At 62.2% G+C, this 57671-nt stretch carries 48 protein-coding genes (1 of these 48 running past the window's edge); 19 read left to right on the top strand and 29 right to left on the bottom strand.

Annotation, left to right across the window (positions count from 1 at the left end; all coding sequences use genetic code 11):
• Positions 1–691 carry the 3' portion of a nucleoside hydrolase gene (locus ACW9IN_RS20440; protein ID WP_457367575.1) on the top strand. The gene continues 386 nt to the left of window position 1, outside the view, so only the last 691 of its 1077 coding nucleotides appear in the window; its start codon lies off the left edge, out of view; the stop codon is at positions 689–691.
• A gap of 41 nt (positions 692–732) precedes the next feature.
• On the opposite strand, the gene metC is transcribed toward ACW9IN_RS20440, so the two are convergent.
• The 10 genes from metC to ACW9IN_RS20390 all read right to left on the bottom strand — a co-directional run bounded on the left by metC (position 733) and on the right by ACW9IN_RS20390 (position 11308).
• Positions 733–3432 (bottom strand): cystathionine beta-lyase, encoded by a 2700-nt coding sequence (gene metC / locus ACW9IN_RS20435; protein WP_457367574.1) that lies wholly within the window; start codon positions 3430–3432, stop codon positions 733–735.
• A 27-nt stretch (positions 3433–3459) separates the two neighbouring features.
• Entirely contained in the window at positions 3460–4107 is a 648-nt protein-coding gene (locus tag ACW9IN_RS20430) for a glutathione S-transferase family protein (protein WP_457367573.1), read from the bottom strand.
• A 138-nt stretch (positions 4108–4245) separates the two neighbouring features.
• On the bottom strand, positions 4246–4842 hold the full coding sequence (locus ACW9IN_RS20425) for a cysteine dioxygenase (protein WP_457367572.1): 597 nt from the start codon (positions 4840–4842) through the stop codon (positions 4246–4248).
• Positions 4843–4858: 16 nt separating this feature from the next.
• Positions 4859–5683, bottom strand: coding sequence for an amino acid ABC transporter ATP-binding protein (locus ACW9IN_RS20420; RefSeq protein ID WP_457367571.1), 825 nt, complete (start codon positions 5681–5683; stop codon positions 4859–4861).
• Positions 5670–6353, bottom strand: a complete 684-nt coding sequence (locus tag ACW9IN_RS20415) for an amino acid ABC transporter permease (RefSeq protein WP_457367570.1) — start codon at positions 6351–6353, stop codon at positions 5670–5672. Before ACW9IN_RS20415 ends, ACW9IN_RS20420 begins: the two co-directional genes overlap by 14 nt.
• Positions 6343–7068 carry an amino acid ABC transporter permease gene (locus ACW9IN_RS20410; protein ID WP_457367569.1) on the bottom strand — a complete coding sequence of 242 codons (726 nt, stop codon included), beginning with the start codon at positions 7066–7068 and terminating at the stop codon, positions 6343–6345. Before ACW9IN_RS20410 ends, ACW9IN_RS20415 begins: the two co-directional genes overlap by 11 nt.
• Positions 7065–8267, bottom strand: a complete 1203-nt coding sequence (locus ACW9IN_RS20405; protein WP_457367568.1) for an aminotransferase class I/II-fold pyridoxal phosphate-dependent enzyme — start codon at positions 8265–8267, stop codon at positions 7065–7067. The genes ACW9IN_RS20410 and ACW9IN_RS20405 overlap by 4 nt, the downstream gene beginning before the upstream one ends.
• On the bottom strand, positions 8264–9685 hold the full coding sequence (locus tag ACW9IN_RS20400; protein WP_457367567.1) for an FAD-binding oxidoreductase: 1422 nt from the start codon (positions 9683–9685) through the stop codon (positions 8264–8266). The genes ACW9IN_RS20405 and ACW9IN_RS20400 overlap by 4 nt, the downstream gene beginning before the upstream one ends.
• On the bottom strand, positions 9678–10484 hold the full coding sequence (locus tag ACW9IN_RS20395; RefSeq protein WP_457367566.1) for a transporter substrate-binding domain-containing protein: 807 nt from the start codon (positions 10482–10484) through the stop codon (positions 9678–9680). The genes ACW9IN_RS20400 and ACW9IN_RS20395 overlap by 8 nt, the downstream gene beginning before the upstream one ends.
• Positions 10485–10486: 2 nt before the next feature.
• Complete coding sequence (locus tag ACW9IN_RS20390) at positions 10487–11308, bottom strand: transporter substrate-binding domain-containing protein (protein ID WP_457367565.1); 822 nt, start codon at positions 11306–11308, stop codon at positions 10487–10489.
• Positions 11309–11551: 243 nt separating this feature from the next.
• Here ACW9IN_RS20390 and ACW9IN_RS20385 point away from each other — a divergent pair, with 243 nt between their 5' ends.
• Positions 11552–12403: a LysR substrate-binding domain-containing protein gene (locus tag ACW9IN_RS20385; RefSeq protein ID WP_457367564.1), complete on the top strand. Its 852-nt coding sequence runs from the start codon at positions 11552–11554 to the stop codon at positions 12401–12403.
• A 196-nt stretch (positions 12404–12599) separates the two neighbouring features.
• On the opposite strand, the gene pdxR is transcribed toward ACW9IN_RS20385, so the two are convergent.
• Positions 12600–13976 (bottom strand): MocR-like pyridoxine biosynthesis transcription factor PdxR, encoded by a 1377-nt coding sequence (gene pdxR, locus ACW9IN_RS20380; protein ID WP_457367588.1) that lies wholly within the window; start codon positions 13974–13976, stop codon positions 12600–12602.
• Between the two features lie 133 nt (positions 13977–14109).
• On the opposite strand from pdxR, the gene ACW9IN_RS20375 reads away from it, so the two are divergent.
• From ACW9IN_RS20375 to ACW9IN_RS20355, 5 genes are all read left to right on the top strand, one after another.
• The gene (locus ACW9IN_RS20375; RefSeq protein ID WP_457367563.1) at positions 14110–14586 is read left to right on the top strand and encodes a carboxymuconolactone decarboxylase family protein; all 477 of its coding nucleotides are present in this window, start codon (positions 14110–14112) and stop codon (positions 14584–14586) included.
• On the top strand, positions 14579–15019 hold the full coding sequence (locus tag ACW9IN_RS20370; protein WP_457367562.1) for an N-acetyltransferase family protein: 441 nt from the start codon (positions 14579–14581) through the stop codon (positions 15017–15019). The genes ACW9IN_RS20375 and ACW9IN_RS20370 overlap by 8 nt, the downstream gene beginning before the upstream one ends.
• Positions 15016–15609, top strand: a complete 594-nt coding sequence (locus tag ACW9IN_RS20365) for an FMN-dependent NADH-azoreductase (protein ID WP_457367561.1) — start codon at positions 15016–15018, stop codon at positions 15607–15609. Before ACW9IN_RS20370 ends, ACW9IN_RS20365 begins: the two co-directional genes overlap by 4 nt.
• 59 nt (positions 15610–15668) lie before the next feature.
• Positions 15669–16814, top strand: a complete 1146-nt coding sequence (locus ACW9IN_RS20360) for a MalY/PatB family protein (RefSeq protein WP_457367560.1) — start codon at positions 15669–15671, stop codon at positions 16812–16814.
• A gap of 95 nt (positions 16815–16909) precedes the next feature.
• Positions 16910–20257: a hypothetical protein gene (locus ACW9IN_RS20355; protein WP_457367559.1), complete on the top strand. Its 3348-nt coding sequence runs from the start codon at positions 16910–16912 to the stop codon at positions 20255–20257.
• A gap of 67 nt (positions 20258–20324) precedes the next feature.
• On the opposite strand, the gene ACW9IN_RS20350 is transcribed toward ACW9IN_RS20355, so the two are convergent.
• Together ACW9IN_RS20350 and ACW9IN_RS20345 are read right to left on the bottom strand one after the other, a co-directional pair.
• Positions 20325–24641: a hypothetical protein gene (locus ACW9IN_RS20350; RefSeq protein WP_457367558.1), complete on the bottom strand. Its 4317-nt coding sequence runs from the start codon at positions 24639–24641 to the stop codon at positions 20325–20327.
• Positions 24642–24881: 240 nt separating this feature from the next.
• A complete protein-coding gene (locus ACW9IN_RS20345) occupies positions 24882–25097 on the bottom strand; it encodes a TOBE domain-containing protein (protein WP_003173733.1) in 216 nt (71 codons plus the stop codon).
• A gap of 332 nt (positions 25098–25429) precedes the next feature.
• Here ACW9IN_RS20345 and ACW9IN_RS20340 point away from each other — a divergent pair, with 332 nt between their 5' ends.
• From ACW9IN_RS20340 to ACW9IN_RS20330, 3 genes are read left to right on the top strand one after another with little or no spacing between them, the layout of a single operon-like run.
• Positions 25430–26386, top strand: coding sequence for an aliphatic sulfonate ABC transporter substrate-binding protein (locus ACW9IN_RS20340; protein ID WP_457367557.1), 957 nt, complete (start codon positions 25430–25432; stop codon positions 26384–26386).
• 10 nt (positions 26387–26396) lie between these two features.
• The gene (locus ACW9IN_RS20335; protein ID WP_457367556.1) at positions 26397–27224 is read left to right on the top strand and encodes an ABC transporter permease; all 828 of its coding nucleotides are present in this window, start codon (positions 26397–26399) and stop codon (positions 27222–27224) included.
• On the top strand, positions 27221–27937 hold the full coding sequence (locus ACW9IN_RS20330) for an ABC transporter ATP-binding protein (protein WP_457367555.1): 717 nt from the start codon (positions 27221–27223) through the stop codon (positions 27935–27937). The genes ACW9IN_RS20335 and ACW9IN_RS20330 overlap by 4 nt, the downstream gene beginning before the upstream one ends.
• 79 nt (positions 27938–28016) lie before the next feature.
• Here the strand turns inward: ACW9IN_RS20330 and ACW9IN_RS20325 are convergent, their stop codons facing one another.
• The 3 genes from ACW9IN_RS20325 to ACW9IN_RS20315 all read right to left on the bottom strand — a co-directional run bounded on the left by ACW9IN_RS20325 (position 28017) and on the right by ACW9IN_RS20315 (position 30169).
• Entirely contained in the window at positions 28017–28943 is a 927-nt protein-coding gene (locus tag ACW9IN_RS20325) for a FecR domain-containing protein (RefSeq protein ID WP_457367554.1), read from the bottom strand.
• On the bottom strand, positions 28940–29458 hold the full coding sequence (locus ACW9IN_RS20320) for a sigma-70 family RNA polymerase sigma factor (protein WP_457367553.1): 519 nt from the start codon (positions 29456–29458) through the stop codon (positions 28940–28942). The genes ACW9IN_RS20325 and ACW9IN_RS20320 overlap by 4 nt, the downstream gene beginning before the upstream one ends.
• Positions 29459–29551: 93 nt before the next feature.
• Positions 29552–30169: an LpxA family transferase gene (locus ACW9IN_RS20315; protein ID WP_457367552.1), complete on the bottom strand. Its 618-nt coding sequence runs from the start codon at positions 30167–30169 to the stop codon at positions 29552–29554.
• Between the two features lie 190 nt (positions 30170–30359).
• Between ACW9IN_RS20315 and ACW9IN_RS20310 the strand changes: the two genes are divergently transcribed.
• The 3 genes from ACW9IN_RS20310 to ACW9IN_RS20300 all read left to right on the top strand — a co-directional run bounded on the left by ACW9IN_RS20310 (position 30360) and on the right by ACW9IN_RS20300 (position 33097).
• Positions 30360–31319 (top strand): threo-3-hydroxy-L-aspartate ammonia-lyase, encoded by a 960-nt coding sequence (locus ACW9IN_RS20310; RefSeq protein WP_457367551.1) that lies wholly within the window; start codon positions 30360–30362, stop codon positions 31317–31319.
• Between the two features lie 135 nt (positions 31320–31454).
• The gene (locus ACW9IN_RS20305) at positions 31455–32720 is read left to right on the top strand and encodes a dicarboxylate/amino acid:cation symporter (protein ID WP_457367550.1); all 1266 of its coding nucleotides are present in this window, start codon (positions 31455–31457) and stop codon (positions 32718–32720) included.
• Positions 32717–33097 carry a RidA family protein gene (locus tag ACW9IN_RS20300; RefSeq protein ID WP_457367549.1) on the top strand — a complete coding sequence of 127 codons (381 nt, stop codon included), beginning with the start codon at positions 32717–32719 and terminating at the stop codon, positions 33095–33097. The genes ACW9IN_RS20305 and ACW9IN_RS20300 overlap by 4 nt, the downstream gene beginning before the upstream one ends.
• Here the strand turns inward: ACW9IN_RS20300 and ACW9IN_RS20295 are convergent.
• Positions 33085–33711, bottom strand: coding sequence for a helix-turn-helix transcriptional regulator (locus ACW9IN_RS20295; RefSeq protein WP_457367548.1), 627 nt, complete (start codon positions 33709–33711; stop codon positions 33085–33087). The genes ACW9IN_RS20300 and ACW9IN_RS20295 overlap by 13 nt on opposite strands.
• A 70-nt stretch (positions 33712–33781) precedes the next feature.
• Here ACW9IN_RS20295 and ACW9IN_RS20290 point away from each other — a divergent pair, with 70 nt between their 5' ends.
• Positions 33782–34885 (top strand): alanine racemase, encoded by a 1104-nt coding sequence (locus tag ACW9IN_RS20290; RefSeq protein WP_457367547.1) that lies wholly within the window; start codon positions 33782–33784, stop codon positions 34883–34885.
• 80 nt (positions 34886–34965) lie between these two features.
• Here ACW9IN_RS20290 and ACW9IN_RS20285 read toward each other — a convergent pair whose 3' ends face one another.
• The 7 genes from ACW9IN_RS20285 to ACW9IN_RS20255 form a co-directional block, all read right to left on the bottom strand.
• Positions 34966–36579, bottom strand: a complete 1614-nt coding sequence (locus ACW9IN_RS20285) for a GMC family oxidoreductase (protein ID WP_457367546.1) — start codon at positions 36577–36579, stop codon at positions 34966–34968.
• Between the two features lie 27 nt (positions 36580–36606).
• Entirely contained in the window at positions 36607–37824 is a 1218-nt protein-coding gene (locus ACW9IN_RS20280; protein WP_457367545.1) for a mandelate racemase/muconate lactonizing enzyme family protein, read from the bottom strand.
• A 1-nt stretch (position 37825) separates the two neighbouring features.
• Positions 37826–39136 (bottom strand): MFS transporter, encoded by a 1311-nt coding sequence (locus ACW9IN_RS20275; protein ID WP_457367544.1) that lies wholly within the window; start codon positions 39134–39136, stop codon positions 37826–37828.
• A gap of 76 nt (positions 39137–39212) precedes the next feature.
• Complete coding sequence (gene aldA / locus ACW9IN_RS20270) at positions 39213–40637, bottom strand: aldehyde dehydrogenase (protein ID WP_457367543.1); 1425 nt, start codon at positions 40635–40637, stop codon at positions 39213–39215.
• A 122-nt stretch (positions 40638–40759) separates the two neighbouring features.
• Positions 40760–42205, bottom strand: a complete 1446-nt coding sequence (locus ACW9IN_RS20265; RefSeq protein WP_457367542.1) for a mechanosensitive ion channel domain-containing protein — start codon at positions 42203–42205, stop codon at positions 40760–40762.
• Between the two features lie 166 nt (positions 42206–42371).
• Positions 42372–43238: a pirin family protein gene (locus ACW9IN_RS20260; protein WP_457367541.1), complete on the bottom strand. Its 867-nt coding sequence runs from the start codon at positions 43236–43238 to the stop codon at positions 42372–42374.
• Between the two features lie 98 nt (positions 43239–43336).
• Positions 43337–44542, bottom strand: a complete 1206-nt coding sequence (locus ACW9IN_RS20255) for a multidrug effflux MFS transporter (protein ID WP_457367540.1) — start codon at positions 44540–44542, stop codon at positions 43337–43339.
• A 101-nt stretch (positions 44543–44643) separates the two neighbouring features.
• Here ACW9IN_RS20255 and ACW9IN_RS20250 point away from each other — a divergent pair, with 101 nt between their 5' ends.
• Complete coding sequence (locus ACW9IN_RS20250) at positions 44644–45750, top strand: efflux RND transporter periplasmic adaptor subunit (protein WP_457367539.1); 1107 nt, start codon at positions 44644–44646, stop codon at positions 45748–45750.
• A gap of 2 nt (positions 45751–45752) precedes the next feature.
• The gene (locus tag ACW9IN_RS20245; protein WP_457367538.1) at positions 45753–48836 is read left to right on the top strand and encodes an efflux RND transporter permease subunit; all 3084 of its coding nucleotides are present in this window, start codon (positions 45753–45755) and stop codon (positions 48834–48836) included.
• A gap of 275 nt (positions 48837–49111) precedes the next feature.
• Here ACW9IN_RS20245 and ACW9IN_RS20240 read toward each other — a convergent pair whose 3' ends face one another.
• From ACW9IN_RS20240 to ACW9IN_RS20225, 4 genes are all read right to left on the bottom strand, one after another.
• Positions 49112–50341, bottom strand: a complete 1230-nt coding sequence (locus ACW9IN_RS20240; protein WP_457367537.1) for a M20/M25/M40 family metallo-hydrolase — start codon at positions 50339–50341, stop codon at positions 49112–49114.
• 105 nt (positions 50342–50446) lie between these two features.
• Positions 50447–51079, bottom strand: a complete 633-nt coding sequence (locus ACW9IN_RS20235; RefSeq protein ID WP_457367536.1) for a LysE family translocator — start codon at positions 51077–51079, stop codon at positions 50447–50449.
• 71 nt (positions 51080–51150) lie between these two features.
• A complete protein-coding gene (locus ACW9IN_RS20230) occupies positions 51151–52020 on the bottom strand; it encodes a sugar phosphate isomerase/epimerase family protein (protein WP_457367535.1) in 870 nt (289 codons plus the stop codon).
• A 27-nt stretch (positions 52021–52047) separates the two neighbouring features.
• Positions 52048–52212, bottom strand: coding sequence for a rubredoxin (locus ACW9IN_RS20225; protein WP_457367534.1), 165 nt, complete (start codon positions 52210–52212; stop codon positions 52048–52050).
• 157 nt (positions 52213–52369) lie between these two features.
• On the opposite strand from ACW9IN_RS20225, the gene ACW9IN_RS20220 reads away from it, so the two are divergent.
• The gene (locus ACW9IN_RS20220; RefSeq protein WP_457367533.1) at positions 52370–53782 is read left to right on the top strand and encodes an aminotransferase-like domain-containing protein; all 1413 of its coding nucleotides are present in this window, start codon (positions 52370–52372) and stop codon (positions 53780–53782) included.
• Here ACW9IN_RS20220 and ACW9IN_RS20215 read toward each other — a convergent pair.
• Positions 53760–54839, bottom strand: coding sequence for a sigma-54 interaction domain-containing protein (locus ACW9IN_RS20215; RefSeq protein WP_457367532.1), 1080 nt, complete (start codon positions 54837–54839; stop codon positions 53760–53762). The genes ACW9IN_RS20220 and ACW9IN_RS20215 overlap by 23 nt on opposite strands.
• Positions 54840–55108: 269 nt before the next feature.
• Here ACW9IN_RS20215 and ACW9IN_RS20210 point away from each other — a divergent pair, with 269 nt between their 5' ends.
• The gene (locus ACW9IN_RS20210; RefSeq protein WP_457367531.1) at positions 55109–55849 is read left to right on the top strand and encodes a response regulator; all 741 of its coding nucleotides are present in this window, start codon (positions 55109–55111) and stop codon (positions 55847–55849) included.
• An 8-nt stretch (positions 55850–55857) separates the two neighbouring features.
• Positions 55858–57162 (top strand): ATP-binding protein, encoded by a 1305-nt coding sequence (locus ACW9IN_RS20205; RefSeq protein ID WP_457367530.1) that lies wholly within the window; start codon positions 55858–55860, stop codon positions 57160–57162.
• The last annotated feature ends 509 nt before the right edge of the window (positions 57163–57671 follow it).

Below are 57671 nucleotides of genomic sequence, written 5' to 3'. Positions count from 1 at the left end.
GGCACAATTGATCGCCCCGCCGGACGGCCTGGCCACCCACACCAGGCTGCGCAGTGAAACCGCCGCGCAGTTCATCGTGCAGAGCGTGCGGGCCAACCCGCACCAGGTGACCATCCTCGCGGTCGGCCCGTTGACCAACGTCGCACTGGCCATCCGTTCGGCGCCGGATATCGTGCCGCTGATCAAGCGCATCGTGTACATGGGCGGCGCCCTGGAGATCCCGGGCAACACCACGCCGGCGGCGGAATTCAACTGGTGGTTCGACCCGGAGGCCGCCAAGATCGTGCTGCGCTCGCCGATCGAACACGTGATCTTCCCCAACGATGTGTGCGAGAAAGTCACCTTCGACAAGGCGGTGTACCAACGCGTGATCGCCAGCAAAGGCGCGATTGCCGACCTGTACAAACATGAGTTCGGGCCGCTGTTCGACAAGGACCCGGCTTACCACAGCTTCACCTGGGACAGCCTGCCGGCGCTGTACCTGGTCAACCCGGCCATCGTCACCGAATCCCGCGAGTTGTGGGTGGATGTGGACGCCACCTTCGGTGCCGACTACGGTCGCGCCCTCGGCTACCAGAAAGGTGCGCCGGTCGGCACGCAGAAGGCCAAGGTCGTGTTCGGCGTGGACCAGAAGCAATTCTGGGACGGCTACGTCAACCTGGTGACCCTGCCCACCCCGGTCAAGCACTGACCGATCGATCGCTCCCACAGCCGTGGGAGCGATCACCTCCCTCAGTCCGCCAGGGCAAACCCGCGCTGCAAGTCCTCGATCAGCGCCGCCACATCCTCCAGACCGATGTGCAGGCGCACCACCGGGTTGAGCGTCCGGTCTGCCGCACTGTCACGGTCGCGCGTGTCGGCCACGGTGACCAGGCTCTCATAGCCGCCCCACGAAGCCCCCAGCCCAAAGACCTGCAAGCCGTCGATGAAACGCTCGATGTAGGCCGGGTCGAGGCTGCTCAGTTCAAACGACAACAGCCCATTGCTGCCGCTGAAGTCGCGACGCCAGAGCGCATGCCCCGGATGCCCGGGCAGCGCCGGATGGAACACGCGCTTGACCTGCGGCTGCGCCTGCAACCACTGGGCGATTTCGACGGCCTGGCGCTCATGCACATCCAGCCGGGTAGCCAGTGTGCGCGCACCGCGCAGGACCAGGTAGGCATCGTCGGCACTCACTGCATTGCCGAAGGTGTCACTCATTTTGCCCAGTGCCGACCAGGCGGCTTCGGTGGTGCATACGCTGCCCATCATCACGTCGCTGTGGCCTCCCAGGTATTTGGTGAGGGCCATGATCGAAATGTCGGCACCCAGTGCCAGCGGGCGATACAGGTAGCCTGAGCCCCAGGTGTTGTCCACCGCCAGCAGGATATTGCGCGGCTTGCACAAGGCGGCGATTGCCGGCAAGTCACACAGCTCATAGAGCAATGAACCGGGTACTTCGGCATACACCAACCGAGTGTTGGCTTGCAGCTGCGCTTCGAGGCCATTGCCGTCCGGCGTGAAATAACTGACTTGAATGCCAAACGGCTGGAGGAATTCCTGGGCCAGCTTGCGCACCGGCGAATACACCGCGTCGGTGATCAGCACATGGTCGCCGGGGCGCAAATACGCCAGGAACACCTGGGCCGCCGCCGCCAGCCCCGTGCTGTAAAGCCGCGTGCGGTAGCCGCCCTCAAGCTCGGTGACCAGGTCTTCCAGGGCATGGGACGTCGGGTTGCCGCGGGCGCCATAGCTCAGCACACGCTCACTGTCGCGGCGCGCACGGGCGTCACGCATTTGCGCCAGGTTGTCGAACAGCACGGTGCTCAGACGGGTGACCGGCACGTTGACCGCACGGCCACCGCTGCCCTTTTCCGTGCGCGCGGCGTGAATCAAACGGGTCCGTACCCGCGACGCGGGCGGCAGCGGTTTGAGGCTGGCGATTTCCGCTTCGCTCATTTGCGCGAGCAAGCCGATTTCCCAGGCCAGATACTGCCGGGCCGCGTCCTTGTTGCCGCTGTGACGGTCATGGGTGAAAAACAGGAAGTCGATGCACTGCGCATCGGGCAAGGTATGCGCGCCTTCGCTGATCGGCAGGCCGGCGGCGGCCCAGGCGGCAAAACCACCGTCGAGCAGCCTGGCGTCCGTTCCTTGAGCGGCAAAGGCTGCCAGCGCGGGGTCATCCGCCACCAGCACCAACGGTCGGTGATCAGACGTGAGCAGCGAACGGATCGACCATTGCGACCCGGCAATATGCCCCTTGCGAAACACCATGCTCGGGCGCAGGTCGATCAGGCTCACATCGTTCAACTGCCGCGCCAGCGCTTCGACGCTGATCAGCGGCAGAGCCTCATGCGCCACCGGTTGCGACACCGGCAGCGCCAGGCCACTGTCCACGCCGCCGCTGAGCACATAGGCCTCATGCCCCAATTGACGCAGCCAACTGGCCACGACGGGTGCGCGCACGCCATCGCTGTCCACCAGCACAATGCGCGCCTGGCGCACGCCGATGTACAGGTCGGTGGACTGGATCAATTGCCCGCCCGGGGTGTGTTGCGCGCCCGGCAGCGTGCCGAGGGCAAACTCCTCCGCCGTGCGCACGTCACACAGGAACAAGCTGCGCCGGGTATCGTCGGCCCACTCGCGCACCTGATCCGCCAACACCGTCACCACCCCGGCACGCTCGGCCAACTGGCGTGCCGCCTGGCGCTGTTGCGCGAGATCGCCACTGACATGCTCGGCATAGCGCCGGCTACTGCCGTGTTCCAGCTGAAAGTCCGCCAGGTACCAGCCTTGGGTGCCGTTTTCCAGGGCATAGATCGGGTTCTTCAACCCCAGGTTGATCAAGGTTTGCGCGCCAATGATGCTGCGGGTGCGCCCGGCGCAGTTGACCACGATGGGCGTGCTTTCATCCGGCACCAGATCGTGCACGCGGTAGCCCAGCTCACCGTTGGGGCAACAGATGGAACCGGGAATGGTCATCTTGCGGTATTCATCGAACGGCCGACCGTCCAGCAATACCAGCGGCTCGCCGCGCGCCTGCCATTCGGCCAATTGGCTGGCGGTGATATGCGGCGTGTGGCTGGCCTCTTCCACCAGCTCGCCAAACGCCTTCGAGGGTACGTGCACCCCGGCGAACAGTTGCAAGCCGGCGGCCTGCCACCCCTCGGCACCGCCCTCCAGCACGTGCACATGGCGGTAGCCTAAAACATGCAGGCGCTCGACCGTGCGCGCGGCCACATCGCCCCCGTCCTGGTCGTAGATCACCAGGCGCACCCACGGGTTCGGCGCCAAGCGGCGCACTTCCAGTTCCAGGCGGCTATAGGGCAGGTTCACCCCATGGAACAGGTGGGCCTCGCCGTATTGGCCGTGCTCGCGCACATCGAACAGGGCGATTTCCTGCCCGTCGAACAGCCATTGCTGCAGTTGACGTGGGGTGATGGTCTGGCTCATGGAAATCCCAACAAATTAAGAAATGAGTTACTGCAGCGCCAGCGAGCGTTCGCCCGCGGCCACTTCACGGCCCTTGGCATAGGCGCGCTGCACCGCTGGCCGCGCCTTGATGCGCTCGCGCCAGGCTTGGATATGCGGGTAGTCCGCCAGCTCCTGACCCTGACGCTGGGGCTGGATCCACGGGAAAATCGCCATGTCTGCCACCGAGTATTCGCCCGCCACATACGGCACTTCGGCCAGGCGCTGTTCCAGCACGCGATACAGGCGCGTGGCTTCGGCGTCGAGCAGGTCAAGGGCGAACGGGATCGGCTGCGGCGCCTTCTCCTTGAACAGCTGCAACTGGCTCAGGTAGGGGGTGATATGCCCCACCTGCCAGAACAGCCACTCCTGCACCTTCTGTCGCTCGGCGCTACCGGTCGGCGGCAGGAATTGCCCGGAGCTGTCGGCCAGGTAATTGAGGATCGCGCCGGACTCGAACAGGCTCAGTGGCCCCTCGGGGCGATGGTCGACAATCGCCGGGATGCGCCCGTTGGCGCTGATGCGCTGGAAGTCGGCGTGCTTCTGCTGGCCTTCGCGGATGTTCACCGGCACCAGTCGGTACTCGATACCCAGCTCTTCCAGCAGGATGCCGACTTTCAAGCCGTTGCCCGTGGGCCAGTAATACAGATCAATCATAAAAACCCCTCTGGACGAACACGGCTAAACCTGTGGGAGCTGGCTTGTCGGGTCGCCGCATCGCTGCGATAGCGGTGGTGACTGACACACCGCTATCGCGGGCAAGCCCGGCTCCCACATAAAGCAGCCTGGCATTGCTCAGGCGTATGCTTTGATAGAAGGCGCCATTTGCGAGGCGTTGTAATTGAGGATGCGGCCGTCCGCTTCCACGCCATAACGGCCGTTGAGCGATTCCAGCGGCAAGCCGTACAAGTGGAAATGCAGGGTGGCCTGCTCGCCTTCCACCTTGATGCCGTGCAGGTCTTCACCCAGGAATGAAATCGAGGTGCCCGGTTGCACCACCACTTCCTTTTCCAGGGTCAACGTGGTGAAGCCGGGCTCGCGGCCTTCATCGTTGCGACCGTAGACGTAGTTGATCTCCTGGCCCTCGATGGCGCTGATGATCGCCCAGGTCTCGTGGTTGTGCGGGATCGTGCTTTTGCCCGGCAACAGCGAGTTGAGGTACAGGGTCGGCGTATCACCGTCGTCGTTCAGGCGATAGCGAAAGGCAGTGCTGCCCTGCCCCGGCACCGGTGCTGGAAATTCGTCGAAGTTGAACAGGTCGCGGCGTTCGGCGAGGTTTTCCAGCAGGCCAACGATTTCCTCCAGCGCCGCGCGGTCGACGCCGCGCTGGTTGATCACGCGGATCTGCTGCAAAAACGCTTCGATGACAGCGGCACGGTTTACGGTACTCATGACGGGTTTCCTCAGGTCAGACAGACAGGCTGTAACGGCTCAAATTGGTCAACAGGTACGGGTCGTGGGCAATGGGGCCACGGCGCCCCGAATCGCCCAGGGCATGGCGCAGAAACGTCTGGGTACGTTCGCTGGCCGGGTTCTGAAAGATCTGCGCGGCGCTGCCCTGCTCGACGATCACGCCGTTTTCGGTGAAATACACCACGTCACTGATCTCCTCGGCGAAGCGCATTTCGTGGGTGACCAGCACGCAAGTCATGCCCTCTTCGGTGAGCTCGCGAATCACCGTCAGCACTTCGCCGACGGTTTCCGGGTCCAGGGCCGAAGTCACTTCATCGAACAGGATCAACTCGGGACGCATCGCCAGGGCGCGGGCAATGGCCACGCGCTGCTGCTGGCCGCCGGAGAGCTGGCCCGGATAAGCATCGGCCTTGTGTTCCATACGCACCTTGGCCAGCAGCGCCCGCGCGTCTTTTTCGGCATCGGCACGGCTGCGCCCCAGGACCTTGCGCGGGGCGATCACCAGGTTTTCCAATACCGACAGGTGCGGGAACAGGTTGTACTGCTGGAACACAAACCCCACGCGCTTGCGCAGCTCGATGCGCTGGGCTTCCTGGGCCAGGGTTTCGACCCGGGTCTGACCCACGCGGATGCTGCCGCGCTGGGGCTGCAACAGCCCGGTGATGCAACGCAGGATCGTGGACTTGCCCGAGCCCGACGGGCCGATGATCGACACCGCCTGACCGCGCTGCACATCCAGGTCGATGCCCTTGAGTACCGGGTTGGCGCCGAACGACAGGTGGATATCCCGCAGGCTCACCAAGGGTTCAATAGAAAGCATAACGGCGCTCCAGGTGTTGGGTCAGGCGGGAAATCGGGTAGCAATAGGCGAAGAACAGCACCAGCAGGCTCAGGTAGATCACCACGGTGAAGCCGGTCATGTTCACGGTGTTGCTGGCGATCTGCGCGGTGTCGATCACGTCATGCACCCCCACCAGCGAAGCCAGCGCGGTGCCCATGGTGACCACCGCGTACAGGTTCATCCACGGCGGCAACATGCGCTTGAAGCACTGCGGCAGGATGATCGAGCGGAACAGTTGACTCCGGGTAAACGCCAATGAGCGCGCAGCTTCCCATTGGGTGCCGGGGATCGAGCCGATGGCGCCGCGGAAAATTTCGGCCACGTTGGCACTGGCCGGCAACGCCAGGCCAATCGTGACCTTGACCCAATCGGGAAACGACACGTAGTGGTTGCCGATGTGGATCTCGAACGGGAACACGTAGGTGGTGAAATAGATCAGCACCAGCCACGGTGCATTGCGAAACACCTGCACCCACAGCCGCGCGACAACGCCCAGCGGCGACAGGGCCAACGCGCCGATCAACAGCCCCAGCACCGAACCGATGGCAATCGCCAGCAGGCTGATAAGAATGTTCTGGCCGAAACCGGCCACCAGCGCCGGCGACCACTGCAACAGCGCCGACAGCACCGGAAATGAATCAATGGCCATAGCCGGGCATCCTCAGGCGCGCTTCCAGCCAGCGCCCCACGCAATTGACGACAAAACTCAGCAGGCCGAAAAAGCTCAGGATCAGGATCATCAACTCCAGCACGTTGTCGCTCTGGGTCCAGATCATGATCGCCGCGTAGGTGATATCACCCACGGCAATGGCCGAGGCCACGGCAGTCATCTTCACCAGGTCGATCAGGTTGTTGATCAGCGATGGCAAGGCAAAGCGCAGCGCCAGCGGCAACTGCACGTTCCACAACAACTGACGGCTGCTGAAGGCCAGGGAGCTGGCGGCTTCCAGCGTGACGGCGGGCACCGCTTCGATGCCGGCGCGCAAGGCTTCGGCATGGAACGCCCCCTTGTGCAGGGAGATCACGATGACCACCCAGGCAAACGGCGTCAGCGGGTTGGCCGCGCCGACCGCCTGGGTCAGCAACATGTTCAATACCAGGAAGGCGCAGTACAGCTGGACCAGCGTCGGCGTGTTGCGTGTGACTTCAACGAATACCCGCGCCGGCTTGGCCAGCCATGGGTTACCGGAAGTGAGCATCGCCGCCAGGCTGATGCCCGCCAGCAGGCTGCCGACAATGGTGAACAGGCACAGCCAGCCGGTGGTCAGCGCGCCTTGCACCAGCGTGCCGCGTTGATAGGCGTCCAGGAGAAAGTTGTAGTTCAGGCCGATACTCGCGGCCCAGTGGACGAACGCCTCCATCATCGCAACTGCCCACAGGCTGTCGCGATGCGCCGCCCGGCTTCGGCCACGCTGTCGGTCGCGGTGGCGATGGACAGGCGGAACCACGGCGACAGGCCATAGGCACTGCCCGCCACACCCGCCACACCTTCCTCCAGGAGCCAGGCCACCAGATCATCATCGCTGTCGATGCGCTGACCATCCGGACGCACGCGCCCCAGGAGCCCGGCACAGCGTACGAATACAAAGAAGCCGCCCTGGGGTTCGAGCACTTCCAGCCCCTCCACCGCCGCCAGCGCGCGCACCAGAATATCCCGGCGCAATTGGTAGGCCGCGACCTGTTCCGCGAGAAATCCCAGCCCGCCGTTGAACGCGGCCAATGCAGCCGCTTGCCCCACCGACGACGCGCCAGAGGTGGATTGGGACTGCACCACCGCCATCGCCTCGGCCAGTTTCTTGGGGCCGGCGCCAAAACCGATGCGCCAGCCAGTCATGGCATAGGTCTTGGACACGCCACCCACCAGCAGGCAACGGTCCAGCAGGTCCGGCGCGACGTTCAGCAGGCTCTGGGCCGGGCGACCGTCGAAGCGAATGTGTTCGTACAGTTCATCCAGCAACACCAGCACCTGCGGATGGCGACGCAGCACCTCGGCCAGTTCGCGCAACTCGGTTTCGCTGTACACCGCACCACTGGGGTTGCCCGGACCATTGAGAATCAGCCAGCGTGTGCGCGCGGTGATGTGTTGTTCCAACTGGCGCGGCAACAGCTTGCAGCCCTGCTCCAGGCCGCACTCGATAAAGACCGGCTCGCCATCGTTGAACCGCACGCTGTCGGGGAACGACGGCCAGTAAGGCGTCGGCACCAGCACCTCATCGCCGTCATCCAGGGTGGCGGCGAAGGCATTGAAGATGATCTGTTTGGCACCGTTGGCAATCACGATGGACGCCAACGGATAGTCCAGGCGATTTTCTTCGGCGAGCTTGCGTTGCACCGCCATCCGCAGCGCCTTCACGCCGGGCGTCGGGGTGTACTTGGTCGCACCGGCGGCAATCGCGGCATAGGCGGCTTGTTTGATGGGTTCCGGGGTGTCGAAATCCGGCTCGCCGGTGGTGAGGTCGAGGATATCGCGCCCGGCGTCACGCAATTCGGTGGCACGGGACTTGGCCGCCGCGTTGGCGGACAGCGACACCCGCTGCACGCGTCGGGACAGGCGTACGGTCATGGCTGCACCTCGAGGACTTTGCCGGGGTTGAGCAGGTTGTGCGGGTCCAGCGCCTGTTTGATGCGGCGCATCAGGTCCAGCTCTACCGGGCTTTTATAGCGGCTGAGCACGCCGACCTTGCGCTGGCCGATGCCGTGTTCGGCGCTGATCGAACCGCCGTGGGCATGGGCGCTGTCGTGCACCAGCGCGCTCAGTTCGGCGTAATGGGCCATGTGTGCCTCCACCGTCGAGCCCAGCGGATGGGCCACGTTGTAATGCAGGTTGCCGTCGCCCAGATGGCCGAAGGTGAAGTTGCGCACACCGGGAAAATGCTGCTGGAGCAAGGCATCGGTATGCGCGACGAAGGCCACCACTTGGGAAATCGGCACCGAGATATCGTGCTTCATATTGCGTCCGGCGCGCTTCTGCGCTTCGCTCATGTTCTCGCGCAGCAGCCACAGGGCTTCGCTCTGCGCCAGGCTTTCGGCGATCAGGGCATCACTGAGCAACTGCTTGTCGAAGGCCTCGCCCAGGACGCGCTCGAAGGCTTCGCGGGCGTGGCTTTCGCCGTGGTTGTCGGAGAGTTCGATCAAGGCGAACCAGGGCTGGCTGGCGGTTTTGAACGGCTGCGGGCCGTCCGGAAACTGATCGCGCAGCAACGCCAGGCAATCGGCCGTGAGCAATTCAAAGGCGGTCAGGCTGGCGCCAAAGCCGGCACGGGCATGGGACAGAAACGCCACGGCCTGGGCCAGCTCATCAAAGGCCAGCAACGCCGTGGCCTGGGCCTTGGGCAGCGGAAACAGCTTGAGGGTGGCGGCGGTGATGATGCCCAGGGTGCCTTCGCTGCCGATGTATAAATCCCGCAGGTCGTAGCCGGTGTTGTCCTTGCGCAGACCGCGCAGGCCGTGCCAGATCTCGCCTTCGGCGGTCACCACTTCCAGGCCCAGGGTCAGCTCGCGGGTATTGCCATAACGCAGCACCCCGGTGCCGCCGGCATTGGTACCCAGGTTACCGCCGAGGGTGCAACTGCCCTCGGCGCCGAGGCTCAGGGGAAACAGTCGACCCGCCGCGCGGGCCACGTCCTGTACGGTTTGCAGAATGCAGCCGGCTTCCACGGTGAGCGTATCGTTGTCGGTGTCGACCTTGCGCACGCGGTTCATGCGGTCCAGCAACAGCAGCACCGAACGCCCGCTGGCATCCGGCGTGGCGCCGGCCATCAACCCGGTGTTGCCGCCCTGCACCACGATGGGCGCCCGCACAGCGACGCAGGCACGCACCACCGCCGCCACTTCTTCGGCAGTGGCCGGGTGCACCGCCGCGATCACCTGGCCGGTGTAGCGCCCCTGCTTGTCGGTAAGGTAGTGCGCCGCCTCTTCAGTGGTTTGCACATGGGCCGCACCGAGCAGCGTTTGCAGGGTGGCAAACAACGTTTCACTCATGGCTGTATTGCTCGTGCAGGTCGCGCAGGGCCTGGGACGGTGCCATGCCGGTGCGCTCGCCCAGGGCAATCAGGAAACCGCTTTTATGCCAACCCTTCACGATGGCATCGAGCCTGGCCTGGGTGTCGTGCTCGCCTTTGCGGATCCAGATCACCGATTTGGACGGGATCAGGTCGCCCGGCAACGGGATCTCATAGCCGGCCCATTCCGCGTCACTGAGCAACGCATGCATGGTCGGGCTCACATGCACGGCGGCCACGCAACCGTTGCCGCGCAACGACAGCAGCGACTCGGACTGGCTGCGGAACGCCTTGATCTGCGCGCCATAGGTCTCTTGCAACGGTTTGATGAAGTTACTGCCCTGGGACACGCACACCGGCTTGTCCTTGAGATCGGCCCATTGCTGGATGCCGGCGCCCTTGCGGATCAATGCCGCGCCGCCCACTTCTTCATAGGGCGTGGGCACGTAGTCGAGAATCTCGGCGCGCTCTTCGGTGAACTGCATGTTGGCGATCAGGATGTCGACCTTGCCCTGTTGCAGAAACTGCACGCGGTTGGGCGCCAGCACCGAAACAGTCTTGGTTTCGACGCCCAGAGCCTCGCCAATGCCCTTGGCCAGTTCGACGTTATAGCCCAGGTGTTCGCCGGTCTTCGGGTCGAGGGTGCCAAACGGCGGGCCGCTGAGAATCACGCCCACGCTGATGGCGTGGCGCTGCTGGATCTTGTCAAGGGTGGCATCCGCGTGGGCGATGCCGGCACACAAGGCCAGGCCGAGTGCGGTGAGGGTTTTCAGGTTCATGCTCAGGCGCCTTTGAATTGTTTCTGCAATTCCACCAACGCCGGCGACGCGGGGCTGATGCGGTTGCGGGTCTGGGCTTCGATCAGCCAGCCGCTGCGGTGCAGCTCCTTGACGATTGGGTCAAGCCGGGCCTGGGTGTCGCTTTCGCCGCGACGGGTCCAGATCACCGAGGGCGCCGGATTGAGCTCCGGGCTGATCGCGCGATAGTCCTTCCATTCGGCACTGTCGTTGACCAGCGGGTTGATCAGGGTGGAGTCATGCACCGCCGCCACGCAGTTGTTGCCACGCAGGGCCAGCAGGGATTCGGACGAACTCTTGAAAGCTTTGAGTTGTGCGCCGAGTTCGGTCAGCGGCTTCACATAGCTGCTGCCCTGGGATGTGCACACCGGTTGATCCTTGAGGTCTTCCCAACGGGCAATCTTGCTGTCCTTGAGTACCGCGGCGGTGCCGCCGATGCGGTAGAACGGCGTGGGCACAAAGCCGAGGATCTCACCGCGCTCGGCGGTCCATTCCATATTGGCGATCAGCACGTCGACCTTGCCCTGTTGCAAAAACTGCACGCGGTTGGCCGGCAATACCGGCACCAGTTGCACCTGGGCCTTGAGCTGGCGACCCAGTTCGTTGGCCAGATCGACGTTCAAGCCTTTGGGTTGCTGAGTGGCCGGGTCGACACTGCCGAAGGGCCCGCCGGACAACAACACGCCCACCACCAGCACATGGCGCTGCTCGATCTTGTCCAGGGTCGCATCGGCCTGCGCCGCCATGTTGGCGCCCAGCGCGATCATCGACCCCAGGGCCATCGGCAACCATTTCTTGAACATCATCGGACTTCCCCCTGGCAATTGATCGGCGTACCCCGACCTGATGGAGGGGCATGCTAGGGAGAGTGCCCGAGCAACGGAAATTCAAATATCTAATATCGTTATAACTCCACGTATAAGGACGACCTGCATTTCTGGAATAACCCAATAATTATTGGCCCCCATGAAAAAACGCTTCAACAACCCATCAGAAACTGTAATGTATTCATTCACACCTTTGATATGAAACCGCCCCTGGAAATGGCCATGTCGACCCTCGACCTCGAATTGCTGCGCACCTTTATCGCCGTGGTCGACCACCACAGCTTCGCCGGCGCCGGCACGCACCTGGCCCGCACCCAATCGTCGGTGACCCAGCACATGCAGCGCCTGGAACAACAAGTGGGGGTCAGCCTGTTCGAAAAGCGTGGCCGACAAAAACAACTGACCGAACCCGGCCTGCAACTGCTGCGTCATGCGCGGCAGATGCTGTCGCTGAACGACGACGCGCTCAACTCCCTGCGCGAAAGCAGCCTGAGCGGCGTGCTGCGCATCGGTTCACCCCATGACATCGCCGACACCATCCTGCCGCCGATCCTCAGCCACATCGCCCGCTCGGCCCCGCGCTTGCGCCTGGAGATCGATGTAGGGCGCAGCCCGTTCCTGATGGATGACTTGCATCGGGGCAAGGTGGACATGGTGATTTCCACACGCTCCGATCCGAACCTGGAAGGATTTGCGTTGCGTACGTCGCCGGTATGGTGGATCTGTTCGGCGCAGTACATTCACCAGCCGGGCGAGCCGTTGCCGTTGATTCTGGTGGATGAGCCGAGCATCTATCGGCGGTATGCGCTGGAGGCGCTGGAACGGGCGGGTATTGCGTGGCGCCAGGCGTATCTGGCATCGAATCTGATCGGAATCAAAGCCGCGACTCGGGCGGGTTTGGGCGTGACACCGCGCAGTATGGAAATGCTGGGACCGGATATGCGGGTGCTGGGGGAGACGGATGGGCTGCCGCGGTTGCCGGATGTGACGTATTACTTGTGGATCAGGCCGAATACGGCGAACCCGATTGCGCGCAAGGCTTATGATTTGATTCGGGGGAGTCAGGGGTTGTGATCGGGCGCCTCAGATCAAAATCAAAAGCAGAGCCAAAGCGGATTGATATCTGTCGGATACAGGAGATCCAAATTGTGGGAGCGGGCTTGCTCACGAAAGCGGTGGATCAGTTAGCGCTGTAATCGCTGACACGCCGCCTTCGCGGGCAAGCCCGCTCCCACATTTGGAGCAAGACCGGCTTCCAGAAACCGGTCGGCTACCAGGCCGCCGCCGCAACGGATATGCACTCAACAACACCGCGCAACCCCAACGCCAACTCCCGCGCCTGCCCCACACTCAGCACATTGGTAAACCCCATCAACACACCCTGCCCCCGCCCCGCTTCCAGCGCCCAGCGTGACAGTGCCTGAACCGCCAACCCTTCACGATTCGCCGCATCGGCGACAACGCCGTCCGGCACGTCAACCAACAACCGCGCCAACAAATTGATCCCGCCAGCCTGCTCATCCACCCGCAAAAACGCTCCGCAATGCTCGCGCAACGCCGCCACCAACCAGCCCCGCCGTTGCGCATACAAGGTGCGCATGGCCTTGAGGTGCCGGTTGAAATGCCCTTGTTCGAGAAAATCCGCCACCGTCAGTTGCAACAACGGTGTGCTGCGCTGCTGCAATACCCGGGCACTGCGCTCGAAGGTGTCCACCAACGCCTGCGGCACCACCAGATACCCCAGGCGCAATCCGGGAAACAGCATCTTGCTGAAACTGCCGGCACAGATCACCCGATCATCCGTGTCGCTGCTTTTAAGCGCCGCCAATGGCTGGCCCTGATAGCGAAACTCACTGTCGTAGTCGTCTTCGACCACCCAACTGCCCTGCTCGCGCGCCCAGTCCAGCAGGGCCTGGCGACGCGCCGGGCTGAGTGCCACACCCAGTGGGCTCTGGTGTGCCGGGGTGACAATGGCCAGACGCGCATTGCGGTGCCGCTGTCGGCCCTGTTCGACGTCGAGGCCGTCACGATCCACCGGCACCGGCACCAGCTCCACGCCCTTGTGCAGCAACAACTGACGCGCATGCAGGTAGCCCGGGTCTTCGAACCAGCACCGCTGGCCAGCCAGCGCGAGCGCATCGCACAGCAGCATCAGGCACCCCGCATACCCGGCGCACACGAAGACTTGCTGCGGCGTGCACTCGATACCCCGATACAGCGCGAGATAACGGGCAATCGCCACGCGCAGGGCCGGGGCGCCGCACACGTCGCCCATGGTCAGGCTGTCGGCATCGGTGCGACGCACCTGGTGCGTCACCAGCCGCGCCCACAGTTTGCGCGGGAACGCATCCAAAGCCGGCAGGCCCATTTGCAGGGATCGGGCGACGGGCGCGACCGGTGCCGGTACAGGGGACGCGGCAACAGAAGGCAGTGAACCGGCAATCACCGTACCTGCCTGTCCCCGCGCTTCGAAGAAGCCCTCGCTGATCAACAACTGATACGCGGCCTCTACCGTGCCGCGGGCGACTTTGAGCTCCAGCGCGAGGCTGCGTACCGACGGCACCCGATCCCCCGGACCCAGTTGGCCCTGGTCGATGGCGAGGCGAAAGCGGCGGTAGATTTCCTGGTATTTGGGCAACGATGGCATCGCGGACAGGCTCGGCAGGTAGACAGGCCGAAGTCTGCTCATGTCCCAACCCACTTGTCCAATCATGCCCCTGTCAGGCGACAGGAGCGCCCCTGAAAATGGTGCATCCCTTGATCAATAGAAGGACTGCACCATGAAACACCGTCTCGACTACGCCCAGGTGGCTCCCACCGGCTATAAGGCCCTGGGTTCCGTGCACAGTTATATCCACGGTTGCGGCCTGGAAAAGGAACTGATTGACCTGGTGTACCTGCGTGTCTCCCAGCTCAACGGCTGCGCCTACTGCCTGGACGCCCATTCCCGCGACCTGCTGAAACTGGGCACTCGCCCGGAAAAGCTTGCGCTGTTGGCCGCCTGGCACGAAGCACACCCATTGTTTACCCCGCGCGAATGTGCCGCCCTGGCCTGGGCCGAAGTGGTCACCCAGGTCGCGCAAACCCAAGTGCCGGACGCCGACTACGCCAAAGTCGCCGGCGTGTTCAGCGAAAAGGAAGTGGCCGACCTGACCCTCGCCATCGCGTTGATGAACGCCCTGAACCGCGTGGCCATCAGCTTTCGCAAAGTGCCGGCGGCGGTCAAGGCGCACCTGGAGAGCCAGGGTAATGAATGAACAGGTCGAGTTTGTATTGATGGACAGCGACGCCGACTGCATCGCCAGCTTTGCGGTAATGCAACAACTGCGTCCTCACTTGACCGATGCGGCGGCATTCGCTGCACAGGTCCAGCGCCAGCAGCAGAACGGCTACCACCTGCTGTCCGCGCGCGAGCACGGCAAGGTGATCGGCCTGGCCGGCTACCGGCTCACGGAAAACACCTTGTATGGGCGCTATGTCTACGTGGATGACCTGGTGGTCGACGCCGCGCTGCAACGACGTGGCCTGGGTGAGCAACTGCTCGACTGCGTACGCGAGAAAACCCGCGCCCTGGGCTATCGCTACCTGGTGCTGGACACCGGCCTGCATATGGCCCTGGCCCAACGCTTCTATTTTCGCCAAGGCCTGCTGGCGCGGGGCATGCACTTTTCCCAGGACCTGAACCCATGACCCGTGCCCTACTGCTCAGTTTCAGCCCCCACGGCAAGGCGGCGCAGACGTTCAGGCTGGCGCGCGCCCTGCTGCGCACTCAGGTACCGGACGCCGAAGTCACTGAACGCGACTATGGCGGCCAGGCCCTGCCGCCGCTGTCCCGGGAATATGCCAATGCGCTGACTACCCCCGGGGGCCTGAACAGCAGCGCAACGGTGCTGTCGGACCAGTTGATCGAGGAGTTGGAGGCCTGTGACCTGCTGATCCTCTGCACCCCGGTGCACAACCTCACCGTGCCGGCGGCGCTCAAGGCCTGGATCGATCACGTGGTGCGCGCCCAGCGCAGCTTCACGTTCAATGCGCAGTTCCAGAAAGTCGGCCTGCTCGACGATCGGCGCACCTTTGTGCTGGTCAGTTCGGGCAGCGCCCGCAAGACCAATGACCAGGACTTTCTGACCCCGTATGTGACCGCCATCCTGTCTACGGTGGGCATTCGCACGGTGGACTTCGTGTACCTGGGCGCCATGGCGCGGGGTGAAGAGGCGGTCAACCGCGCCGTGGAACAGGCACATCGGCAGCTGTCGGAGGCAATCAGCTCTGGCCTATAAAATTAATGGCGCTAGAATCAGCGCCATTTCTTGCGCCTACCTCCCGACACGAGCCCTCCATGAGTTTTGATTTCGACACGATCCACTCCCGCCTCGGCACCGGCAGCACCAAGTGGAACCGCTACCCGCAAGACGTTTTGCCGATGTGGATCGCCGACATGGACATCGCCGCTCCACCTGCGGTGTTGCAGGCCCTGCACCAGCGCCTGGACCAGCAGATTCTCGGTTACAGCGTGGCCGGCCCGGACGTGCGCGACGCGGTCGTGGCCGACCTGTGGGCCAAGTACGCCTGGCGCGTACAACCTGAAGAGCTGGTGTTTTTGCCGGGTGTCGAGCCCGGTTTCAACATGGCCCTGCATGCATTTGTGCAGCCGGGCCAGCCGGTGGTGCTGCAAACCCCCAACTACCGCCCGATTCGCCTCGCGCCCGGCCACTGGAACCTGCCGCGCATCGAAGTACCCTTCGAGCTCGTCAACGGTGAATACCTGACCCCGCTGCCGGCCCTGCGCCAGGCACTGAGCGGCGCCGGCGCCTTGCTGCTGAGCAACCCGCACAACCCCATGGGCAAGGTCTTCCCCCGCGAAGAACTGCTGGCCGTGGCCAATGCCTGCCTGGCAAGCGGCGCGCTGATCATCTCGGACGAGATTCATGCCGAACTGTGCTTCGACGGCCGCCGTCATATCCCCACCGCCAGCCTGAGCCCGGAAATCGCCCAGCGCACCATCACGCTGATGTCGGCCAGCAAGGCCTACAACGTGGCCGGCCTGAAAACCTGCTTTGCCGTGGTGCAGAACGCCGAGATCCGCGAGCGCTTCAATAACGCCCGCTGCGGCATGGTCGACAGCGTCAGCCCGCTGGGTCTTGAGGCCACACGCGCCGCCTACAGCCAGTGCGGCGAATGGCTGGATGCGCTGGTGCAGTACCTGCAAGCCAATCGCGATTACTTGTTGGACGCCGTGCGAACCCGCTTGCCGGGCGTGGTGATGCACGCGCCACAAGGCACCTACCTGGCCTGGCTGGATTGCAGCGCCCTGGGGCTGGACGACCCGCAGCAGTTTTTCCTGGACCAGGCCAAGGTCGGCCTGAGCGCCGGTATCGAGTTCGGCGATGACAGCCAACAGTTCGTGCGCCTGAATTTCGGCTGCCCCCGGACGATGCTCGAGGAAGGTGTGAAACGCATGGAGCGTGCGCTGCATCACCGTTAAACGGCATTTCACAACTTTTCGCAACGAGCGCAAAACCCCTGCTGTTACTGTCACGCGGGTACCAGTCCCAGCGGCAACAGCAGGAGTTTCCTGGCATGACGACACGCCCACTCGACCGCTCGTCCGAGCCCAACACCCCCCGCACGCCGAGTTCATCGGGTGCCAAGTTTCATGTACTCCTCAAGCAAAGTGCCGATAACAAGAAGGTCGAGTCCCACGACAAGACGCCTTCCGGGCTCGCCTCGAGCAAGAAAGACGGCTACGAGCTGGCGGCCAAGGACGCCACCCCGCCCCCGGCCCTCAGCGATTACAAGGCCATCGGCCCGCCGGATGAAGTGGGCCCGGGGCTGATCCGCTACGAAACCCAGGACGGCAAGAAAGTCATCGTCAGCGAGCAGGACAGCCCGGAGCTGTTCAAGCAGGTCAGCGCCGACTTCAAAGCCCTCGGTGGCGTGGTCGCCAGTGAATCCGCCGGTTACCAGCGTCTGGGCGCCGATGCCAGCGCGCCAGGCAAGCTCGGCGACTACAAGGCGCTGGGCCCGCCCGATGAAACCGGCCCCGGCGTGATCCGCTACGAGACCCAGGACGGCAACAAATTTGTCGTCAGCGAGCGCGACAATCCCGAGGCGTTCGCCAAGGCCAAGGCCGCCTATGAGAGCTTCAGCGGCTTGTCCAGCAGCGAAGCCGCGGGTTACCGGCGTGCCACCGACAACGAAGTGTGGCCCCCGTATGGCGGCACCGCCGTCGGCGCCGAAGACGAAGTGGGCCCGGGGCTGATCCGTTTCGAAAGCAATGGCCAGAAAGTCATCGTGGCGCGCGATGACAACCCCAAGCTGTTCGACTACCTCGCCGGCCTCAACACGGTGTACACCGACCCCGGCAAAAAGGCCGTGATAGAAGGCGAGCTGAACAACGGCGCCGCGCTGGCCGATGCCAACACGCCAGTACCGGGCCTCAACGACTACAAGGGCTTCAGCTGGAACAACGACCAGAAAGACAACATCCTCACCTACGAACTGCATGACGGCACCAAAGTGGTGGTGTCCAAGGACGTGAGCCCCGAGCTGTTCAAGAGCGTCGCCACCGCCAATGACACCTGGGCCAAGATCCACACCAGCGAAGGCGAAGGCTACAAGCTGGCCGGGCCGAATGATTTCCTGAAAAACACCGACATCACCTTTGGTTCGCCCGACGAGCTGGGCGACGGCCTGATCCGCTATGAAACCAGCGAAGGCAAGGTCATCGTCTCCAAGGAGCTGAGCCCGCAGCTCTACGACGACGTCAAGGCCAAATGGGATGCTTTCACCGCCAGCTCCGTGGACGACACGCGCACCAAGCACAACCTGCCCAAGTCCGGTGACCTGGATGTGCTGAACATGGACACCGGTGTGCACGCCGATGAAAAGGACGACAAGTCACCGACCCTGACCGTCAGCGAACTGGCCACCACCCAGTTGATCGACACCTACCGCGAAGGCGTGAAAAACGGCTCGATTCCCAAGGATGACCCACGGGCCAAGCTGGTGCGCGCCCTCGAAGCGCAGGCCGCGTACCAGAACGGCCACGGCATCACCGGCTACGAAGAGGCGCGACGCCCCTTCAACACCACCTGGCGCGAGTTCGACGACAAGCAGACCCAGCTGACCTCCGCCGACATGCACGACATCATCGATGGCAAGGCCGTGCAGAAGCAGATCGGTGAGTTGTTCAACGACCCGACCGTGCAGGCCGACTACAAGGCCAAGATGGACGATGCGCTCAACAAGCTGCCGAACAAGGACGAGATCAAGCAGAAGCTGCTCGACCTGACGTCCAGCCCGGATTACGTGCTGTACCTCAAGGACCTGCAAAGCCAGGGCAAGACCTACGAAGCGCAAAAGGACCTGAGCGACACCCTCACCTCGCTGTCGCTGTTCGATCCGGAAGCGGCGAGCAAGGCGGCACAGAACATCCAGGCCGACGGCCTGACCACCGACCTCAACGCCATCCTGTCGGACCCGAGCAAGATCTCCGACGAGAACAAGGAGCTGGCGACCAAGGACCTGTTCGGCCTGCTCAAGGGCGTGCTCAAGGGCAGCCTGCTCGACCTGCCGCGCCGCACCCAGGAAACCCTGGAAAAATTCCTCAACGAGGGCCTGCAGGGCAAGGAAAAATCCGCAGCGGTCACCAAGGCCCTGGAGGAGTTGGGCGAGGTTTACAAAAACAACGGGGCGATCACCGAGGCCGACCTCAAGACCGCCCTGAGCAAACCGTATATTCCCGTGGCGGATCGCGGCATGCTCGGCGAGGTGTTCCATACCCTCAACAGCAAGGGCATCCTCGGCTCCCTGGGCGCCGGCGTGACCCTGTTCTCGGCGATTTACCAACTGGTGGGCAAAGGCGGCAAGCTGGGTGAAACCCCGGCCCAGCGCATGACCATCGCCAAGGACTTCCTCAGTTTTGCCGGCGGCTCCAGTCACTTCGTGCGCCTGGGCGACAAGATCGGCGAGACCCTGGGCAAAGGCGGCCTGGTGGACTTCCTCGGGCTGGACAAGACACTGCCGGAGATCTGGGGCAAGACCGGTCTGCAGGAGCCGAACTTCGAATTTCGCGTCAACGAGATGCCGCCGGACGTCAAGACCAAGATTTCCGCCGCCCTGGACGCGGTGCCCGACAGCCAGTACGACGGCATTTCCAAGCTGTTCGGCGAGGGCGACAAAGCCGTCACCGAGGCCACCGAAGGTCTGGCCACTCACCTGGATGACGGCCTGGCCGCCGCCGGTGCCGCCAAGCTGGGCGCTTCGAAGTCAGCGAAGATCGCCGGTTCCGTGATCAAGGTATTGGGCCCGGCCACGGACATCGCCGGTGGTTTTGCCGATATCGTGCTGGGGGCGCTGGCGATCAAGGCCGGTGTCGACAGCAAGGACCCGCTGGCGCAAGCCGCAGGCGGCCTGCAAGTGGCCGGTGGTGCGTTTGGCGCGTCCGCCGGTGTGCTGGGCGCTGCGGCGCTGTTTGGTGCGGGCACGGCGGCAGCGTTGACCGGGCCGTTGTTTCTGGTGGGTGTGGTGCTGGCGGTGGTCGGCGGGATCATCGGCTACTTCGTCGATCACAACAAAAAGCAGAAGGCGACCGAGAAGGAAAACGACTGGTACCGCGACCTGGCGAACGACGGCCTGTTGCAGGACAACTGGGCCGACAAGGTCGAGTACGCCCACTACGAAATCCATCACTACGGTGGTCGTGACGCCCCCACCGACGACAGCATCTTCCGCTTCCAGCAATCGGAATGGGAACACTTCGACCAGACGCCGCAAAAAGGCGGCTCGTCGAGCAACCGGCTGGACGGGGGCTTGCACAAGCACTACGAGGACCCGAACAAGCCGCCGAAGAACCTGCCGACCGATGCCCCGCCTGAGCGCCCGCAGCCCCATCCACCGGGAGGTGCGGGCGTGAAAATCGCCTGACCGGTCTACTCGTGGCCATCAGCTGGCTGGCACCTTGGCGAGGTGGCCAGCCAACTGATGAGGGCTATCACGCCGCTGGCAGCGACTCAGGCTTAGCCGTATCCGTCTGGATTTTAAGGCTGCTCACCTGCGGTGTTCGGTCCGCGGAGCCATCTTGACGCGGTGCATTGATCACCATCATCACCCCGTCGTTGGTGATGAACACAGGCCGGGCCTTATCGTCCTTTGCATCACTGGAGAAAGCCCCCTTAAAAAGCAGCGCTCGACTGTTCAGCGGCGTACCGTCACTCACGCCAACCGACAAATCACCCGTACTCGAAACACGCCATCCGGAGACTTGCGCCGCACTGTAGTCGAGTTTGACGACACTGCTGGCTGGGTCGTCGATCACCACCGTCCTGTACCCCTTGTTCACGATGTAGGTGTTGTGCCCGCCTTCTCCCGTGATGCGCGCACCGCCCTGCACATGCACAACGTTCGCGCCATTGCCGGTGAACACCACATCCTTTTCACCGTTGAGCGTGAACAGGTTGTTGTCATCATTGCCCTGGATAAAGCTTTCCCCGCCTTCGACCGTACTCACACTGGAAAACGATTGGAAATGCGCGATTTTCTTCACCCCTTCCGTATTCGATTCCTCGGTTTTGATCGAGATCGTATTCGTCTTGAAGTTAATCACGTGGCCTGCGTATCGAGCGGTTTTATCCTGCCCGTCTTCCTTGTAGGACGTTGTCAATGCACCGGAAAATACCAGAGTGTTACGCCCACCTTGGCCATCGAGTGATGCTTGCCTTGGGCTGGTGCCGTCCTTTTCGGTCGCCGAACCCACTTGCTCGGCCTGCACCAGCGTCTGACGGGCATCGGCGTTAAACACCACCGTATCGTCGGCATCCCCGCCGTTAATGCCCTTTTTGCCGCCGCCCATCAAAAAGTAATTGGGCTTGGACTTGATACCCGTCACCCAATCATCGCCATCGCCCAGATCCCACAGCGTGGCCTTGTGCTCTCCGGGTACACCTTCCACGGCGGCGACAGACTTGCCGTTCCATGAGTTGAACGTACCTGAAATCTGGTCATTCCCGCCCGTGGCTTCAACCTTAGTGACCTGGCCCGGCACACTGATCTGGTTCAACAACCACGTGATGGGCGAATACCAGAGCGCTGGCGTCAGCGGGACGGTACCCGGCACCTGCTTGGCCTCGACATCTGTTGCGCCGATCACCACCCGCTCAAACTGTTCTTTGCCCGGCCCCTCCAGAAATTTTTGATAGCGGTCCCTGTTCTGCTGCTCGTGTTCGCTGCTGTATTTCTTTTCCAGGTAGGGCTTCATCACATCGAATCCTGGCTCAAAACCCAGGAATGATTTAACGCCCGTGACGAATTTCTGCCCTCCTGTCAGCGGTGTGTATTGATCGATGTCCTCTACGGTACGCACGGCCGTGTAGATCATCTGCGCAGTCATCAAGCCCCCTGCCACAATCAGCCCCGCCGGCCCTGCAGCACTGGCACCCGCCAGAAACGCGGTCCCCAGGACGATCGATGTCGTAGCATTGGCAATCGAAAATGCACCGTTGACGTAATGGTCTTGAGCCTGTTTCCCGGTGCTTTCACCTGCATCTTTAAAGGACTTGACGGCCTGGTAGATGTCAAAGGGAACACTGATGACCAGGCCGGCCCCACCCCCGACCTTTCCTATCATCTTGCCGACGCTGGACGCTTTGAAGCCAAGTACCGAAGGCCCCACCTTGCTGGCGGTATGTTGCGCCACCTTGTTCAGGCCAGCTTCAACCCCCATCCCGACATAATCGGATGCCACCGCCCCAAGGCCGATGACACCTCCTGTTGTATCGCCTTTCTGAAGGCTCTCGATAGAACTGCGCAACCCTTGATAAGTGCTGAAAGCCTGGAATCCGAGCCCGGCGGTATTCGTTTTTGCCCCAGGAGCGCCAGTCGCTGACGGAGAAAAAAAATCAGCGGGCACTGGTTTTCCGCTACGCAACAGATCACGTACTGCCGAGGATCGCTGTGATGTTTCAGCGACAAACGTCTGAAGGGTGTCGGGAACGAGCCCGCCATCGCTGCGAGTCATCAAAGGGGGGGAGGCAGGACTGCGATTGGCCGCCAGTTCGCTGACAATGTTTGCCATGCGTGCAGCGTCTTCAGGCGGAGCCGATTGCAGGTATGCCAGGAATCGGTTGTAGTCGATCTGTACGTTACTGGTTGTATGTCCCTGCGAATCAGGGGCCATTGCACTTTCTACTGGCTTGCCGCCAACCTGTACCCCCATCTGGTAGAGCTCGGCGCGGCTGACGTCTATCTCGCCAACGCGGATTGGCGGTTGGCTGGCGTCCTGGGCTTGCAGGCGTTTGAATTCGGCGTCGCCCTCTCTGGAGAATGTATTGCGTCCTTGGGGTGCGGCGGGCGCTGACTTATCTGTGTCTGGCGACAACAGGTTTTTGAGCGCGTCGCGGGTATTGCTGTGCAAACGCACCCCATAGAGACGCGCGGTGTAGGCACCCTCTGCCACTTGGCGTGGATTGGAGTGCGAACTGACGGGCGCGCCATCCACCAACTTCAGAAACCCACCGGAATCGCCGTTGTAATAGCCCAACATGCCGAGTTTTCCGGCCAGCAGCGCCGCTTGTTTTGCGGTGGTAGGAGCGTCGCCGTTGCGTTGAGCCTGGCGACCCACTTGATCCGCGACAGTGCCGCCTTTGGCCGCAGGAGGGGTGAAGAAATCGTCACCCACGATCAAGAGAGGTGGTTGCCGGAAAAACAACTGCGTGTCCGGTCGACTACCGGGTTTGGCAATGATGACACTAATGGTTGAACCCAGTGACTTCAGCACGCCGGGATCACCTTGCTGAAGCTTGAGCAACGCTGCGGTTATTGCATCGGTTACACGCTGCGACTTGTCAGGCCCCATACTGGAATCGCGAGCCATATTGAACTCGATGCCCTGAATAACAGCGCGTCCAGATTGCTTGTACTTCCCCAGTTTATCGATTACCAGATGAGCCCGATTTTGCTCCATTCGCTCAAACGCATAGGGGTAATCAACCGGTGCGCGAGCCTCATTGATTGCAACAGTCAACTGCTGCTCCAGTTCAATCATACGAGGTAAAAGCGCGCTGCCTCGATGGTGGTGCATAAAATGCCTTACAGCGGCTACCGCATCTACCGCTTTATGAAACTGCGACATGCCCTGGGTGCCATGCACTTGTTTTAACTCATAGGAAACCCTGTTGTAGTCGGTCATCTCGGCAGAGGATGGCCCTGCTCCTTGTACCGTCAGACTTTCCGCCGTTGGCACACGTGAAACATTGATGATATTGAGAGTATCCAGCCCACTGAGGGGAGCGTTGTACATGTACTTTATATCGTTTGACGCACCAGAAATGGCGGGCAGGTGATCACGATTAAATACACTTATTAGGTACAGAGACTTTCCATGACTGTGATACTCCGTGTGCAAAAAATCTTTTAGTTTGGGATGTGTAAATAGCGTTTTCAGTCCATTTTTAAAACTCTCTTCAGAAGAAAACGTTATGAATCCAACGTTCGGATCAGCGAAATAGTAAGTGCGTTGTCCTTTGGCATCCACAATGACACCTGCTGTCACTCGGTGATTGTGGGTGTCGATCAAGAGTGTCTTGGAGGTGGGGGAATCAATCAGTTCCGGGGCGATGGTGGCAAAAGGCAGTAATTTTGCGGTCTTTGGGTCGTGCGCATGGTCATCCCCAACGCTGGCCTGTAGCCGAGCCAGCTTATCGAAAAACGCCTGGGACTCAGGCGCATCTGGATCCGCAAGCGCCTGATAGATATTCCCCAAAAAGATATGCTCTTTTCCCTCGGCAACCGCCAGTGACAGTAAATGCGATATTCCTGCACATTGCCCTCCAGACAACTGGTTGATGACTCCCAGATAGAATCCTTGGGGCATCGGCGTTACTTTTACGCCATCAACCGTCATTATTTCCGTAAACATCTTGACATCTTTAAGTCTATTATTGCCTAGGCGCTTTTCAATCATAAACTTCAGAGCCCCTATCTGCTCCGGACTGAACGACGGGTCCAGGCTGAGCCGCATAAGTTGAATATTGCTCATGTCCTTGAAATAACCCGGCAACACAACAGCAAAAGGATTGTTGTAGCCGTTCATGAACGAGTCATAGTCGAGCCCCGACTTAGCCTGGCTGACCTTGCTGATAAAATGCGCAGGCACGGCGTGGTCCGGTATAAAAACAGGGGGCGAAGCGGGCGGCACGTCGGCAGCATCGGGGAGCTGCCTGCGCGCACGCGTATGAGTGGCATCCCCCGTGTGATCACTGGGGGAAACAAGGGGAATGTGCTGCGAGCCGGTTATCGAGGAGAGTAAGTGCATAAGTGTCCCAACTATAGATATATAACCTTGCCCTCCCTGCAACATGAGTCCTTGGCCTGAACATACAAAATGGCAAAGGGTCTCAATGTAAGGATTATCTGAATAATGCTATCCACAAAACACCGAATAAGTTCCCAGTGAATTTGTTATCAAGCATTGCGCTTGTAAGTATGAAGCAGAAGGTAATGACGTTGGATAAGAACAACGGGAAACCGGCTGACCGGCTCCCTGTTCAGATACCTACAACTTGGCGATGGACACCTCAGTGGACTTCACAAAGGCAATCACTTCACTGCCCACTTTCAGTTCCAGGTCTCTCACCGAGCGCGTGGTAATGACCGAGGTCACGATGCCGGACGCGGTTTGCACGTCGATTTCAGACACCACCTCCCCCAGCAGGATTTCCTTGATTACGCCCTTGAACTGGTTGCGCACGTTGATCGCTTTGATGGTCATGTCGGCTTTCCTTTTGGCTGTTGGGTCAATCCGCACGAATGCGCAGGCCCTCAAAATGCGCCAACGCAGAAGACAATAAAAGGAATATATAACTCTTTATTTATTCGAATAAGTTATTTAAGCACTGTTTGCCTGCCAACAGTGGATCAACACTCTGCCCTGTTCCATTACAGCACCAACCGCGTCAAACCCCGCAAATGCGCCTCCGGGCGAGCTGGCACAGAGACTGCATATTCCTATAAAGCATGATGGAACATGCCGATTCAGTTTTCTGAATATAAGAAAAACCTTCTCTCAACGCCTTGTTCGCTTATGTAGCCCGGAGCTGTTCCATGACCCCCTTCACCACACGTTTACTCGGCGCGTGCGCCCTCGTACTGTGCCTTCACCCCCAAGCATTTGCCGCAGAAACCGACCCCGCGCAAGTCAACCTGGATTACGCCTACTACTCGCCGGTGAGCCTGGTGCTCAAGCACTTCGGCTGGCTGGAGCAGGCACTGCCGCAGAGCAAAGTCGGCTGGGTGCTGAGCCAGGGCAGCAACCGCTCGCTGGAGTACCTCAATAGCGGTGGCGTGGACTTCGCCTCGTCGGCCAGCCTGTCAGCGGTGTTGAGCCGCGCCAATGGCAGCCCGATCAAATCGGTGTACGTCTACAGCCGCGCCGAATGGACCGCGCTGGTGGTGCGCAAGGACTCGCCATTCAAGAGCGTCACCGACCTCAAGGGCAAGAAAATCGCCGCCACCAAGGGCACCGATCCGTACCTGTTCACCCTGCGCAGCCTGCAAAAAGCCGGGCTAAAAAAGGACGACGTGGAACTGGTGCACCTGCAACACCCGGACGGCCGCACCGCGCTGGAAAAAGGCGACGTGGACGCCTGGGCCGGTCTGGATCCGCACATGGCTGCCAGTGAAATCCAGGCCGGTTCGCGTCTGCTCTACCGCAACAAGGATTTCAACAGCTACGGCGTGGTCAGCGTCACCGAGAAGTTCGCCAAGGAGCACCCGCAGACCATCACCAAAGTGCTTGGCGCCTACGAAAAGGCCCGCGATTGGGCGGTGAAGCACCCGGACGAATTCGCCAAGCTGCTGGCTGACGAGTCCGGCTTGCCCCTGGAAGTGGCCAAGCTGCAACTCTCGCGCACCGACTTGAGCACGCCGTTCCTCAGCAGCAAGGATGTGGTGTCGTCCAAGGCGGCTGCACCGATCCTGGTGTCTGAAGAGCTGGTGCGCAAAGGCGTGAATGTAGATCAGGTGATCGACCAGTTGATCGATACCTCGTTCGGCCATTGAGGAGCGCGTGATGAGCAGCAAGACCCACGTACTGCCCGTGACGGCGCCGGTGCTGATCACCCGCAGCGCCTGGCCCCGACGGCTCAAGGGCCTGGTGTTGCCGGTGTTGATTCTGTTGGTGCTCGAAGTGGTGGTACGGCTGGGCTGGCTGCCGTCCTACCAGATGCCGGCCCCCAGCGAGATTGCCGTGACGCTCGGCGATCTCGCCGAAGGCGCGTTGTGGAAGCACATCAGCGCCAGCCTGTTGCGGGTGCTGCTCGGCTTTGTCATCGGCGCCAGCCTGGCCCTGGTCTTCGCGGCCTGGGTCGGCCTGAGCCGCGAGGCCGAGGCCTATCTGGAGCCGACGTTCGCCGGGCTGCGCTCGATCCCGAGCCTGGCCTGGGTACCGTTGTTGCTGCTGTGGCTGGGTATCGATGAAACCTCGAAGGTGGTGCTGATCGCAATTGGCGCCTTCTTCCCGGTGTACCTCAACGGCGTGTCGGCGATACGCGATATCGACCGCAAGTTGGTGGAGGTCGGGCAAATGTATGGTTTCCGTCGGCGGCGCCTGGTGCGGCGCATTCTATTGCCCGCCGCCCTGCCCGGCCTGTTTACCGGCTTGCGCAGCGGCTTGAGCCTGGCGTGGATGTTTCTGGTGGCTGCCGAGCTGATCGCGGCCACCAAGGGGCTGGGGTATTTGCTCAGCGATGGGCGAGAAACCTCACGGCCGGATATCGTGCTGGCGGCCATTATCGTGCTGGCGTTGCTCGGCAAGATCAGCGATGGGTTGCTTGCGGCGCTGGAAAAACGCTGCCTGGCCTGGCGTGACACCTTCAACGGCCAAGGAGCAGACCAATGAGCAGCCAGCCTTTGTTGACGATCCACGTTCAACGCAAAAGCTTCGCCAGCACCACCGTGCTCAAGGAAGTGCGCCTGGCTTTGCAACCTCGGGAGGCCGTCAGCCTGCTGGGCCCCAGCGGCTGTGGCAAGAGCACACTGCTGCGGATCATCGCCGGCCTGGATACGGATTATCAGGGCGAACTCAACAGCAAAGGCGCAGACGTAGCCTTTGTGTTCCAGGAACCCCGGCTGATGCCCTGGCTTACGGTGGAACAGAACATCGGCTTCATCGATGACGACCACTATGACAAAGCCTGGGTCACACAATTGATCGAGGAAGTCGGCCTCACGGGGTTCGCCCAGGCACTGCCCAAAGCGTTGTCCGGCGGCATGGCGCAACGGGTGGCCATCGCTCGTGGCCTGTATTCCAGGCCCCAGGTGTTGCTGCTGGATGAGCCGTTCAGCGCGGTGGATGCCTTCACCCGCATGAAACTGCAGGACCTGCTACTGCAACTGGCTGCGCACCACGCCATCGCGTTGTTGCTGGTCACCCACGACGTGGACGAGGCGCTGTACCTGAGTGATCGGGTGCTGGTAATGGACAACCGGCCGAGCAGCATTCGCCAGGAACTGGCGGTGGACCTGCCGCACCCGCGTGACCGGCGTGATCCGTTGCTGGCCAGCCTCAAGGCGCTGTCCTTGACTGAGCTGCAACGCGCCCATGTGATCTGACCTTGGCATTCTAGCCTGCCGCAGTGGCCTTGTTGGGGCTGCTGCGCAGCCCGGCGCGGGCGGTAATGCAGGGCCAGGATCAGGCGAACGATTGACGCAGTGTGAGGGTGACCCAATAGCGCGTGCGAGCGTGCAGTTCCAGGTCCAGCGTCTGGACCAGCAGGTCGAGGATTCGGTCTGTGTTTTCCAGACGGAAACTGCCCGTGACCCGCAGCGTTTCCAGGCTCGGGTCCCAGCGCAATACACCCGGGCGATAGCGTTCCAGCTCGCGCAGAAAATCGCCCAGCGCCTGGTTTTGCGCGGTCAGCACGCCTTCGCGCCAGTCGAGTTGCAGCACATCGAACGGCATCCTTGCGCCGACCCCGTCGGCCTTGAGCAACGCTTGCTGGCCACTCTGCAGCAGCGACAACTGCCCCTTGAGATCACGCACTTGCACCGAGCCCTTGAACACCGACATCCGGCACCCGGCCTCCAGCTGGCGCACACACACTTCGGCCTGGCCGACGCGCAACTCTCCATAGCGCGTCTGAATGCTCATCGCCGTCGCCTCCGGCACGCTCAACGCCAGTTCACCGTCCACCAGGCTGATGCGCCGCTGCGCGAGGTCCACGTCCACTGCCGTCGCAGTATTGAGTTGCAAGCTGCCGCCGTCCGCCAATGGCAAGCGTTTGCGCTCGCCGGTTGCGGTGTGCAGGTCGGCCCGCCAGGCTTCGATGGGCAACTGTCGGCTGATCAGCCAGGCGGTCGGCACCAGCGCAGCCATGCCCAGGGCGCGCTTGAGCAACGCCCGCCGCCCCGGTTGCGGGCGATCAAGGCTGGCCATCGCCAGGGCCTGGGGCAAATCGTTGAAACGCTGGCGCAGGGACTGGGCATTCTGCCATGTCTGTTCATGCTGGGGATGGCTGTCGCGCCACTGCTGCAAGTTGGCGTGATCACGCTCGGTGGCCGCACCGGACTCCAACAGTGCCAGCCATTGCGCGGCAGCGCGGGCGACATCGCGGTTCACAGGTCCACCAGCAGGCAGTGTTCGTAAGCCTGGGCCATATAGCGTTTTACCGTACGTTCGGACACCCCAAGCCGCTCGGCAATCTCGCGGTACCCCACCCCCTCCAGCTGGCTCCACAGAAACGCGCGACGCACCAGCGCCGGCAAACCGTCGAGCAATTCATCCAGGGCGTGCAGGGTTTCCAGGACCAGCCAGCGCTGTTCGGGAGATGGCACGCAGGCATCGGGCAGGTTCGCCAGGGCCTTCAGGTAGGCCTGCTCCAAGCTGCGCCGTTGGTGGAAGTTGATCAGCAGGCGCTTGCCCACCGTGACCAGATACGCACGAGGTTCCTGCAAGTGCGCAATCGGCTGCGCGCTGGCCAATACCCGCACAAAGGTGTCCTGGCTCAGGTCTGCCGCATCCCAGGCGTTGCCCAGGCGCCGCCGCAGCCAGCTTTCCAGCCAGCTGCGGTGGTCGCGATACAGATTCGTCAGGGTGAGTTCGGGGGCCTGCGTAGGCGCAACAGCATCATTCATGGCAACCAACCTGCGCGGCGCGACTGAGTCTCAAATGAGATTGAATTCTATTTAATATCGCCGCAACACACCACGATCTTTTAACCATTGCGTTTAAACGGATATCTCCGCATCGAACACTTGGCCACGCCCTACCACGCTGGCAGGTGCCAACACTGCTCCAGGCGCCAACACGCCATTGGCACCGACCCGGCACTGATCGCCGAGCAACGCGCCAAACTTGTCGCACCCGGTACGCTGCAAGTGCCCGTCGACGCGTACCAATATTTCCTTGTCCGAACGCTCGTTGCGGTAGTTGGCGACGATGCTGCCGGCTTCCAGGTTGATCCCATGGCCCAGCACCGAATCGCCAACGAAATTGAAATGCGCCAGCTTGCTGCCGCTGAACACGAATGAAGTTTTCAACTCCGCCCCGGGACCGATAATGCAGTGCTCGTCCAGCCAGCAGCCACCACGCAACAAGGTGCCGCTGGCGATAAAGCAGTGGGCGCCAATGATCAACGGCGGCTTGAGCAAAGCGCCCTGCTCCACCGTAGCGGTACGGTGAACGGCAATTTCATCGTGGATGACGTATTCGTCAGCGGGTAGCCGCGAGAGCATTTGACGAACGATCACCGGCGCCTGGGTGACCAGTGCCCAAGGTGTCAGGTCTGCCCAGGGCGCCAATGGCGACTGGGAAAAGTCGGCGATGTAATCGGTGAGCCGGATCAACGTGAAACCCTCTAACAGTCAGAGAAGCTCGGAAACCTAACACCCCACCCACTGACCGTCGAGCGGCGTCGCCTGACGTGCCCATGGGCCGTGACAAACGGAACTTTACAATTTGTCTTTATGTGGATATTTTATCCAAACAAAGACTACAGGGCTCCCGTGCCCGGGTACATTTCCAGAGGTCCGTCTTATGCAACTGTCCACTTATCACGACGTCGTCGCCGCCGCCCAACGCCTGGAAGGCTTTGCCCATCGCACCCCGGTTTTCACCTCTCGCACCCTGGATGCCGAGACCGGCGCCCAGGTATTCATCAAGTGCGAGAACCTGCAACGCACCGGCTCGTTCAAATTTCGCGGTGCGTTCAATGCCCTGTCGCGTTTTGACGAACAGCAGCGCAAGGCCGGGGTGGTAGCGTTTTCTTCCGGCAACCATGCCCAAGGCATTGCCCTGGCGGCGCGCTTGCTGCAAATGCCGGCGACCATCGTGATGCCTACCGATGCGCCAGCGGCCAAGGTCGCGGCCACCCGGGAATACGGCGCCAGCGTGGTGTTCTACGACCGCATCACGGAGGACCGCGAGCAGATCGGCCGCACCCTGGCGCAAGAGCACGGCATGACGCTGATTCCGTCCTACGACCACCCTGACGTCCTCGCCGGCCAAGGCACCGCCGCCAAGGAGCTGCTGGAATTCACCGGCCCGCTGGACGCGTTGTTCGTCGGCCTGGGCGGCGGTGGCATGCTCTCGGGCACGGCATTGTCGACCCGTGCCCTGGCACCGGACTGCCAACTGTTCGGCGTCGAACCCGAGGCCGGCAACGACGGTCAGCGCTCGTTTCGCAGCGGCAGCATCGTGCATATCGACACCCCGGCAACCATCGCCGACGGCGCGCAGACCCAGCACCTGGGCAACCACACCTTCCCGATCATTCGTGACCAGGTGAACGACATACTCACGGTGTCCGACGCACAACTGGTGGACGGCATGCGCTTCTTCATGCAGCGCATGAAGATGGTGGTGGAGCCCACCGGCTGCCTGGGCCTGGCCGCGCTGCGTAACGCCAACGGCCAGTTCAAGGGCCAGCGCGTGGGCATCATCGTGACCGGCGGCAACGTCGATATCGAGAAATACGCGAGCCTGCTACAGGGCTGACCCGCGCGCCACACACACTTTAATCACGGTCGAAAAGCGCCCGCCGAGGCGCTGACGGCGACGCTTTGCCTGCTGAAAACTGCCGCCGATAAAAACGCCCAGGCCTGACCCGGGCTTCAACAACAAGAGGTGCTTATGAAAAATCGTTACCTGGCCAGGGCCATCGTGATTGCGATCTGCCTGGGTGTGCTGACCGGAGCCGTGCTGCACGCCCAACTCGACGCCGACAGTACCAAGGCCATTGCCGGCTACTTCAACCTGATCACGGATGTATTCCTGCGGCTGATCAAAATGGTGATCGCGCCGTTGGTGCTGGCCACGCTGATCAGCGGTGTGGCCAGCATGGCTGACAGCGGCGCCATTGGCCGTGTGGGGCTAAAAGCGATGAGTTGGTTTTTGCTGGCCTCGGTGGTGTCGTTGCTGATCGGACTGCTGCTGGCCAATCTATTCCAGCCCGGTGTGGGACTGGGCCTGAACACCCCCACCGGCGGCGCCACTGGCTTGAACACCGCCAGCTTCAACCTGTCGGGGTTCTTGTCCCACGTGTTCCCGCGCAGCATCGTCGAGGCCATGGGCAATAACGAAGTGCTGCAGATTGTGGTGTTCTCGCTGTTCTTCGGCGCGGGGCTGGCCTTTGTCAAAGGTCGTGGAAGCTCGGCCATCCTGGACGTATTGGAAGAACTGACCCAGGTGATGTTCCGTATCACCGAATACGTGATGCTGGTGGCACCACTCGCGGTGTTTGCCGCCATTGCCGCCACCATCAGCCTGTACGGGCTGGGCATGCTGGTGAGCTTCGGCAAATTGATCGCGCAGTTCTACCTGGGTCTGGCGCTGCTGTGGCTGGTGATTGGCGGCGCGGGTTACCTGGCCCTGGGCACACGCTTCAAACATCTGCTGCACCTGCTGCGCAGCCCGGTGTTGCTGGCGTTCTCCACGGCCAGCAGCGAGGCGGCCTACCCCAAGACCATCGCCGCCCTCGACCGCTTTGGCGCGCCCAAGCGGGTGACCAGTTTCGTGCTGCCCCTGGGTTACTCGTTCAACCTGGACGGCTCGATGATGTACCAGGCGTTTATCGTGATGTTCATTGCCCAGGCCTATGGCATCGACATGGGTTTCGGCCATCAGGTGATGGTGCTGCTGACCCTGCTGGTGATCAGTAAAGGCACCGCCGGCGTGGCCCGTGGCTCGCTGGTGGTACTGGCGGCCGGCCTGCCGATGGTGGGCCTGCCGGAGGCCGGTTTGCTGCTGATCCTGGCGGTGGACCCGATTCTCGATATGGGCCGCACCGCCACCAACGTGTTCGGCTGCGGCGTGGCCACGGCGGTCATCGGCAGTACCACGCCGGACGAACAACCCCAACCGGATCCCCTTCCCTCTCTTGATGTGAGAACGCTATGACTTTGCATCACACCCCGAATGCCTCGCCACCTGCCGGCCATTACTCCCAAGCCGCCAGCCACAACGGCACGCTGTATATCTCCGGTCAATTGCCGGTGAGCCCGGATGGACGCCATAACCTGTCGGCCTCGTTTGCCGAACAGGCCCGGGTCGCGCTGGATAATCTGCTGGCGATCCTGCACGCCGCCGGCGGCACGCCCCAGGACCTGGTGAAAGTCACGGTGTATGTGGCCGGAGTCCGCCACTGGCCGGAATTCGACCGGGTATACGCCGCCGCACTGGGCGAGCATCGACCGGCACGGGCGGTGGTGCCGGTGCCGGAGCTGCATCATGGTTATCTGGTAGAGGTTGAAGCGGTGGCGCGCTATTTGGCGTAGGTGTAGACCGCCGCGCGCGACACGCCCAGGTGCGACGCCACGGTCTCCATGGCCCGGCGCACGTCCATGCAACCCGAGTCTTTCAACTCTTGCATGAGCAACCGCCGATCCGCCGCCTTGAGCGCGCGCGGGGTGGTGGCCAGGCGCGCGGCGAACTGGTCGATGCGGGCGCGGATGGCGTCGGCACCGGACGGGTCGAGAGACTCGCCGGGCCTGTCGCCACTGATCGAGCCGAACTGTTCGAGCATGCCCTGCAAGCCCCGGAACAACGAGAGGTCGACGTTCATGCACAAGGCCGCCACGTACTGGCCGCTGGCGTCCTTGATGCCGATGGACGTGCTTTTGACCTGGCGGCCATCGCTGAACTGGTTCTGGTAGTTGGCGATGACTTGCGGGTACTCGGGGTCGGCGATGCGCGCCAGGCCCAGCTCGGTGGCCGGGTCACCCGGCGCACGGCCCGAGAGGTTGTTATGGATGGCCAGGATCGCGTGCTGCGGGTCGCGCAAATCATGCAGCACCACTTCGCAGAACGGGCTGAAGGTTTGGCTCAAACCTTCGGCAATCTGTTCAAGCTGGCTGATCAGGGTGATTTCTTCAACGGAGGTCTTTTTCATGCAAGACAACATATCCAGTCCTGGACAGGCCGTCAATTTCAGCCCTGTCCCTCATCGTGGAGCTTCAACCATGGACACCCCTGCCGCACTGATTGATACCGCCAAAATGCAGCGCAATATCCAGCGCATGCAGCAACGCGCCGACAGCCTCGGCGTGCAACTGCGCCCCCACGTCAAAACCCATAAATGCGCCCAGGTGGTGGCCGCGCAAATGGCGGCGGGTGCGCAAGGCATCACCGTGTCGACGCTCAAGGAGGCCGAATACTTCTTCGCGCAGGGCATCCACGACATTCTCTACGCGGTGGCCATGGCCCCGCACAAACTGCCCCAGGCGCTGGCCTTGCGGCGCCAGGGTTGCGCCTTGACGCTGATTACCGACAGCCTTGCCGGCGCCCAGGCGATTGTCGAATTTGGCCGGCAGCACAGCGAGACCTTCGCCGTGATGATCGAGATCGACTGCGACGGCCATCGCTCCGGGGTCAAGCCGCAGGACCCGGCCTTGCTGGAGATCGCCCGCGTGCTCGGCGACAGCCTTGTCGGCGTGCTGACCCATGCCGGGGAGAGTTATGGCCTGGACACACCTGATGCGCTGCAGGCCATCGCCGAACAGGAGCGCGCGCGTTGCGTCGAAGCGGCGGAATGCATCCGCGCGGCGGGCATGTCCTGCGCCCAAGTGAGTGTCGGTTCCACCCCCACCGCGCTGTCGGCGGTGAACCTGGATGGCGTGACCGAACTGCGCGCCGGGGTCTATGCATTTTTTGATCTGGTGATGCACAACATCGGCATCTGCCGCACCGACGAGCTGGCCCTGAGCGTGCTGACCACGGTGATCGGCCATCAGCCGGAAAAAGGCTGGATCATCACCGATGCCGGCTGGATGGCGATGAGCCGCGACCGCGGTACCCAATCCCAGAAACAGGATTTTGGTTATGGGCAGGTCTGCGATGAGCACGGCGTGCCTATCGAAGGGTTGCTGTTGAGCAGCGCCAACCAGGAACACGGTGTGGCAAGGTTCCAGGACCGTGAGGTGGATGTGGTGGCACAGTTTGCGTTGGGTACACGTCTGCGAATCCTGCCCAACCATGCGTGTGCCACAGGGGCGCAGTTCGGCGCCTATAACGCGCTATTGGAACAGGGTGACGTGCAGGTGTGGGAACGCTTGCGCGGTTGGTAACGGCGGTGGCCTTGTTGGGGCTGCTGCGCAGCCCGGCGCGGGACAAGCCCGCTCACCACAACAAGCTCGCTCACTACAGGTCAGTGGGCATCCTGCAGGATCAGGTCGGCGCCCTTCTCCGCCACCATCAGCACCGCCGCGTGGGTGTTGCCCGAGGTCACGTTGGGGAAGATCGACGCGTCGACGATGCGCAGCCCTTGCAGCCCGTGAACTTTCAGACGCTTGTCCACCACCGATACCTGCGGGTCCGAGCCCATGGCGCAGGAGCCGCACAGGTGGTAGATCGAGCCGCTGTTTTCACGGAAGTATTGCAGCATCTCTTCATCGGTCTGCACCGCCGTGCCCGGCAACACTTCGGCCACGGTAATGCCTTTGAGCGCCGGTGCCTGCATGATCTTGCGCATCAACCGGCTGCCCTGGATCACCTCGTCGATGTCCTTCTGGGTGCTCAGGTAGTTGGGGTCGATCAGTGCCGCATCACGCGGGTTTTTCGAGGCAATGCGCACGGTGCCACGGCTGGTGGGCCGGCACGGGTTGAAGCACAGCAGGAAGCCGGAATACGGCTCGGGCTTGAGGCTGGCCTTGTTGTTTTTGGGGATCTGGTACGACAGCGGGTTGAAGTACAACTGCAGGTTGGGGTTCTGCTGTGCATCATTGCCACGGAAGAAGCCACCGGCCTGGTTGACGCTCATCGCCAGCGCGCCCTTGCGGGTGAACAGGTATTTGAGGCCGAGCTTGAACTGCCCGAACAGCGAGCTGAGCTGATCGTTCAGGGTCGGGATATTGGCTTTGTAGTAATAACTGGCGCACAGGTGGTCTTGCAGGTTTTCACCCACCGCCGGCAAGTGCAGCACCTGCGGAATGTTGTGCTCGGCCAGCAATTGCCGGTCACCCACGCCGGACAGTTGCAGGATCTTCGGCGTGTCCACCGCGCCCGTGCAGAGGATCACTTCCTTGCGCGCAGTGAAGGTCCGGGCAACGCCATGCTGGGTCACGGTGATGCCGGTGGCGCGCTTGTGTTCGTCGAACAGCACGCGGTCGACCAGTGCATGCAGCTCCACGGTCAGGTTCGGCCGCCCCAGCGCCGGATGCAGATGGGCGAAGCTGCTGGAGCAGCGTTCGCCGTTGCGGGTGTTGACGTCATACAGTCCGGCGCCCTCGAACTTCGGGCCGTTGAAGTCGTCGCTGTGGGCATAGCCCAACTGCTCGCAGCCCTTGAGGAACACGTCGCAGATCGGGTGGGTCTGGCCCTTCATCGGTGTGATGCTGATGGGGCCGCTGCCGCCGTGGTACTCGGTGTCGCCCAGGGGGTGGTTTTCCAGCTTGCGGAAGTACGGCAGCACGTCCTTGAAACCCCAACCGTCGTTGCCGTTGGCGGCCCAGTCATCGAAGTCATGGGCCTGGCCGCGTACGTAGATCATGGCGTTGATCGAGCCCGAACCGCCCTGCACCTTGCCCCGTGGGGCGTAGATGGCGCGGTCGGCCAGCTGCTTTTGCGGCTGGCTGTAGTACATCCAGTTGAAGGTCGGGTTGTAATACATCTTGGCGAAGCCGACCGGGATCTTGAACCACCAGGAACTGTCCTTGCCGCCGGCTTCCAGCAACAACACGGAGTGCTCGCCCGAGGCGGACAATCGGTTGGCCAGGACGCAGCCCGCGGCGCCAGCGCCGGCGATGATGTAGTCATATGTCATTCACGGTTACCGCATCAGTCGTTTTTTTTAGCCCTTGGCGGGCGAAGTGTCTTTTACGTCGGCCGGGGTCGGCGCCATTTGCAGGTGCAGGCGCGTGCCGGTATACGGCGTGTGCTTGCGCACCACGTCCATGTTCAGCTCGACCCCCAGGCCCGGCTCGGTGGACGGGATGATGTAACCGTCCTCCCATTGCAGCGGCTTGGTCAGCACCTCGGCATGGAAGCCGCCCCAGGTACCGATGCTTTCCTGGATCAGGAAGTTCGGCGTGCAGGTCGCCAGCTGGAAGCTGGCCGCCGCGCCAATCGGGCCGTTGTACAAATGTGGCGCGATCTGCGCGTAGTAGGCCTCGGCCATGCTGGCGATCTTCTTGGCTTCCAGCAGCCCGCCGCAGCGTGCCACGTTCATTTGCAGGATCGACGCACCGCCGGCCTGCAACAGCTTGAAGAACTCGTACTTGGTGGTCAGGCGCTCACCGGTGGCAATCGGGATGCTGGTCTTGGCCGCGACCTGGGCCATGGCGTCTTCCTGACCCGGTGGCACTGGCTCTTCGAACCACAGCGGGTCGTATTTTTCCAGTCGCTTGGCCAGGCGGATCGCCGACGACGGCACCATTTGCCCGTGGGTGCCGAACAGCAGATCGCACTTGTCACCCACCGCTTCGCGGATCTTGCGGCAGAAGGTTTCGCAGCGCTCCAGCACTTCCAGGGAAATCTGGTGACCGGAGTACGCGGTGTACGGGCCGGCCGGGTCGAACTTCACGGCGGTGAAGCCCTTGTTCATGTTCTCGATGGCGCACTCGGCCGCCAGGTCCGGGTCGTCGTAGTCGTACTCGCCCTGGCTGTTGACCGGATACAGGTAGGTGTAGGAACGCAGGCGCTCGTTGACCTTGCCGCCGAGCAATTCGTAGACCGGCTTGTTCGCGGCCTTGCCGATGATGTCCCAGCAGGCCATTTCCAGGCCGCTGACCACACCCATCATGGTCAGGTCCGGACGCTGGGTGAAACCGCTGGAGTACGCCTGGCGGAAGAAACGCTCGATATGGTGCGGGTCCTGGTCGAGCAGGTAGCGCTCGAACACATCTTCGATAATCGGCAGCATGGCCTTGGGGCCGAAGGTGGCGGCGTAGATTTCGCCCACGCCTTCGATACCGCAGTCGGTCTTGAGCTTGACGAACAGCCAGTACATGCCGCCGACGTGGGGTGGCGGGACGGCGACGATATGGGTTTCAAGGGCGACGATTTTCATCTCAGGCACCTGTCGGGTTGAATTTTTTACGGTTGATTCGGGCGCGCAGGGTCAGGGCCGCGAGGGTGCCCAGCACGCCGATAAAGGCGATGTAGCCGAAATACAGGTTGTAACCAGCCTTGCCCGGGTAGGCATCGGTCAGGTAGCCGTTGATCAGCGGGATAAAGGTGTCGGGCAAGTACCCCACCACCGAGACGATGCCGATCGCCAGGCCGGTGATACGCAGCGGGATGTCGCAGCTGTCGAGGATCGCCCAGTACAGGCCGCGAATCGCGTAGGTCATCAGGCCGATGAAGATCACGGTGCCGATCAGCAGCCCCAGGCTGTTGAACGCCGGGAACACGATCAGCCCGACCATCGCCAACGTCACCAGGGCCAGCGCGACGATCAGCACCGAGATGTTCGAGAACTTGTCCCCCAGCCAGCCGCCGCCGATACCGCCGATGGGGCGCATCCACAGTTTGATGGTGGTGATGGTGCCGGCCATCACGGCGGTCATGCCGCTGCCTTGCAGGTAGTCGGAGAAGCTGTAGGTGGCCCAGAACATGTGGTAGCCGCAGAACACGATGGCGGTCACCAGCCACAGCTCGGGGATTTTCACCAGGGTGGCCAGGTCGGCGATCAGGTTGAATTTGCCCTTCTCCACGGCAGCCGTCTCGGCCATGGATTTCGGATCCTTGAGCAGCACCAGCACGCAACCGATGGCGATGCACACGAAGGAATACAGATAGACCACGTGCTTGAAGCCTTCGGCTGCCGATTCGCTGCGGGTTTCGGTGGCATAGGCGAACAGGCCCAGGGCCACGGTGGCCAGCAGGGCTTCCACCAGGCCGCGACCGCCATCGAGAATGCCGAAGAAGCGGCCTTGTTCACTCTGGTGAGCGATCATTTTCACGCGCTTGAGCACTGAGGCCCAGAAGGTCAGGCCGGTGGTCAGGCCCCAGCAGCCGAAGATGATCATCAAGCCGGTCATCGACGGTACGCTGGAGTACCACAGGCCCAGGCCGCCGGTGGCCACCAGCGAAAAGAAGATCAAAAAGCGCGGTGGCAAACGGTCAGCCAGCCAGCCGCTGGGCAAGTAGCTGAGCAAAAAGATCGTGCCGAGCATGGAGTACAGGTAGCCCAGCTCGCTGTGGTTGATGTGGAACACCTCAAGCATCGTGGTCTGGTAGACCTGGCGCAGGTAGAGGATGGGGTAGATCGCGCCGGCGGCAAGCACCAGCAGCATCAATTGGAAGTAGCGACTGGCTTTGTCGCCGGGTGCCGCGGGCACGGCAACGGAAACCTGGGCAACGGGTGCAGGCTTGGACATCGTGTGGACCTCAGGCACCCGATGTGCGGGTGCCCCGATAATTGTTTTTATTGAAGGTGCAGCGGGTGTTCGTGAATCAGTACTTCATGACCACCAGGCGGGTCTGGGTGAACTCGAGCATCCCGTGCTTACCGTCATCGCCGCCCAGCCCTGAGCGTTTCCAGCCGGCGTGGAAGCCCTGATAAGGGTCCGCCGGGGTGCGATTGACGTACAACTCGCCGGCTTCGATGGCGTTGGCCACTTTCATCGCCGTGCGGTAGTTCTCGGTGTAGAGCACCGACGACAGGCCGAACTGGTGATCGTTGGCCATGGCCAGGGCGTCGTCGATGTCGCGGTACTTGAGCACCGGCAGCACCGGGCCGAAGATTTCCTCCTGAATGATCTCCATGTCCTGGCGGCAGCCGCTGAGCAAGGTCGGCGGGTAGAAATGCCCCGGCCCCTCGGGCAACACGCCGCCTGTTTCCAGTACAGCACCGGCGGCGACGGCGCGCTCGACCATGGCGTGGATATTCTTCTGCGAGCTGGCATTGACCAGCGGGCCCATCAGGCTTTCGTCCTGGGCGCGGTCGCCGAACTTCACCGCGCTGATCTTGCTTTTGAGCAACGCCAGGAAGCGGTCGTAGACGGCTTCGTGCACGTAGACGCGCTCCACCGCCGTGCACAGCTGGCCGCAGTGGGTGGTCTTGGAGGCGACGATGGCGCTGGCGGCCTTTTCCAGGTCGGCATCGGCTTCGATGATTGCCGGGGTCTTGCCGCCCAGTTCCAGGGACGGCTTGGCGATGTTGGCCTTGCAGTAATCCAGCACAATGCGCCCGGCATTCACGCTACCGGTGAGGGTAATCAGGCCGACGGCCTTGTGTGTGCAGACACTGGCGGCGGTGCCGTGATCCATGGTCAGGATATTGATCACACCGGCTGGAATCCCGGCCTTGACCACCGCACGGGCAATCTCGAACGCCGACAGCGGCGTGTTGTTGCTCGGGCGCACGACCACCGTGTTGCCGGCGATCAGCGCCGGGGCGATCTTGCGCAGCAAGGTGTAGACCGGGTAGTTGAACGGGATCAGGCAGGCCACGACGCCAATCGGTTCGCGCTGCAGGAACAGGTTTTCGTCCGGGGTATCGCTGGGGATGATCTCGCCTTCGATGCGACGCGCCCATTCGGCGTGGTAACGGGTGATCTGTGCGGCGTAACGGGCTTCGTTGCTGGCGTCGCTGAGGCTTTTGCCCGACTCGCTGGCCAGGGCGCTGCCGATGGCGTCGGCGCCGTTCTCCAGGGCATCGGCAAACGCCCGCAGATGTTCGGCGCGTTCGATGCTGGTGAGCTTGCCCCAGGTTTTCTGGGCGATGGCGGCGGCATCGACGGCGGCAATCGCCTCATCGGCCGTGGCGGCGCTGACGTGACCCACCAGGGTTTCGGTGGCCGGGTTGTAGACGGCGATCAGGGCGTCGCTGGCAGGTTCGACAAAATGACCGTTGAAAAAATTGCGCTCGAGTTGCATGTGGTTCGCCCAACGTTGTTGTTATCCGAGTGACATGCAGTTTTGTCATCGGCCAGCCGTTGGACAAACGATTTATTGCGTGGGGTAACGTGCAAAAAACGCAGGTTAGTGAGTTTTGGCCGTTACAGCCCCCGATTGCGCAACCATTGCAGGAAGCCCTTCTTGACCGGCATCGCCGGGGTCTCCTGAGTCAAGGCCTGCGGGGCATGGATGCGAAAATCCAGCATGTTTCTCATCGCTTCGCTGATGTCATGCCGCGCATCCAGGCACGGTTTCAAGTATTCCTTCTCGATGCGGTACAGGGTGCAGAAGGTCTTGGCGGAAAAATCCGCCAATGCGGCCTGATCCGTGAGAATGCCCGCCTCGCCGATCACCTCTCCCGGCCCCATGCGCCCGGCCTCGAACTTGTGCCCGCCCTTGCTGAGCATCACCGAGACCACGCCCGACTCGATGATGAACAGATGATCGCTGACCTCCCCTGCCGGCAGGATCATCTCGCCGCTGCGGTAGGTGTGCAGGACCATGTTCTGGCTGAAGGTTTCCTTTTCCTCCTGGCGCAAGGTGGAAAAAATCGTCGAACCGTCGAGCAACGCCCGCGCCCGCGACTTGATCGCCGGCGGCGCGCCCTCGGCGGTGGACAACAGGGTCACGCCCGCCGCCTGCAAGTGCCGGAAAGCCAGGTCGTAGAGTTGGTTGCGGACTTCGCGCTTGAGCGGCATGGCGGGCACGAACCCGCTGATTTCATATTCGACGCCACCACTGGCCGAGGTCTTGAACGCCACGCTCGGCGCGGGTTTGGCCAATAAGGGGCGACAACCCTGCATCGCCCGTTCCAGCGCCTCGATCACGGTTTGCGGGCGCGCATGGGGGCTGACTTGCAGGCTGACCGCCAGACCGAACATGTCGGCCGGGCGCGAAAAGTTGATGATCTTGGCCTTGGCCGCCATGGAGTTGGGAATCACCGCCATGCTGCCCTGGGAGGTTTGCAGGCGCGTGGCGCGCCAGTCGATATCGGTGACGCGCCCTTCGGTGCCGTCGATGGAGATCCAGTCATCGATCTGATACGGCTTGGTGGTGTTGAGCACGATCCCTGAAAACACGTCGCTCAAGGTGCTTTGCAACGCCAGGCCGACGATGATCGCCACCGCGCCGGAGGTGGCGAGCACGCCCTTGACCGGCAGGTCGAGCACATAGGCCATGGCGGCGATGATCGCGATCAGGAAGATCACCGCGCCCATCAGGTCCTGCAACAGGCGCCCGGTGTGGCCCACCCGCTGCATCATCAATGTGCCGAGCAACACCGTGAGGGTGCGCGCAGCGAACAGCCACCAGCCGATCTGCAAGGCCGTGGCAGCCAGGTGCAAGGCGGTGTGTTCGGCATACGGAGCCATCTGCATGGGGTTCATGCCATCGTTGAACAGCACGGCACTGAACACGCCAAAAATCACCAGGCGTGCCGCCAGCTTCCAGTTGGCGAGATTGGCGGAAATCAGACGCCATACGGCGATGTCGATCAGGATCAGCGCCAGGGCGCAAAACATCGGGTGATCGGCGATAAATGAGGGCATCCAGGCGTCTCCAGGGCGAATGCCGTGAAGATCGCATGAAATGGTAACGCTGAAAACAAAATGTGGGAGCTGGCTTGCCTGCGATGCAGACGACTCGGTATACAAGTGATACCGCGCTGATGCGATCGCAGGCAAGCCAGCTCCCACAGGGTTTTGCGGCGAGCCGTTAAATTTCCATCTGGCCGAATTTGCCCGAGTGGAAGTCCTCGAACGCCTGATGAATCTCCTGCTCGGTATTCATCACGAACGGGCCGTGGCCGACGATGGGCTCGTCGATCGGTTCACCGCTGAGCAGCAGCACCTTGGCATCGTCGTTGGCTTCCAGGGTGAGCTGGCTGCCCTCCCGTTCGAACAGCGCCAATTGCCCCTGGCGGGCAACTTCCTCGCCGTTGACCAACACCGTGCCCTGCAGGATCACCAGGGCGGTGTTGCGCCCGGCATGCAGGTCCAGGGTAACGGACTTGCCGGCGCTGAGGCGCAGGTCCCACACATCGATCGGCGTGAACGTGCGCGCAGGCCCACGGCTACCCGCGAATTCACCGGCAATCAGGCGCAAGTGCCCGGCGTCGTCGGCCAGCGGCAACAGCGGAATGTCGCCGTCGACAATCGTCTGGTAACCGGCGTCGGCCATTTTGTCCCTGGCGGGCAGGTTGACCCACAGTTGCACCATCTCCAGCGCCCCGCCGCTGCGGGCAAAGGCTTCGGAGTGGTACTCCTCGTGAAGAATGCCCTTGGCCGCCGTCATCCATTGCACGTCACCGGGCCCGATCTCGCCGCCCGCGCCGGTGGAGTCGCGGTGTTCGACTTCGCCGTCATAGACGATGGTCACGGTTTCAAACCCGCGATGGGGGTGCTGGCCGACACCGCGACGTTGCGTGGTAGGGCTGAATTCAGCCGGGCCGGCGTGGTCCAGGAGCAAGAATGGGCTGATGTACTTGCCCATCGAGTCGTAGGAAAACAGCGTGCGCACCGGGAAACCGTCGCCGACCCAATGGGCACGCGGGCTGGTGTAGATGCCGATGAGTTTTTTCATGGTGGTCCTCCAAAGTGAGTACACCATACGGCCCGGGGCACTTGAGCACTAGCCGGCAAAAACGACTCGATTAGTCTCGCTGATAGGACAATGCACGCTCAGTTCGCCGGCACCAGGGTAGCCTGACGCTGGCGCAAAAGATGGAAGGATACGAAAGCCATCACCGCAAAACACGCCTGGATGACGATCATCGGTGTGGCGCTGCCATCGCGCAAATGGCTCAGCAGCAGACCGCTGCAGGTGGCACCGAACATCTGCGAAAAGCCCATCAAACCTGCCGCCAGCCCGGCACGATGGGCATTGGGCATCACCCCGCCGGTGACGGAGCCGGGCAACACCAGGCCACCGCCGAGGGTGACCAGCGCAATCGGAATATCCAGGCCCGGCACCGATAGACCGAACAGCGCGTAGATCACCAGCGCGCTGACCCCGCCGATAATCACCAGCGTCACGCCCATCGCCACAATCCGCTGCGGCCCCAAACGCAGGATATTACGGCGGGTGTAGGTGGAGCCGACGATCAGCATCGAAACCATGGCACCAAAGTTGATGCCGTATTCCAGGCTGCTCAGGCCCAGCAGGTTGATGTACACCGCCGACGAACCGGCGATCACCGCGAACATCGCACCGTAGGTACAGGCCAGCGTCACGGCGTAGGCGCGGTACGCGCGGCCCTTGAGCAGGTCCAGGTACTGGCCTCCCAACGTGCGCCAGTGACCGGCCTGGGGGTCGAGATAATGGTTGCTTTCACGAAAGAACAGCAGCGCGAGCAACAGCACCACGCTACCGATGACCAGCGCCAGAAGGATCGGCGCATGCCAGCCGAACAGCTTGATCAGCAACCCGCCCACCATCGGCGCCACCACGATGGCGTAGAGCATGCCGATCATGGTGAGTGCCAATGCGGGCCCCGCTTCGGCCTTCCAGACATCGCGTACCACCGTGCGCGCCAGCACCAGTGCGGCGCACGCGCCCAAGCCCTGCAACACGCGGGCGGCAATGAATTGAGTGATGTCGTTGACCAGCAGCATCGACAAAGTGGCCAGCACGTACAGCGCCAAGCCACCGATGAGCACCGGGCGCCGACCGATGCGGTCCGACAGCGGACCGAACAACAACTGGCCGAGCCCAAACGCCGCGACAAATGCCGACAGCGCCATCAGCGCCGAGCCGGCTGGCGCTGCCAGTGCCTGCTCGATGGCGCCGAGGCCGGGAATGATCAATTGCGTCGAGACCTCACCCAGTGCCGTCAGGGCCACCAGTAAAAACAACAGGCTTCGCGAGGGGACCGGGGCGTTTGTCATTGGGTACATCCGGGGGCTGGATTAATTTATATTTCGACCATAATATGCGTAAAAAATTATGTCCATAATTTTTTACCCAATGGTTATCCCCGGAGCCCGCCATGCACCCTCTTCCCTTGCGTCTTCTCACGCCCCTGGCCCTGTTGATCGTCCTCAATGGCTGTAACAGCAAGGCCGACACCGCCGCTGAAGTGCCCCAACCGCGCCCGGTCCTCGCCACCAACGTCGAAGCCGCCGGCAACCAGCAAAGTGCCTACACCGGCGTGGTCGCAGCGCGCACCGAAAGCGACCTGGGGTTCCGGGTCGGCGGCAAGGTCATCGAACGCAAGGTCGACCCCGGCCAGCACGTTTCCCGTGGCGACACTCTGCTGGTGCTGGATATCGGCGACTTCGAGCTGGCCTTGCGCTCGGCGAAGAACCGCGTCAATGCCGCCCAGGCACAATTGCGCCAACGCCGTGACGATGAAAACCGCTACCAACGCCTGGCCAGCACCGGCGCCGTATCGCGGCAGATCTTCGACCAGTCGGCCACCAATCTGCGGGTGGCCGAAGCGGAACTGGCCGCTGCGCAATCCGATGCCAGCCAGATCGAAAACCGTCGCACCTACTCGGTGCTCAAGGCCGATGGCGACGGCATCATCACCGACGTGCGCGTGGACCGCGGCCAAGTGGTGGCCGAAGGGCAAATCGTCGCGCGGCTGGCCCACGACGGCGCCCGCGAAGCCATCGTCAACCTGCCGGAAAACCAGCGCGACCAGGCCTCGCAAAAGGCTCTGGCCTTCCCGTTCGGCGCGCCGGACCAGGCGGTGACCGCCACCCTGCGCGAACTGTCCGCCAGCGCCGACCCCGTCACTCGCACCTACCGCGCCCGCTATGTGTTGCACGGCGCCGTCGAGCGTTTTGCCCTCGGTTCCACCATCACCGTGCGCCTGCAAGGCAACGGCCAGGCTCAACAAACCCGGGTGCCTATCGGCGCGTTGCAGGATGCGGGACAAGGCACCGGTGTGTGGCTGATCGGCGCGGACAACAAGGTCACATTCGCTCCGGTGAACGTTGCCAGCCTCGGCCAGGAAGACGCCTTGCTCGACAGCGGCGTCAGCCCCGGCCAGACCATCGTCGCCCTCGGCGCCCACCTGCTGCACAACGGTGACGCGGTGCGCCTGCTGCCCGCCCAGGCCTTGGCCCTCAACCGCAAACAGGATCACTGAGCATGCGCGGCATCAACCTCTCCGAACTGGCGGTCAAGCACCGCGCCGTCACGCTGTTTCTGATCATTGCGATCCTCGCCGCCGGGGTCTTCTCGTTCGGCAAACTGGGGCGCGCCGAAGACCCGTCGTTTACCGTCAAGGTCATGACCATCACCGCCGCCTGGCCCGGGGCAACCGCTCAGGAGATGCAGGAGCAAGTGGCCGACCGCCTGGAAAAGCGCCTGCAGGAACTGGACTACTACGACCGCGTGGAGACCATCGCCCAGCCGGGCTTTGTGTCGATGCGCATGACCTACAAGGAATCCACGCGCCCCAGCGAGATCCAGGACCTGTTCTACCAGACCCGCAAAAAGCTCAGCGATGAAGCCTCGAAACTGCCCAAGGGCGTGATCGGGCCGTTCTTCAACGACGAGTATTCCGATGTGTACTTCGCGCTGTACGCCCTGGAAGCCGAACACCTGCCCCACCGGCAACAGGTGCAAATGGCCGAAGAACTGCGCCAGGGTCTGCTCAACCTGCCAGGGGTGAAGAAGGTCAACATCCTCGGCGAGCAGGCACAGCGCATCTTCGTCGAGTTCTCGTATGAACGCCTGGCGACCCTGGGCATCAAGCCCGACCAGATCTTTGCCGCCCTCGCCGCGCAGAACGCCGTGGCGCCGTCGGGTTTTGTGGAGACCGCCGGTGCCCGCGCCTACATCCGTATCGACGGCGCCTTCGACAGTCTGGCGCTGATTGAAAACGTACCGCTGGAAGTCAACGGCCGGGTCCTGCGCATCGCCGATGTGGCCAGCGTCAGCCGGGGTTATGAGGACCCGCCCAGCTACCGCATTCGCCACCAGGGCGACCCTGCGCTGATGCTCGGCGTGATCATGGAAAAGCACTGGAACGGCCTTGAACTGGACAAGAGCCTCAAGGCCCAGGAAGCCAAAATCCAAGCGGACCTGCCCCTCGGCGTGAACTTTGCCAAGGTCTCCGACCAGGCGAAAAATATCAGCCTGGCGGTAAACGAATTCATGCTGAAATTCTTCGTCGCCCTGGCCGTGGTGATGGTCATCAGCCTGCTGGCCCTGGGGTTTCGCGTGGGGCTGGTAGTGGCCGCCGCCGTGCCGCTGACCTTGTCGGTGGTGTTCGTGATCATGCTGCTGACCGGGCGTGAATTCGACCGCATCACCCTTGGTGCCCTGATCATTTCCCTGGGCCTGTTGGTGGATGACGCCATCATCGCCATCGAGATGATGGTGGTGAAACTCGAAGAAGGATTCGACCGCATCCACGCCGCCACCTTCGCCTGGAGCGCCACGGCGGCGCCGATGCTCACCGGTACGCTGGTGACCATCATCGGCTTTCTGCCCGTAGGCTTTGCGCGCTCCGGCGCCGGGGAATACGCGGGCAATATTTTCTGGATCGTCGGTTTCGCGCTGATTTCATCCTGGCTGGTGGCGGTGGTGTTCACGCCGTATCTAGGCGTGAAACTGCTGCCGCAGATCAAGCCGGTGCCCGGTGGCCATGAGGCGATCTATGCCGGGCATTACTACCAGAAATTGCGCGCGCTGGTCGAAGCCTGCGTGCGCGGACGCTGGCTGGTGACCGGACTGGTGGTGGCTGCATTCGTGTTGTGCGGGCTGGGCATGGGGATGGTGAAGAAGCAATTCTTCCCCAACTCCGATCGTTCCGAGCTGATTCTGGAGGTGTACATGCCACCGGGCAGTGCGTTCAAAAGCACTGAAGCGGTCGCCGCGCAGCTGGAAAAGGCCCTGCTGCAAGAACCCCAGACGACCCTGGTCGACACCTATGTGGGCGGCGGTGCGCCACGGTTTTTCCTGTCGCTGAACCCGGAGCTGCCCGATCCGGCCTTCGCCAAGCTGATCGTGCAGACACCGGATTCCCATGCCCGCGACGCCTTGAAGCTGCGCATGCGCGAGCGCATCGCGGCGGGTGAGTTTCCGTCGGCACGGGTCCGCGTGACGCAGTTGCTGTTCGGCCCGCCAGTACCGTTCCCGGTGGTATTCCGCGTGTCCGGCCCTGACGTGGACGTACTGCGCGGCATCTCCGAAGAGGTGCGCAAAGTGGTTGCCGCCAACAAGCTGACCAAGGACACCTTCCTCGACTGGGGCGAGCGCACCAGTGGTTATCGCCTGGTGCTGGATCAAGACCGTCTGCGCTTGCTGGGCTTCACGCCCAACGAGGTCAAATCCCAGCTGAACGCCCTGCTCAGCGGCAACCCGATCACCGAAGTGCGCGAAGGCAACCGCACCGTGTCGGTGGTCGCCCGCGCCCAGGGCAGCCAGCGGGAAAACCTCGGCAACCTCAACAACATGACCCTGACCAACAGCGCCGGCACGTCAGTGCCGCTGGCCCAGGTCGGGCATTTCCAGGCGGTGATGGAGGAACCGATTCTCAAGCGCCGCAACCGCGCGACCACCGTGGAAGTGCGCGCCGACATCATCGACGGCGTGCAACCGCCCGACGTGGAAATGGCCGCCTACAAAGACCTGCAACCGCTGATCGCCAAGCTACCGGCCGGTTACCAGATCGATATCGGCGGCCCCGTGGAAGAAAGCGCCAAGGCCAACGTCGCGCTGGCGGCGCTGTTCCCGATCATGATCCTGCTGACCCTTACGGTAATCATGTTCCAGGTGCGCTCGTTCGGCGTGATGTTCATGGTGTTCGCCACGGCCCCCCTTGGCCTGATCGGTGCGGTGCCGACCTTGCTGCTGTTCAACCAGCCGTTCGGCTTCAACGCGATTCTCGGCCTGATCGGCATCGGCGGGATTTTGATGCGCAACACGCTGATCTTCACCGACCAGATCCGCCAGAACCAGGAGCACGGCATGGGGATTCGCGACGCTATCGTCGAAGCCACCGTGCGCCGCGCGCGCCCCGTGATCCTCACTGCATTGGCGGCGGCACTGGCGTTTATCCCGCTGACGCTGTCGGTGTTCTGGTCGTCCCTGGCGTATGTGCTGATTGGCGGGGTGTTGGTGGGCACCGTGCTGACGCTGTTGTTCCTGCCGGCGCTGTGCAGTTTGGTGTTGGGGCGGACCCACGTAAAAGCTGTCGAAACCTCCCACGCAACCGCCGGATAAGCTCTACTCCCCTCACCTCACAACCGCTGCAAAGTCCCTCGCCTGAATACACAATTCCGGTTGAGGGCATCGGGGAGGAACTGCTCACCCTGACCAACGCGTTTCTTCCGTTAGATCAGCGCCGTTCATCTTGGGGCTGCTGCGCAGCCCCAACTCTGGCAACGTGTTTACTCTGTTGGATCAGCGCTGACCATCTTGGGGCTGCTCCGCAGCCCGGCGCAGGGCAAGCCTGCTCACTACAGACGCGGGCCAGGCAGAAACGCAGGCTCAGCCACTCACCGCTTCGACAATTCCATAATCATCCGACTCAACAGATAAATCCGCGGCGATACACTTTCCACCTCCGCATATTCCTCCGGCGTATGAATATTCCCGCCCACAATCCCGAACCCATCCAGCGTCGGCGTGCCCACCCCGGCTGACAGGCTTGCATCCGCCGCGCCGCCGCTGCCTTCGATGGTCAGTTTCTTGCCCAGCTCGCCATAAATGCCCTGGGCAATCGCCACCAGTTTGTCCGACTCCGGCGTCTGTGGCATTGGCGGCAGGCCGCGTTTGAGGCTGGTGGTCACTTCGGTTTCCGGGATCAGTTTGTTGGCCGAAACCCGCACCAGGTCTTTCTCGATGCGGTCGAACTCTTCCGGCAGCGCCGCGCGCACGTCGGCCTTGGCCGTGGCCTGATCGGGGATGACATTGGTGCGGTCGCCCGCCTTGAGCACGGTGAAGTTGATGGTGGTTTTCTTCTCTTCATCGCCCAGTTTGCCCAGTTGCAATATCTGATGCGCAGCTTCCATCGCCGCGTTGCGGCCCAACTCGGGCGCGACACCGGCGTGGGCAGCCTTGCCTTTGACTTCGACCACCGCCGTCGCGCTGCCTTTGCGCCACACCACCAGGCCATCCGCGGGGCGACCGGGCTCCAGGTTCAATGTCACATCGTGGCCTTTGGCAGTGTTGCGGATCAGCTCCGATGCGGTGTCGGAACCGGTCTCTTCGCTGGCGTCGAGCAGGAAGGTGATGTGTGCGTAATCCTTGAAGCCCTGGTTTTTCAGGACTTTCAGCGCGTAGATACCGGCGACGATGCCGCCCTTGTCATCCATCACGCCCGGGCCGTAGGCACGACCGTCCTTGATATGGAACGGACGCTCGGCAGCCGAGCCTTCCTTGAACACCGTGTCCATGTGCGCCATCAGCAGGATTTTCGCCTTGCCGGTGCCTTTGAGCGTGGCGATCACATGGCTGTTGTTGGCCGCCGCGTCGGGCACCAATTCGATGCTGAACCCCAGTTGCTTGAGCTCATCGACGGCAATGTCACGCACCTGGGTCAGGCCCGGCTCATAGCCGGAACCCGAATCGATATTCACCAGGCGCTCCAGCAGTTTCAGGGCCTCAGCCTTGTACTGCTCGGCATCTGCCTGGATCTGTTTGTGGGGTTCGGCGCTGTAGGCCGGTACGGCGAAGGACAAGGCCAGAGTGGCGGCCAGCAGGGTACGGGAGAAGTTGAAGAGCATGAACCGATCCTTGTTTTTTGTTGGAGGGGCTGCCACACCCTACTCCACCGGATCGTTCAGAACCAACTCCTCTGTACCGAATTGACGCAGTCAGGCCCAGGCCACTCAGTGCGAGAACCCACGAGCCAGCATCACCGCCACCCCCAACAACAGCACCGCCGTGATGCGCTGCAACAACACCCGCCGCCGAGGGTTTTCCAGCAGGTGCTTGATGCGCTGGCCGAAGTAGCAATACAGGCAACCGCTGGCAAATTGCAGCAACAGGAAGGTCAGCCCGAGAATAGCGATGTCCGCCGCCGAACTGTGCTCCCCGGCCCCGGCGAACTGCGGGAACACCGCACTGAACATGATGATGGTCTTGGGGTTGGAAAACCCGGTCAGCAGCCCCTTGCCAAACAGGCTGCGCGAGCCCTCCACGTTGCCGGCCTTGTTGATCGATACGCCGCTGCTGGTCCACTGCTTGTAGGCCAGGTACAAAATGTAGGCCACGCCGACAAACTGGATCGCCTGGGTGATCGCCAGGTTGCCCTTGATCAATTCCGAGAAACCCACCGCAAAGATCAGGATGGAAATAAGGTACGACACACTGGCGCCGATCTGCGCCGGGATCGAACTGCGCAGGCCGTCCCTCAGGCCCAGGCTCAACAACAGCAGGGTCATGGGACCGGGGCTGAAAGTCATGGTGGCGCAAAACAGCAGAAAGTAGAGAAACGAGGATAACGTCAACGCACTTGTCATGGTCCTGGACCTTGGATTGGGTAAAACAACGGCAATGGGACGGGCCACGCAAGTGCCCGCCCCGCAGCCCATCAGGCGACAGCGATTTCGGTCGTCAGGGATTCGCGATACATCACGGCCAGTTCGGCGAGGGCCGCCTTGGCACTCTGGTTGCGGGTTTCAAAGGCCACCAGGCCTTTCCAGTTGGTTTCGACAATGGCCTGCACCACGTCGGCGTAATCGCAGTTGCCGTCATGGATGCCGAAGTGCTGGTCCTGCACTCCGTTATTGTTGCTGAAGGAAATGCCCTTGATCAGGTGGTGGTACTTGCGCACCACTTCCGCCGGCAGGCCGTTTTCGATGTTGGCGTGCCCGGCATCGAGGAAGAAGTACACATTGGCATGGTCTTGCAGGCGCTCGAAGATAAAGGCGTATTCCGCTTCATGGGTGAAGATGTAGTGGAATGGCCGATAGTTGACGTAGTTCGACAAGTTCTCCAGATAGATATCCGTGCCCTTGGCCTCGGCGTAACGGGCCAGTTCCTGGATCGACTTGAGGTAGTGGTCCAGTGCGACTTTCTTGGCCATCAACACCATTTTCGGTTCGACGATGCAGCCTCCATGAAGGATCAACGGCGCACCCAGGCGGCTGGCGATGTCGATTTCCTTCTTCACATACTCCACCGCCGCGGCCCGGAAGGCTTCCACATCACTGCCCAGCGGCGCCTTGAAGTTGCCGTGATACACCGGCTTGACCCCGGTGGCCTCGATCTGCACCTGCAAGCTGGCGATGCGTTCATCGGTCCAGTCATCGACCATTTCGCCAAACAGGCTGCCGTCGATATACCAATGGGTGCAGCCACCTTCGACGGCGGTTTGCAGGCCCTTTTCGGCACTCAGGTATTTCTGGTGAGCGACGCCGGTACAAAAAGGGACGGCGGGGGTGATCAGCTTGGTGTCCATGGAGCGAGTCCTTTCATAAGTGGAGCGTTAGAGTTCAATGGCCATGAAATCGGCCTTGGTCACGCCGCAGTCCGGGCATGTCCAGTCATCAGGCACCTCTTCCCAAGGGGTGCCTGCCGGGATTCCGTCTTCGGGAATGCCCAATTCTTCTACATACATAAAACCGCAGGGGGCGCACATATAAGTCTTCATGAGAATGCGAAATCCATTGCTCGCGTGTAGGAAAAAGGCCAGGTGATGGCCAGATGGCGCGCAGTCTAGGTGAGCGACATTGCACAAGGCAGGTAAAGTGATGCCTAATCCGGCCTAACTTCACCGGTAAAAGCACCGGCAAAGACAAGGACGGTTTATGTTTGTATCCCCCATCGCCTTTCAGGAAGGCACCCCCAAGGTCCAACAGATCGTCGAGGCGTTCAGCCAGGCCATCGAAAACGGCGACTGGGCGCCCGGCAGCAAGTTGCCGTCGGTGCGGGAATTGACCGAGGTGCTGGGCGTGAGCAAGTTCACCCTCAACGAAGCGCTGGACCGCTTGCGCGGGCGCAACCTGCTCACGTCGAGCCAGGGCCGGGGTTACTTCGTGGCGATGGACTCGACCCGCCCGGCGTCGGTGACCTGGGTCGACCTGCTGCCCCAAGACCTGCTCAGCGTATTACGTCGCCCGCTGGTCACCGCCGGCGGCGAGCTGCGCCCCGGCGGCGGCCACTTGCCGGAAGCCTGGCTCAACGGCGAAGCCATCCGCCAGGCCATGCGCAGCGTGGTGCGCGCGCCCTCGCTGCGCATCGCCGGGCTGGGCACGCCGGCCGGGCTGTTACCGCTGCGCCAGGCCCTGCAACAGAAGCTGCATGGCGAAGGCCTGTCGGTGCCGGTGGAACAAATCATCACCACCCCCAACACGGTGCAGGGCCTGGACATGCTCATGCGCCTGCTGGCGCGCCCCGGCGACACGGTGCTGCTGGACGCGCCGTGCTATTTCAACTTCCACGCCAACCTGGCCCTGCACGGGGTCAAGGTCGTGACCATCGAGCGCCGACCCGACGGCTTCGACTTCGCCGCCCTCGAACAGCGCCTGGCCGAGCATCGCCCCAGCCTGTACCTGACCACCAGCGTGCTGCACAACCCCACCGGCCATTCCTTCAGCCCCAGCCAGGCCTTTCGCCTGCTGCAACTGACCCAGCAGTATCACTGCCATATCGTCGAGGATGACCTCTACGGCGACCTGCACCCCAACCCGCCACCACGCCTGGCGGCTCTGGCCGGGCTGGAACAGGTCACATATCTGTCAGGCTTTTCCAAGATCCTCAGCGCCAACAGCCGCGTCAGCTACGTGGTGGCCGCACCGCAACTGGCGGCCAACCTGACCAACATGAAGCTGATGAGCGGCGGCGTGACCTCGGAGCTGTTCGAGCAGATCGTCTACCGCATGCTCAGCGAAGGCAGCTACGCCAAGCACCGCAAACGCATGGTGCAACGCCTGATGGAATCCGGCGGGCGCGTCGAGCAATGGCTCAAGCGCTGCGGCTGCGAATTGCCGATGGCCTATGAGGGTGGGATGTTTATCTGGGCGCGCCTGCCGCCGGGGGTCAACGGTGAACTGCTGGCGCAGGAAGCCTTGAAACGCAGCATGGTCCTGGCACCGGGCGCCCTGTTCGGCTACGACCCCGCCCATCGCGACTCGATGCGGTTCAACGTGGCCCACAGCGATGAACCCCGGGCGCAGCGGGTGTTCGAGGCGCTGCTGGTCAAGGCTTCGCGCGGCCCTTGAGCATCCCGTGGTTGACCAACAGCGTGCGCATGGCATTGCGGGTGATCCCCAAAAGGTCTGCCGTGCGCAGCTGGTTGAAACCACAGAACGCAAACGCCTCGCGCACGATCAAGTCTTCAATATCATGCAGCAGCGTGTCGCCCGGCACCTCGAACAAACGCAGCAATTGCTCGCGGATCACTTCCTGAGGGATACGCGGCGCTGCACTGTTGGCGCTGGCGTGCAACGCACTCAGCCCGGCGGAAAACTTCAGGTGATTGGGCATGATCGGTTTGTCGCCCGCCACCAGCAATGCCAGGTGCACCACGTTTTCCAGCTCGCGGATATTGCCCGGCCACGGGTAGTCGAGCAGCGCCTGGGTGGCGGATTCGGAGAGCATCGGCTCGGCGATTTTCAGCCTGGCGCTGTACAGCCGACGGAAGTGCTCCACCAGCGGCAGAATGTCCAACGGCCGCTCGCGCAAGGGCAGGACCTGCACCTGCGCCACGTTGATGCGGTAGAACAGATCGAGGCGAAAATTGCCGGCCTCTACCGCCTGTTCCAGGTCGATGTTGGTGGCGGTCACCAGGCGGATATTGATCTTGATCGGCTTGCGCGAGCCCACGCGCACCACTTCCTGTTCCTGCAACACCCGCAGCAACTTCACCTGCAAAGGCAGCGGCAGGTCGCCGATTTCATCGAGGAACAACGTACCGCCGTCAGCCTCTTCGAACCAGCCGATTCGCCGTCCTGAAGCACCGGAAAACGAACCGGCTTCATGGCCGAAGAATTCGCTCTCCGCCAGGTTTTCACTGATGGCGCCGCAGTTCACCGGCACGAATGCGCCGGTACGCCCACTGGCGCTGTGGATGTAGCGCGCCACCAGTTCCTTGCCGGTACCGGTCTCGCCATTGATCAGCACCGGCGCCTCGCTGGGGCCGACGCGCTTGAGGTAATCGAGCAGTTGCAACGAGCGCGGGTCGGAAAACACCAGGGCCTTGGCGCGGATCGACAGCGGGTCCTTTTCACCCTGGGGCAACGTGAGGACCGGCGTGGGCTGCCCGAGGGGACGGTTCATGAACGAATTTCCGGCGGCGGGATAAAGAAAGTGATGGTGACTTTACCCAGCCGCACATATAACTAGAAATATTAAAAATTCATTAGTACATAACTCGTTTAATAACAGCACTTCACCACTGGAATCGCCTCAAACCGGCCTCTCAGCGGCTTTTTTGATTCGTCGTGTATCTCCTCACAGCCAGATACACTGCAATACAAAGGGCACAAGGCAACGCCTCGGGCAGTGGCTAGACTGCGCAGCAATGACTACTTATTGAGGAACGCAACATGGATCATGTCGATCACATCCTGATCGTCGATGACGACCGAGAGATCCGCGAACTGGTCGGCAACTACCTGAAAAAGAACGGCATGCGCACCACCGTGGTGGCTGATGGCCGGCAGATGCGCAGCTTTCTCGAGACCACCCCGGTGGACCTGATCGTGCTCGACATCATGATGCCCGGCGACGATGGCCTGCAGCTGTGCCGCGAACTGCGGGTCGGCAAACACAAGGCCACGCCGGTGCTGATGCTGACTGCACGCAACGATGAAACCGACCGCATCATCGGCCTGGAAATGGGTGCCGACGATTACCTGATCAAACCCTTCGCCGCCCGCGAACTGCTCGCGCGCATCAACGCCGTGCTGCGCCGCACCCGCATGCTGCCACCCAACCTGGTGGTCAGCGAGACCGGTCGCCTGATTCGCTTTGGCCGCTGGCGCCTGGACACCACCGCCCGCCACCTGCTCGACGAAGACGACACCCTCGTCGCCCTGAGCGGTGCCGAATACCGCTTGTTGCGGGTGTTCCTCGACCATCCCCAGCGTGTGCTCAACCGTGACCAGTTGCTCAACCTCACCCAGGGCCGCGACGCCGATCTGTTCGACCGCTCCATCGATCTACTGGTGAGCCGCCTGCGCCAACGGCTGCTGGACGACGCCCGCGAACCGGCCTACATCAAGACCGTACGCAGCGAAGGCTATGTGTTCTCCCTGGCGGTGGAAATCCTCGGGGCCGAGCAATGACCTCACGTTTGAAACCAAGATTTGGCTGGCCGCGCACCCTGGCCTCGCAGCTGTCGCTGATCTTTCTGATCAGCCTGGTCTGCGCCCATGGTTTGTCTTTCAGTGCGCAGTTCTACGAGCGCTACGTCACCGCCCGCACGGTGATGCTCGGCAATCTGGAAAGCGACGTGGCGACCTCGGTGGCGATCCTCGATCGCCTGCCCGCCAGCGAACGCGCCGACTGGCTGACGCGCATCGACCGGCAGAACTACCGCTACCTGCTTGACATCGGCGAGCCCGGCGAACCGTTGAGCAGCGATGACGTACCCATGGCGGCCACCTCCATTGCCGAGGCCCTGGGCGAACATTACACCCTGACTTTCCGCAACATTCCGGGCTTGCAGAAGCACTTTCAGGCTCACCTGACCCTGGGCGACGGCAGTCCGCTCACCATCGACGTACGCCCTGCCCCGCTGCCCGTGGCCTACTGGCTACCGGTGGTGCTGGTTCTGCAACTGGCGCTGTTGCTCGGCTGCACCTGGATGGCCGTACGCCTGGCGATCCGCCCGCTCACGCGTCTGGCGCGGGCCGTGGAAACCCTCGACCCCAACGCGCACCCCACGCCACTGGACGAAAAAGGCCCGACCGAAGTGGCCCACGCCGCCGCCGCGTTCAACGAAATGCAAAAGCGCATCGCCGAATACCTCAAGGAACGCATGCAGATTCTGGCGGCCATTTCCCACGACCTGCAAACGCCGATCACCCGCATGAAACTGCGTGCCGAATTCATGGAAGAGTCCGCCGACCGGGAAAAGCTCTGGAACGACCTCGGCGAAATGGAACACCTGGTGCGTGAAGGCGTGGCCTATGCGCGCAGCGTGCACGGCGCCACCGAAGCGAGCCACCGCATCGACCTGGACGCCTTCCTCGACAGCCTGGTATTCGACTACCAGGACATGCAAAAACAGGTCAGTCTCACCGGCAGAAGCGCCGTCATCCTCGACACCCGCCCCCACGCCCTGCGGCGAGTGCTGGTGAATCTGGTGGACAACGCCTTGAAATTCGCCGGCTCCGCCCAACTGGAAGTCGGCTCCACGGCCCATGGCGAACTCTCGATCAAAGTCCTCGACCGTGGTCCCGGCATTGCCGAGGACGAACTCAAGCAAGTGCTGCAACCTTTCTACCGCGTCGAAAGCTCACGCAACCGTGGCACCGGCGGCACCGGCCTGGGCCTGGCCATCGCCCAACAACTGGCTGTGGCGATTGGCGGCTCACTGACCTTGAGCAACCGTCCGGAAGGCGGCTTGTGTGCCCAGATCAAAATTCAGTTGTAAGCGAGAAAATGCCCGGCACGACGGCCTTGTTGGCAGCGTTTTTCCAGTCGCTGCAAGACCCCTGTGCGAGCTGTCGAGCCCGGGCGAGGCTGCGAAAGCGGTGGGTCAGGTGGCATCTGTGTTAGCAGTGCCGCAGCTATCGCAGGCAAGCCAGCTCCCACATTGGAGTTCTTTTGTTGGCAAGAGCGTGCCCGGCACGATGGCCCTGCTGACGGCGTTTTTCCAACCACTGCAAGACCCTGTGGGAGTTGTCGAGCCCCAGCGAGGCTACGAAGGCGGGGGGTCAGGCGACATCTTTATTGGCTGTGCCGACGTCTTCGCGGCGATGCGGCGACCCGACAAGCCAGCTCCCACATTGGAGCTCTATGGTTGGAGAGAAAGTATCCGGCGCGATAGACCTGCTGATAGCGTTTTTTCAGCCACTGCAAGACCCCTGTAGGAGCTGTCGAGCCACGGCGAGGCTGCGAAAGCGGTGGGTCAGGTGGCATCTGTGTTAGCAGTGCCGCAGC

It is taken from the genome of Pseudomonas sp. SDO5271_S396 (genome assembly GCF_054071795.1).
The sequence above is the reverse complement of the archived record's forward strand: the minus strand, read 5'-3'. Positions and strand labels throughout refer to the sequence as shown.

Bases quoted from the DNA above. Each gene is read 5' to 3' on its own strand.
- metC (WP_457367574.1), bottom strand. From the start codon at position 3,432: ATGAGCCAGACCATCACCCCACGTCAACTGCAGCAATGGCTGTTCGAC.
- ACW9IN_RS20430 (WP_457367573.1), bottom strand. From the start codon at position 4,107: ATGATTGATCTGTATTACTGGCCCACGGGCAACGGCTTGAAAGTCGGC.
- ACW9IN_RS20425 (WP_457367572.1), bottom strand. From the start codon at position 4,842: ATGAGTACCGTAAACCGTGCCGCTGTCATCGAAGCGTTTTTGCAGCAG.
- ACW9IN_RS20420 (WP_457367571.1), bottom strand. From the start codon at position 5,683: ATGCTTTCTATTGAACCCTTGGTGAGCCTGCGGGATATCCACCTGTCG.
- ACW9IN_RS20415 (WP_457367570.1), bottom strand. From the start codon at position 6,353: ATGGCCATTGATTCATTTCCGGTGCTGTCGGCGCTGTTGCAGTGGTCG.
- ACW9IN_RS20410 (WP_457367569.1), bottom strand. From the start codon at position 7,068: ATGATGGAGGCGTTCGTCCACTGGGCCGCGAGTATCGGCCTGAACTAC.
- ACW9IN_RS20405 (WP_457367568.1), bottom strand. From the start codon at position 8,267: ATGACCGTACGCCTGTCCCGACGCGTGCAGCGGGTGTCGCTGTCCGCC.
- ACW9IN_RS20400 (WP_457367567.1), bottom strand. From the start codon at position 9,685: ATGAGTGAAACGTTGTTTGCCACCCTGCAAACGCTGCTCGGTGCGGCC.
- ACW9IN_RS20395 (WP_457367566.1), bottom strand. From the start codon at position 10,484: ATGAACCTGAAAACCCTCACCGCACTCGGCCTGGCCTTGTGTGCCGGC.
- ACW9IN_RS20390 (WP_457367565.1), bottom strand. From the start codon at position 11,308: ATGATGTTCAAGAAATGGTTGCCGATGGCCCTGGGGTCGATGATCGCG.
- ACW9IN_RS20385 (WP_457367564.1), top strand. From the start codon at position 11,552: ATGTCGACCCTCGACCTCGAATTGCTGCGCACCTTTATCGCCGTGGTC.
- pdxR (WP_457367588.1), bottom strand. From the start codon at position 13,976: ATGCCATCGTTGCCCAAATACCAGGAAATCTACCGCCGCTTTCGCCTC.
- ACW9IN_RS20375 (WP_457367563.1), top strand. From the start codon at position 14,110: ATGAAACACCGTCTCGACTACGCCCAGGTGGCTCCCACCGGCTATAAG.
- ACW9IN_RS20370 (WP_457367562.1), top strand. From the start codon at position 14,579: ATGAATGAACAGGTCGAGTTTGTATTGATGGACAGCGACGCCGACTGC.
- ACW9IN_RS20365 (WP_457367561.1), top strand. From the start codon at position 15,016: ATGACCCGTGCCCTACTGCTCAGTTTCAGCCCCCACGGCAAGGCGGCG.
- ACW9IN_RS20360 (WP_457367560.1), top strand. From the start codon at position 15,669: ATGAGTTTTGATTTCGACACGATCCACTCCCGCCTCGGCACCGGCAGC.
- ACW9IN_RS20355 (WP_457367559.1), top strand. From the start codon at position 16,910: ATGACGACACGCCCACTCGACCGCTCGTCCGAGCCCAACACCCCCCGC.
- ACW9IN_RS20350 (WP_457367558.1), bottom strand. From the start codon at position 24,641: ATGCACTTACTCTCCTCGATAACCGGCTCGCAGCACATTCCCCTTGTT.
- ACW9IN_RS20345 (WP_003173733.1), bottom strand. From the start codon at position 25,097: ATGACCATCAAAGCGATCAACGTGCGCAACCAGTTCAAGGGCGTAATC.
- ACW9IN_RS20340 (WP_457367557.1), top strand. From the start codon at position 25,430: ATGACCCCCTTCACCACACGTTTACTCGGCGCGTGCGCCCTCGTACTG.
- ACW9IN_RS20335 (WP_457367556.1), top strand. From the start codon at position 26,397: ATGAGCAGCAAGACCCACGTACTGCCCGTGACGGCGCCGGTGCTGATC.
- ACW9IN_RS20330 (WP_457367555.1), top strand. From the start codon at position 27,221: ATGAGCAGCCAGCCTTTGTTGACGATCCACGTTCAACGCAAAAGCTTC.
- ACW9IN_RS20320 (WP_457367553.1), bottom strand. From the start codon at position 29,458: ATGAATGATGCTGTTGCGCCTACGCAGGCCCCCGAACTCACCCTGACG.
- ACW9IN_RS20310 (WP_457367551.1), top strand. From the start codon at position 30,360: ATGCAACTGTCCACTTATCACGACGTCGTCGCCGCCGCCCAACGCCTG.
- ACW9IN_RS20305 (WP_457367550.1), top strand. From the start codon at position 31,455: ATGAAAAATCGTTACCTGGCCAGGGCCATCGTGATTGCGATCTGCCTG.
- ACW9IN_RS20300 (WP_457367549.1), top strand. From the start codon at position 32,717: ATGACTTTGCATCACACCCCGAATGCCTCGCCACCTGCCGGCCATTAC.
- ACW9IN_RS20295 (WP_457367548.1), bottom strand. From the start codon at position 33,711: ATGAAAAAGACCTCCGTTGAAGAAATCACCCTGATCAGCCAGCTTGAA.
- ACW9IN_RS20290 (WP_457367547.1), top strand. From the start codon at position 33,782: ATGGACACCCCTGCCGCACTGATTGATACCGCCAAAATGCAGCGCAAT.
- ACW9IN_RS20285 (WP_457367546.1), bottom strand. From the start codon at position 36,579: ATGACATATGACTACATCATCGCCGGCGCTGGCGCCGCGGGCTGCGTC.
- ACW9IN_RS20280 (WP_457367545.1), bottom strand. From the start codon at position 37,824: ATGAAAATCGTCGCCCTTGAAACCCATATCGTCGCCGTCCCGCCACCC.
- ACW9IN_RS20275 (WP_457367544.1), bottom strand. From the start codon at position 39,136: ATGTCCAAGCCTGCACCCGTTGCCCAGGTTTCCGTTGCCGTGCCCGCG.
- aldA (WP_457367543.1), bottom strand. From the start codon at position 40,637: ATGCAACTCGAGCGCAATTTTTTCAACGGTCATTTTGTCGAACCTGCC.
- ACW9IN_RS20265 (WP_457367542.1), bottom strand. From the start codon at position 42,205: ATGCCCTCATTTATCGCCGATCACCCGATGTTTTGCGCCCTGGCGCTG.
- ACW9IN_RS20260 (WP_457367541.1), bottom strand. From the start codon at position 43,238: ATGAAAAAACTCATCGGCATCTACACCAGCCCGCGTGCCCATTGGGTC.
- ACW9IN_RS20255 (WP_457367540.1), bottom strand. From the start codon at position 44,542: ATGACAAACGCCCCGGTCCCCTCGCGAAGCCTGTTGTTTTTACTGGTG.
- ACW9IN_RS20250 (WP_457367539.1), top strand. From the start codon at position 44,644: ATGCACCCTCTTCCCTTGCGTCTTCTCACGCCCCTGGCCCTGTTGATC.
- ACW9IN_RS20245 (WP_457367538.1), top strand. From the start codon at position 45,753: ATGCGCGGCATCAACCTCTCCGAACTGGCGGTCAAGCACCGCGCCGTC.
- ACW9IN_RS20240 (WP_457367537.1), bottom strand. From the start codon at position 50,341: ATGCTCTTCAACTTCTCCCGTACCCTGCTGGCCGCCACTCTGGCCTTG.
- ACW9IN_RS20235 (WP_457367536.1), bottom strand. From the start codon at position 51,079: ATGACAAGTGCGTTGACGTTATCCTCGTTTCTCTACTTTCTGCTGTTT.
- ACW9IN_RS20230 (WP_457367535.1), bottom strand. From the start codon at position 52,020: ATGGACACCAAGCTGATCACCCCCGCCGTCCCTTTTTGTACCGGCGTC.
- ACW9IN_RS20225 (WP_457367534.1), bottom strand. From the start codon at position 52,212: ATGAAGACTTATATGTGCGCCCCCTGCGGTTTTATGTATGTAGAAGAA.
- ACW9IN_RS20220 (WP_457367533.1), top strand. From the start codon at position 52,370: ATGTTTGTATCCCCCATCGCCTTTCAGGAAGGCACCCCCAAGGTCCAA.
- ACW9IN_RS20215 (WP_457367532.1), bottom strand. From the start codon at position 54,839: ATGAACCGTCCCCTCGGGCAGCCCACGCCGGTCCTCACGTTGCCCCAG.
- ACW9IN_RS20210 (WP_457367531.1), top strand. From the start codon at position 55,109: ATGGATCATGTCGATCACATCCTGATCGTCGATGACGACCGAGAGATC.